The sequence below is a fragment of the Streptococcus equinus genome (assembly GCF_900101445.1).
Taxonomy (GTDB): Bacteria; Bacillota; Bacilli; order Lactobacillales; family Streptococcaceae; genus Streptococcus; species Streptococcus equinus_B.
Window position 1 is genome coordinate 1 of sequence record NZ_FNKE01000003.1, and the last position, 57,671, is coordinate 57,671.

Annotated in this window: 52 protein-coding genes, 1 rRNA gene and 1 other RNA gene (1 of these 54 running past the window's edge); 6 read left to right on the plus strand and 48 right to left on the minus strand. The window is 37.9% G+C overall.

Going from position 1 to position 57,671, the window contains the following annotated elements:
• The 4 genes from BLR83_RS08610 to BLR83_RS08625 all read right to left on the minus strand — a co-directional run.
• Positions 1-62, minus strand: a 16S ribosomal RNA gene (locus BLR83_RS08610); the annotation flags it as partial.
• Positions 63-464: 402 nt separating this feature from the next.
• Positions 465-1,013 carry a ribosome hibernation-promoting factor, HPF/YfiA family gene (gene hpf / locus BLR83_RS08615; protein ID WP_039695883.1) on the minus strand — a complete coding sequence of 183 codons (549 nt, stop codon included), beginning with the start codon at positions 1,011-1,013 and terminating at the stop codon, positions 465-467.
• A 76-nt stretch (positions 1,014-1,089) separates the two neighbouring features.
• The gene (locus BLR83_RS08620) at positions 1,090-1,752 is read right to left on the minus strand and encodes a ComF family protein (RefSeq protein WP_074561279.1); all 663 of its coding nucleotides are present in this window, start codon (positions 1,750-1,752) and stop codon (positions 1,090-1,092) included.
• A complete protein-coding gene (locus tag BLR83_RS08625) occupies positions 1,752-3,050 on the minus strand; it encodes an ATP-dependent helicase ComFA (protein WP_074561280.1) in 1,299 nt (432 codons plus the stop codon). Before BLR83_RS08625 ends, BLR83_RS08620 begins: the two co-directional genes overlap by 1 nt.
• A 54-nt stretch (positions 3,051-3,104) precedes the next feature.
• Between BLR83_RS08625 and BLR83_RS08630 the strand changes: the two genes are divergently transcribed.
• Complete coding sequence (locus BLR83_RS08630) at positions 3,105-3,731, plus strand: YigZ family protein (protein WP_074561281.1); 627 nt, start codon at positions 3,105-3,107, stop codon at positions 3,729-3,731.
• 99 nt (positions 3,732-3,830) lie between these two features.
• Complete coding sequence (gene cysK / locus BLR83_RS08635; RefSeq protein ID WP_074561282.1) at positions 3,831-4,760, plus strand: cysteine synthase A; 930 nt, start codon at positions 3,831-3,833, stop codon at positions 4,758-4,760.
• 100 nt (positions 4,761-4,860) lie between these two features.
• On the opposite strand, the gene BLR83_RS08640 is transcribed toward cysK, so the two are convergent.
• From BLR83_RS08640 to BLR83_RS08700, 13 genes are all read right to left on the minus strand, one after another.
• Positions 4,861-5,217, minus strand: coding sequence for a S1 RNA-binding domain-containing protein (locus BLR83_RS08640; protein WP_020916316.1), 357 nt, complete (start codon positions 5,215-5,217; stop codon positions 4,861-4,863).
• A complete protein-coding gene (locus BLR83_RS08645) occupies positions 5,217-6,617 on the minus strand; it encodes a bifunctional Cof-type HAD-IIB family hydrolase/peptidylprolyl isomerase (RefSeq protein ID WP_081341014.1) in 1,401 nt (466 codons plus the stop codon). Before BLR83_RS08645 ends, BLR83_RS08640 begins: the two co-directional genes overlap by 1 nt.
• A gap of 123 nt (positions 6,618-6,740) precedes the next feature.
• A complete protein-coding gene (locus BLR83_RS08650) occupies positions 6,741-7,385 on the minus strand; it encodes a response regulator transcription factor (RefSeq protein WP_074561283.1) in 645 nt (214 codons plus the stop codon).
• Positions 7,369-8,394 carry an envelope stress sensor histidine kinase LiaS gene (locus BLR83_RS08655; RefSeq protein WP_074561284.1) on the minus strand — a complete coding sequence of 342 codons (1,026 nt, stop codon included), beginning with the start codon at positions 8,392-8,394 and terminating at the stop codon, positions 7,369-7,371. The genes BLR83_RS08650 and BLR83_RS08655 overlap by 17 nt, the downstream gene beginning before the upstream one ends.
• Positions 8,391-9,086, minus strand: a complete 696-nt coding sequence (gene liaF, locus BLR83_RS08660; protein WP_039695888.1) for a cell wall-active antibiotics response protein LiaF — start codon at positions 9,084-9,086, stop codon at positions 8,391-8,393. The genes BLR83_RS08655 and liaF overlap by 4 nt, the downstream gene beginning before the upstream one ends.
• Before the next feature lie 97 nt (positions 9,087-9,183).
• A complete protein-coding gene (gene pknB, locus BLR83_RS08665) occupies positions 9,184-11,076 on the minus strand; it encodes a Stk1 family PASTA domain-containing Ser/Thr kinase (RefSeq protein WP_074561285.1) in 1,893 nt (630 codons plus the stop codon).
• Positions 11,076-11,813, minus strand: a complete 738-nt coding sequence (locus BLR83_RS08670; protein WP_074561286.1) for a Stp1/IreP family PP2C-type Ser/Thr phosphatase — start codon at positions 11,811-11,813, stop codon at positions 11,076-11,078. The genes pknB and BLR83_RS08670 overlap by 1 nt, the downstream gene beginning before the upstream one ends.
• A 37-nt stretch (positions 11,814-11,850) precedes the next feature.
• Entirely contained in the window at positions 11,851-13,173 is a 1,323-nt protein-coding gene (gene rsmB / locus BLR83_RS08675; protein ID WP_074561287.1) for a 16S rRNA (cytosine(967)-C(5))-methyltransferase RsmB, read from the minus strand.
• Positions 13,163-14,098: a methionyl-tRNA formyltransferase gene (gene fmt / locus BLR83_RS08680; RefSeq protein ID WP_074561288.1), complete on the minus strand. Its 936-nt coding sequence runs from the start codon at positions 14,096-14,098 to the stop codon at positions 13,163-13,165. Before fmt ends, rsmB begins: the two co-directional genes overlap by 11 nt.
• 62 nt (positions 14,099-14,160) lie before the next feature.
• A complete protein-coding gene (locus BLR83_RS08685; RefSeq protein WP_074561289.1) occupies positions 14,161-16,551 on the minus strand; it encodes a primosomal protein N' in 2,391 nt (796 codons plus the stop codon).
• A gap of 131 nt (positions 16,552-16,682) precedes the next feature.
• On the minus strand, positions 16,683-16,997 hold the full coding sequence (rpoZ, locus tag BLR83_RS08690) for a DNA-directed RNA polymerase subunit omega (RefSeq protein ID WP_014334364.1): 315 nt from the start codon (positions 16,995-16,997) through the stop codon (positions 16,683-16,685).
• Positions 16,998-17,020: 23 nt separating this feature from the next.
• The gene (gene gmk, locus BLR83_RS08695; protein WP_003063524.1) at positions 17,021-17,638 is read right to left on the minus strand and encodes a guanylate kinase; all 618 of its coding nucleotides are present in this window, start codon (positions 17,636-17,638) and stop codon (positions 17,021-17,023) included.
• Between the two features lie 159 nt (positions 17,639-17,797).
• Positions 17,798-19,405 carry a ribonuclease Y gene (locus BLR83_RS08700; protein ID WP_039695894.1) on the minus strand — a complete coding sequence of 536 codons (1,608 nt, stop codon included), beginning with the start codon at positions 19,403-19,405 and terminating at the stop codon, positions 17,798-17,800.
• Positions 19,406-19,554: 149 nt separating this feature from the next.
• Between BLR83_RS08700 and BLR83_RS08705 the strand changes: the two genes are divergently transcribed.
• Positions 19,555-20,040: an S-ribosylhomocysteine lyase gene (locus BLR83_RS08705; protein WP_039695895.1), complete on the plus strand. Its 486-nt coding sequence runs from the start codon at positions 19,555-19,557 to the stop codon at positions 20,038-20,040.
• Positions 20,041-20,130: 90 nt separating this feature from the next.
• Here BLR83_RS08705 and BLR83_RS08710 read toward each other — a convergent pair whose 3' ends face one another.
• From BLR83_RS08710 to BLR83_RS08735, 6 genes are all read right to left on the minus strand, one after another.
• Positions 20,131-20,895: a (S)-acetoin forming diacetyl reductase gene (locus BLR83_RS08710; protein ID WP_074561290.1), complete on the minus strand. Its 765-nt coding sequence runs from the start codon at positions 20,893-20,895 to the stop codon at positions 20,131-20,133.
• Between the two features lie 147 nt (positions 20,896-21,042).
• A complete protein-coding gene (locus BLR83_RS08715; protein WP_074561291.1) occupies positions 21,043-22,578 on the minus strand; it encodes a cell division site-positioning protein MapZ family protein in 1,536 nt (511 codons plus the stop codon).
• A gap of 62 nt (positions 22,579-22,640) precedes the next feature.
• Positions 22,641-23,813: a THUMP domain-containing class I SAM-dependent RNA methyltransferase gene (locus BLR83_RS08720; RefSeq protein WP_039695898.1), complete on the minus strand. Its 1,173-nt coding sequence runs from the start codon at positions 23,811-23,813 to the stop codon at positions 22,641-22,643.
• Positions 23,814-23,981: 168 nt separating this feature from the next.
• Positions 23,982-24,347, minus strand: an RNA gene (rnpB, locus tag BLR83_RS08725) — RNase P RNA component class B.
• Between the two features lie 83 nt (positions 24,348-24,430).
• On the minus strand, positions 24,431-24,760 hold the full coding sequence (gpsB, locus tag BLR83_RS08730; RefSeq protein ID WP_074561292.1) for a cell division regulator GpsB: 330 nt from the start codon (positions 24,758-24,760) through the stop codon (positions 24,431-24,433).
• A gap of 127 nt (positions 24,761-24,887) precedes the next feature.
• Complete coding sequence (locus BLR83_RS08735; protein ID WP_039695900.1) at positions 24,888-25,406, minus strand: SLOG family protein; 519 nt, start codon at positions 25,404-25,406, stop codon at positions 24,888-24,890.
• Between the two features lie 74 nt (positions 25,407-25,480).
• Between BLR83_RS08735 and recU the strand changes: the two genes are divergently transcribed.
• Positions 25,481-26,089: a Holliday junction resolvase RecU gene (gene recU, locus BLR83_RS08740; RefSeq protein WP_014334359.1), complete on the plus strand. Its 609-nt coding sequence runs from the start codon at positions 25,481-25,483 to the stop codon at positions 26,087-26,089.
• Positions 26,076-28,292 carry a penicillin-binding protein PBP1A gene (gene pbp1a, locus BLR83_RS08745; protein WP_074561293.1) on the plus strand — a complete coding sequence of 739 codons (2,217 nt, stop codon included), beginning with the start codon at positions 26,076-26,078 and terminating at the stop codon, positions 28,290-28,292. Before recU ends, pbp1a begins: the two co-directional genes overlap by 14 nt.
• Positions 28,293-28,377: 85 nt before the next feature.
• Here the strand turns inward: pbp1a and pepC are convergent, their stop codons facing one another.
• The 25 genes from pepC to BLR83_RS08870 form a co-directional block, all read right to left on the minus strand.
• Entirely contained in the window at positions 28,378-29,715 is a 1,338-nt protein-coding gene (gene pepC, locus BLR83_RS08750; RefSeq protein WP_074561294.1) for an aminopeptidase C, read from the minus strand.
• A gap of 228 nt (positions 29,716-29,943) precedes the next feature.
• Positions 29,944-30,768, minus strand: a complete 825-nt coding sequence (gene nadE / locus BLR83_RS08755) for an ammonia-dependent NAD(+) synthetase (RefSeq protein WP_074561295.1) — start codon at positions 30,766-30,768, stop codon at positions 29,944-29,946.
• The gene (locus BLR83_RS08760) at positions 30,768-32,228 is read right to left on the minus strand and encodes a nicotinate phosphoribosyltransferase (RefSeq protein ID WP_074561296.1); all 1,461 of its coding nucleotides are present in this window, start codon (positions 32,226-32,228) and stop codon (positions 30,768-30,770) included. Before BLR83_RS08760 ends, nadE begins: the two co-directional genes overlap by 1 nt.
• Positions 32,229-32,475: 247 nt before the next feature.
• On the minus strand, positions 32,476-33,390 hold the full coding sequence (gene trxB / locus BLR83_RS08765) for a thioredoxin-disulfide reductase (RefSeq protein WP_074561297.1): 915 nt from the start codon (positions 33,388-33,390) through the stop codon (positions 32,476-32,478).
• 66 nt (positions 33,391-33,456) lie between these two features.
• Complete coding sequence (locus BLR83_RS08770) at positions 33,457-33,681, minus strand: DUF4059 family protein (RefSeq protein WP_039695906.1); 225 nt, start codon at positions 33,679-33,681, stop codon at positions 33,457-33,459.
• Between the two features lie 82 nt (positions 33,682-33,763).
• Positions 33,764-34,507, minus strand: a complete 744-nt coding sequence (locus tag BLR83_RS08775) for an amino acid ABC transporter ATP-binding protein (RefSeq protein ID WP_074561298.1) — start codon at positions 34,505-34,507, stop codon at positions 33,764-33,766.
• Complete coding sequence (locus tag BLR83_RS08780) at positions 34,507-35,310, minus strand: amino acid ABC transporter permease (protein WP_074561299.1); 804 nt, start codon at positions 35,308-35,310, stop codon at positions 34,507-34,509. The genes BLR83_RS08775 and BLR83_RS08780 overlap by 1 nt, the downstream gene beginning before the upstream one ends.
• Positions 35,311-35,324: 14 nt before the next feature.
• Positions 35,325-36,152, minus strand: a complete 828-nt coding sequence (locus BLR83_RS08785) for a transporter substrate-binding domain-containing protein (protein ID WP_074561300.1) — start codon at positions 36,150-36,152, stop codon at positions 35,325-35,327.
• Positions 36,153-36,345: 193 nt separating this feature from the next.
• Positions 36,346-37,689, minus strand: a complete 1,344-nt coding sequence (locus BLR83_RS08790) for a DEAD/DEAH box helicase (RefSeq protein ID WP_074561301.1) — start codon at positions 37,687-37,689, stop codon at positions 36,346-36,348.
• A 200-nt stretch (positions 37,690-37,889) separates the two neighbouring features.
• Entirely contained in the window at positions 37,890-38,903 is a 1,014-nt protein-coding gene (mraY, locus tag BLR83_RS08795) for a phospho-N-acetylmuramoyl-pentapeptide-transferase (RefSeq protein ID WP_074561302.1), read from the minus strand.
• A gap of 6 nt (positions 38,904-38,909) precedes the next feature.
• Positions 38,910-41,174, minus strand: coding sequence for a penicillin-binding protein PBP2X (pbp2X, locus tag BLR83_RS08800; protein WP_074561303.1), 2,265 nt, complete (start codon positions 41,172-41,174; stop codon positions 38,910-38,912).
• Positions 41,175-41,177: 3 nt separating this feature from the next.
• Positions 41,178-41,501 carry a cell division protein FtsL gene (gene ftsL, locus BLR83_RS08805; RefSeq protein WP_074482658.1) on the minus strand — a complete coding sequence of 108 codons (324 nt, stop codon included), beginning with the start codon at positions 41,499-41,501 and terminating at the stop codon, positions 41,178-41,180.
• Complete coding sequence (rsmH, locus tag BLR83_RS08810; RefSeq protein ID WP_039695993.1) at positions 41,501-42,451, minus strand: 16S rRNA (cytosine(1402)-N(4))-methyltransferase RsmH; 951 nt, start codon at positions 42,449-42,451, stop codon at positions 41,501-41,503. Before rsmH ends, ftsL begins: the two co-directional genes overlap by 1 nt.
• 134 nt (positions 42,452-42,585) lie before the next feature.
• Positions 42,586-43,836 (minus strand): glutamate-5-semialdehyde dehydrogenase, encoded by a 1,251-nt coding sequence (locus BLR83_RS08815; protein ID WP_074561304.1) that lies wholly within the window; start codon positions 43,834-43,836, stop codon positions 42,586-42,588.
• Between the two features lie 16 nt (positions 43,837-43,852).
• Entirely contained in the window at positions 43,853-44,656 is an 804-nt protein-coding gene (proB, locus tag BLR83_RS08820; RefSeq protein ID WP_039695915.1) for a glutamate 5-kinase, read from the minus strand.
• A 108-nt stretch (positions 44,657-44,764) separates the two neighbouring features.
• Entirely contained in the window at positions 44,765-46,387 is a 1,623-nt protein-coding gene (locus tag BLR83_RS08825) for an ABC transporter permease (protein ID WP_074561305.1), read from the minus strand.
• A gap of 4 nt (positions 46,388-46,391) precedes the next feature.
• Positions 46,392-47,123, minus strand: a complete 732-nt coding sequence (locus BLR83_RS08830) for an ABC transporter ATP-binding protein (RefSeq protein WP_074561306.1) — start codon at positions 47,121-47,123, stop codon at positions 46,392-46,394.
• A gap of 22 nt (positions 47,124-47,145) precedes the next feature.
• Positions 47,146-47,439, minus strand: a complete 294-nt coding sequence (locus tag BLR83_RS08835) for a bacteriocin immunity protein (protein ID WP_074561307.1) — start codon at positions 47,437-47,439, stop codon at positions 47,146-47,148.
• A gap of 153 nt (positions 47,440-47,592) precedes the next feature.
• Positions 47,593-49,578, minus strand: coding sequence for a transketolase (gene tkt / locus BLR83_RS08840; protein ID WP_074561308.1), 1,986 nt, complete (start codon positions 49,576-49,578; stop codon positions 47,593-47,595).
• Between the two features lie 151 nt (positions 49,579-49,729).
• On the minus strand, positions 49,730-49,987 hold the full coding sequence (locus BLR83_RS08845) for a DUF896 family protein (protein ID WP_039695920.1): 258 nt from the start codon (positions 49,985-49,987) through the stop codon (positions 49,730-49,732).
• 126 nt (positions 49,988-50,113) lie between these two features.
• On the minus strand, positions 50,114-52,153 hold the full coding sequence (glyS, locus tag BLR83_RS08850) for a glycine--tRNA ligase subunit beta (protein ID WP_074561309.1): 2,040 nt from the start codon (positions 52,151-52,153) through the stop codon (positions 50,114-50,116).
• Positions 52,153-53,070, minus strand: a complete 918-nt coding sequence (gene glyQ, locus BLR83_RS08855) for a glycine--tRNA ligase subunit alpha (protein WP_006531137.1) — start codon at positions 53,068-53,070, stop codon at positions 52,153-52,155. Before glyQ ends, glyS begins: the two co-directional genes overlap by 1 nt.
• Before the next feature lie 355 nt (positions 53,071-53,425).
• Positions 53,426-54,574 carry an N-acetylglucosamine-6-phosphate deacetylase gene (gene nagA / locus BLR83_RS08860; protein ID WP_074561310.1) on the minus strand — a complete coding sequence of 383 codons (1,149 nt, stop codon included), beginning with the start codon at positions 54,572-54,574 and terminating at the stop codon, positions 53,426-53,428.
• Positions 54,575-54,665: 91 nt separating this feature from the next.
• A complete protein-coding gene (locus BLR83_RS08865) occupies positions 54,666-55,508 on the minus strand; it encodes a DUF3737 family protein (RefSeq protein WP_200796326.1) in 843 nt (280 codons plus the stop codon).
• Positions 55,509-55,640: 132 nt separating this feature from the next.
• On the minus strand, positions 55,641-57,272 hold the full coding sequence (locus BLR83_RS08870; protein ID WP_074561312.1) for a Na/Pi cotransporter family protein: 1,632 nt from the start codon (positions 57,270-57,272) through the stop codon (positions 55,641-55,643).
• A gap of 363 nt (positions 57,273-57,635) precedes the next feature.
• On the opposite strand from BLR83_RS08870, the gene BLR83_RS08875 reads away from it, so the two are divergent.
• Positions 57,636-57,671, plus strand: the 5' end (the start) of a protein-coding gene (locus BLR83_RS08875; RefSeq protein WP_074561313.1) for a peptidase. 570 nt of this gene lie beyond the right edge of the window; only the first 36 of its 606 coding nucleotides appear in the window; it begins with the start codon at positions 57,636-57,638; its stop codon lies off the right edge, out of view.

Consider the following 57,671-nt stretch of genomic DNA (forward strand, 5'->3'; position numbering starts at 1 on the left):
ACTTGCATGTATTAGGCACGCCGCCAGCGTTCGTCCTGAGCCAGGATCAAACTCTCATTTAATCTTGTTCTCATTCTGTCACTGACAGATTTATCGTTTTTTGACAGGTTACTTACGTAACCCGCACGTTTGGTTCGTATTGTTCAGTTTTCAAAGGTCTTTGTCTCACTCGAGACAACTTCTATATTCTATCAAATTTGAATCGCTTTGTCAACATCTTTTTTCAAGAAATTTTCAAGATCTTTTCAAATTTGTTACCGCTGCCCTCTCGAACAACAGCTATATTAGTTTATCATTGCCATTTACTTTTGTCAATAACTTTTTTAAGTTTTTTTGTTATTAACTCAAGTCTCTTGAAAGGCTCGCTCTCAAGCAGCAACTATATTAATTTATCATCTATCGTTTCCTATGTCAATAGCTAAATTGAAAAATCCGCTAATTTTTTTAGCGGATTTTTCTACGGGTTATTTGGCTTCGATTAAACCAAGTTCACCATCTTCACGGCGATAAAGAATGTTTGTTACACCATCTTCAGCATCTGTGTAGATAAAGAAATCATGTCCCAAAAGGTCCATTTGAAGAAGCGCTTCGTCAAGATCCATCGGTTTCAAGCTAACGTGTTTTGTACGAACGACGTTTACTGCTGGTCCTTCTTCTACAGGTTCAGCTTCAAACTCACTTGTGAAAATTTGGCTAGCTGGAACTTTTTCACGATGTTTTTTAGCAATTTTAGTCTTATTTTTACGAATTTGACGTTCAATCTTGTCAGTTACCAAATCGATTGATCCATACATATCTTGTGAAACGTCTTCAGCTCTAAGAGTAATTGAATCAACCAAAATTGTTACTTCAACTTTCGCAGTTTTTTCACGGTAAACTTTTAGATTAACACGAGCATCTAATTCTTGTTCAGCATTGAAGTATTTTTCAATTTTTCCGAGTTTAGATTCGACATAGTTACGGATTGCATCTGTTACTTCGATGTTTTCTCCACGAACACTATATTTAATCATAAAAACACCTCTTTCTCGCTATAAAGCGCTTTCTTTACTCTTTTATTATACTGCTTTCATGAAAATTTGCAAGCATTTACCGTGCAATTGTTAAACTTTTTACAATCTTTACTCCTTTTTCATAAAATAAGTGATAAATTCCTTTTAAAGTTGCTCCCGTTGTGTAAATATCATCAAGAATTAATACTTTATCTGGTATCTGGCTGTCTGATTTAATCCTAAAAGGACAGTCACTTGTCAGTCTTTCTTTTCTACTTTTTTCAGATTGCTTTTTAATATCTTTCTTCTCTAAAATATCATAGTAAGAAACCTTAGCAGCATCTAGAATCGCTGTAACTTGATTGAATTGTCTTTCTGTCATTCGTTCTTTGCTGAGTGGTACAGGAATAATTGTATAGTCCTTGTAGTTCTTCAAGACTTGTTTAAGTTCTTTTGCAAAAACATGACTTAGCATAGCATCTCCTTGAAATTTATATTTTGAAAAATACTCTTTCATGGCTTCATTATAGGTATACAGTGCTCGGTTCGAAACTTTATGATTTTCTTTTGCCCACTTCTTACAATCATCACACTGCTCTTTACTACCTTTTCGGTAGCACGTTGGACAGTGGTCATCACCAATTTTTTCAAAGTTTTCCTGACACTCTTTGCAAATCAAATAGCGATTTTTGCGCATTGTAATAATTCCTAGAAAAGTTTCCTTCTCAGAAAATTCTTGTTCGCAAAGCAAACATTTCATTAAAATCCTCCTTTATGATTCAATTCTTTTATTTCAGAAATGGCTTTTTTCATAGCTTTTGTTACGCCATCATGCAAGAACAATAGCTCTCCTGTCGGTCTCTCGGCTGCTCGACCAACTCGACCAGAAATCTGAACAAGTGCACTTTTGCTGTACAATTTGTGATTCGCAAGTAGGACAAAAACATCGACACAAGGAAAGGTTACCCCACGTTCTAGAATGGTTGTCGTCACTAGTATGGTTAATTTTCCTTGTCTAAATTTCTCAACTAATTCCAGCCGATTTTCGGTTTTACTTGACACAAAACCTATCTTTTCATCAGGAAAAATCATCTGTAAAATGCTTGTAAATTCTCTACCTTGTTCAATATTTGGGAAAAATATGAGAAGTGGAAACTGGCTTTGCCTTTGCTTTTTTAAAAGAGAGATTAGTTTAGGAGGAATTTTTTTCTTTTTCATTGCGATTAACACTCGACTTAACCAAACCATTTTTGGAACCACCAGGGGATTGGCGTGAAAACGTCTTGCTAAATGCAATTTTGTCAACTCTCCTTTTTTGACTTTTTTATCTAATTCATCTGTAGAAGTCGCTGTTAGAAAGAGTTTAACGCCATCATCTTTTAGCGATTGATTGACAGCGTGATAAAGCATTTTATTGTCAACAAAAGGAAAGGCATCAACTTCATCGATGATTAATAAATCAAATGCTCGGTAAAATTTTAAAAGTTGATGGGTCGTTGCAATTACCAGTGGAGAACGTTTATACGGCTCAGAATCACCGTGTAAAAGCGTAATCGGACAAGAAAAATCCCGTGATAAACGTTTATAAAGTTCTAAACAAACATCAATCCGTGGACTCGCTAAGCAGACACTTCCACCATTATCAATAACTTTGGCTAAAGATTGATAAATCATTTCGGTTTTGCCCGCACCAGTTACGGCGTGAATCAATAAATCGCGTTTTTCAGAAATACCTGCAAGCATGCCTTTGGAAACTTCATCTTGATAAGGAGTTAGTTTTCCTTGCCACTTTAAAGACTGAGTCTTTGAAAAAGGCTTCTGAGGAAAATAATAAAGCTTGGCGTCACTAGTATTTCTGCCAAAAATTAAGCATTCTCTGCAATAAATTCGACCTGTTTGTAAGGAATGATTTTCTGACATAACACTTCCACAGCGATTGCAAATCATTTGCCCTTTTTCTCTTTTAACCGAAGGAAGGACTTTTGCTTCTTTTTTCAAGTCATCTGTTAATTGACTTTCCGTAAAAATTCTTCCATAGTAATCATTTAACTCTGTCATACCTATTTATTCGAAAATTTTGCTAAATCCCAAAAAATCTTGTAAAATTTGGGTATGAACTATAAAACAATCAAAAACGATGGCGTTTGCGAGGAAGAAATAAAAAAATCTCGCTTTATTTGCCAATTAAAACGCGTTGAAACTGAAGAAGAAGGACGAGAATTCATTGCTCAAATCAAAAAAGAACATTATAAAGCAACTCATTCTTGTTCAGCTATGATTATTGGAGAAAATGCCGAAATCAAGCGTTCTAGTGATGACGGTGAGCCTAGCGGAACAGCTGGTGTACCGATGCTAACTGTTTTGGAAAAACAAGGTTTAACCAATGTTGTCGCCGTTGTTACACGTTATTTTGGTGGTATTAAACTTGGTGCTGGCGGGCTAATTCGTGCTTACGCTGGCAGCGTTGCTAATGCTCTTAAAGAGATTGGTATCGTAGAAGTTAAGGAACAAGAAGGGCTAAAACTCACCCTTTCTTACCCACAATACCAAACATTCTCCAACTTCTTGCAGGCTGAAAATCTTCAAGAATTTGATACAGAATTTCTAGAAAATGTCACTACTCACATCTACCTTGACCCAGAAAATGTAACAGAAGTTAGTGACCGACTTGTTGAATTTTATCAAGGTAAGGTTTCTTTTGAAAAATCTGGTTCAAAAATTGTCGAAGTTGCTTTGTGATAAGATTTCCCTATCACCATGATAAGAATTATATATTTTACAAACAGCCAATTTGAGCATATACTTGACCTATAAATTTTAATTCAAGGAGAATCATTTATGGCAAAAATTTATAACTCAATTACTGAATTAATTGGAAACACTCCTATTATCAAACTTAACAACATTGTTCCTGAAGATGCTGCTGATGTTTACGTCAAAATTGAATCATTTAACCCAGGCTCATCTGTTAAAGACCGCATTGCTCTTCGTATGATTGAAGACGCTGAAAAAGCTGGTACAATCAAACCTGGTGATACAATTGTTGAACCTACATCAGGTAATACTGGTATTGGTCTTGCTTGGGTCGGTGCAGCTAAAGGATACAAAGTCATTATTGTAATGCCTGAAACAATGAGCCTTGAACGTCGTAAAATTATCCAAGCTTATGGTGCTGAACTTGTTTTGACACCAGGAAGCGAAGGAATGAAAGGGGCTATCGCTAAAGCCAAAGAAGTCGCTGCAGAGAAAAATGGTTGGGTACCACTTCAATTTGCTAATCCATCTAACCCAGCTGTTCATGAAGCAACAACAGGAGCTGAAATCATTGAAGCTTTCGGACCAAAAGGTCTTGATGCTTTCGTAGCTGGTGTTGGTACTGGAGGAACTGTTTCTGGTGTTTCTCACGCTCTTAAAAAAGCAAACCCAGACATCAAAGTCTATGCAGTTGAAGCTGATGAATCTGCTGTTCTTTCTGGTGAAAAACCTGGTCCACACAAAATTCAAGGAATTTCAGCTGGCTTTATCCCAGACACCCTCGATACTAAATCTTATGACGCTGTCATTCGCGTCGCATCAGACGATGCTATTGTAACAAGCCGTAACCTTGGTGGAAAAGAAGGATTCCTTGCTGGTATCTCTTCTGGCGCAGCCATCTTTGCAGCTATTGAAAAAGCCAAAGAACTTGGTAAAGGTAAAAAAGTCTTAGCCCTTCTTCCTGACAACGGCGAACGTTACCTTTCAACTTCTCTTTACGACTTTGGTGACTAAAAAATTATCGAAACTTCAACAAGGCTAGAGTTCTGCTCTAACCTTGTTTTCTTATAATTATGATATAAAAAATGCTGAGACGAAGTGCTCAGCATTTTTATTAATCTTTTGTTAGTAATTCTAGGCTTTCTTTTGTCCATTTTGGCAGATTGTCTGCTAATGGTTGAAAACCAATATTTAAATGACTATTTGAAAACCGATGGCGTCTGTGAAGGTGATGTTTTTCCTCTTCAAGAGTACGCAAAGAAAGGCTAGCTTTTTGCGTAAATTCATCAAAATCAACCACTTGTACCAAGACTTTCTCACCAACTTTAAGCAGTTGGTAAATATTTTCAATATAGCCTGTTTTAATTTCTGAGATATGAATAAGGCCTGTAGTCCCATTATCCAATGCGACAAAGGCACCATAAGGTTTTATACCTGTTATTGTTCCAGTGATTTTGTCGCCAATTCTCATTAATCTACTACCTCAATTGTTTCAATAACTACATCTTCAACTGGGCGGTCTTGTGCGCCAGTTTCAACGTTTGCAATTTCATCAAGAACTTTGTATGATTCTTCGTCCATGATTTGTCCAAAGACTGTGTGACGACGGTCAAGGTGAGGTGTTCCACCTTTAGCAGCATAAAGTTCTGCGATTGGTTTTGGCCAGCCACCACGTTCTAGTTCTTTTTGAGCGTATGGAATTTTGCTATTTTGAACGATAAAGAACTGGCTTCCGTTTGTATTTGGACCAGCATTTGCCATTGAAAGAGCTCCACGAACATTGTAAAGTTCTTCTGAGAATTCATCTTCAAAGCTATCGCCATAGATAGATTGTCCACCCATACCAGTACCAGTTGGGTCACCACCTTGAATCATGAATTCAGGAATAATACGGTGGAAAATGATACCGTCATAGTAACCATCTTTTGACAAAGCAACAAAGTTTGCTACTGTTTTTGGTGCATGATCAGGGAAAAGTTTGATTTTCATGTCACCATGATTTGTTTTAATTGTCGCAACTGGACCTTCAACTGTTGATAAATCAACTTGTGGGAAATTTAATTGTTTTTCTACCAAACCGAGTTCCTCCAAGGCATATAAAATGCCATCTTCTTCTACTGTTTTTGTTACAAAATCTGCTTTTTCTTTGAGTTCAGGCACTGCATTGCCCATAGCAATTTTCAAGCCAACATAATCAAAGATTTCCATATCATTTGGGCCATCTCCAAACATCATGGCATTGATTGGTTTTAAGTTTTGACTTTCTAAAACATGGGCAACTCCTGAAGCTTTAGAAACGCCAACCTTAACAACATCAGATGAGTGTTCGTGCCAAGGTACCAAACGAATCTCACTAGCTAAGTCTTCTGGCAATTGCAAGTCAGCATTATTTTCAGCAAATGTCCACATTTGATAAACGTCATTTGTTAAATAAAAATCTGGCTCAACATCACAAATACCATAAATAGGTTTCATAGCATCATCAATCAAGTCACAGCGTTTTGACACGACTGGTTTATCCTTACCAGTAAAACCATATTCAATGCCCTCTGCCTTAGCCCAATTGACATACTTTTCAACTAAATCACGTGGAAGTGGGTCGCTAACAATCTCTGCTTCTTTCTTGTCAACAACATAAGTTCCATTGATTGTGACAAAATAATCAGGATTTAAATCGCGAATTTCAGGAACAACACCATAAAGTGCACGTCCTGTCGCAATCCCTGTCATAATACCTTTTTCTTTCAAACTTTTGAAAACATATTTGATTGACTCAGGCATATAACCTGTTACTTTAACACGCAAGGTATCATCAATATCAAAGAAAACAATTTTTGTCTTCTTAGCCTTGTATTTTGTTTTTACATCCATCTGTATCATTATGGGAAAGGAAATGGTCACTAAAATCTCATTTTCCATAAAAGTCCTTAGACTTTTGTCCCATTTTCCTTTCTAACTTTGAAATCAAAGAAAAGCTATGTTTTTATTATAACATTAATCCTCATCTTGCGGTACTAAATGATGCTTAAAGGCATAGACAACTGCTTGTGTACGGTCATCTACTTCTAGCTTAGCTAAGATGTTTGACACGTGGGTTTTAACCGTTTTTAGTGAGATAAACAATTCATCAGCAATGGTCTGATTGTCATAACCTTTTGCAAGAAGTCGTAAAATATCTCGTTCACGCGCTGTCAAATCTTCATGCAATTCTGGTTTCTGATCGTGGGCTTTGATTTTCTTATCAACCTCTGTCTCGATTGCTAATTCACCACGCGCCACTTTTTGGATAGCATTAAGAATTTCAGCGGCACTAGATGTTTTTAACATATAACCTTTAGCACCTGCTTCAATAACAGGATAGATTTTTTCATTATCAAGGTATGATGTCAAGACAAGAATCTTAGCTTCTTTCCACTCTTCTAGAAGTTTTAGGGTTGCTTCGACACCACTCATTTCTGGCATCACCAAATCCATCACAACCACATCTGGTTTCAAGTCTAAAGCAAGCTTAATCCCTTCAATGCCATTGCCTGCTTCGCCAACAACTTCAACGTCAGGTTGCAAGTTAAAAAAACTTTTCAAACCAAGACGTACCATTTCATGGTCATCAACTAGGATAACTCTAATTTTCTGGGTCATCTTCTTTCTCCTTGTTTTCTCCCTTAACCAAAGGCAAGCGAATATCCATAGATACTCCTTTTCCTTTCTGGCTCAATAATGTCATTGTTCCTGCCATGTCATCAACACGTTCTTCAATATTATTCAAACCATAACTTAAATCATGACGTTCATCCATATCAAAACCGACTCCATTATCAACCATTTTAAGTTGTAATTCTGTCTCTGTTTGATTGAGATAAACTTCTAAGCGCGTTGCCTTGGCATGTTTAAGCGTATTGCTGATAAACTCCTGAGCAATTCGGAAAACATTGTCCTCAATTTTTTTAGGCAATTTTCCAATATTTTTCTTATAAACAACTTCTATACTACTCTTATCTGTTAATTCTTTCAAGAGGATATCAAAGCCTTCAGAAAGGGTTTTATTTTCTAATTCTGTCGGTCTCAAGTGTAGCAATAAAATACGCAAATCTTTTTGTGCATTTTGCAACATGCTTTCAACAGCAGTTAACTGGAATTCCAGTTGATCTCTTTCGATTTGATCAAGATTAGCTGACACTCCTGAAAGAATCATAGAGGATGCAAAAAGCTCTTGACTAACCGTGTCATGAAGATCACGGGCAATTCGTTTACGCTCTTGCTCTACGATTTCTTGTCCATTTTGAATGCGACTATTTTCAGTATTTTGAAGACTATTTGTCAAATGTGTCATTTTTTTAGACAAGCGTGACAAATTGGCATTAATCTCTGTATCTTCATCCAAGCAAACCTCTTGATTATTCAAAATACGACGGAGATTTTGGTTAATGCTTCGTTTGCTATTATCATCTAAAATTACCCAAAGTAGGAGCAATAAAATGGTAACAGCTAAAATCAAGAAAACAATTGAAAAGATGAAACGTTCTCCCATCCAAAAATCTGTAATCAGACTTTTCAGATGTAACTCCAAACTGTCTAGAACAACGACAACGATAGAAATGATGATGATACTTGCATAAAGAATCAAAAGTAAAAAATGATGTTTTTTCATTTACGCACCACCTCAACATCTCCTGCTAAAACATTAACAATCACCTTAACAGCTTTCAAACATTCTTCATCTTTAGGATGCCATAATTTTAAAGATTCATTTCGCAGGTCATATTCTTCAAAATCAAAATAACGAACACTGCCATAAATCGCACTAACATCCAATTTAACCGCAACATCAATAGGAACTAAAATCTTTGTTGGACCAAAAACTTTGCGGATAATCACAACATTATCCTTACCTGTTACGATGACACTGCTTAAATCAATAGTATCACTTCCAGTTAAACGAACCATGTTGATGTCATCAAAAGCATAAAAATCACTGTCATGCATATCCGCCCCAATCCATTGATTACGAATTGGTTTTGCTTTCAAGTCTTCCTCACGAAAACGAACCAAAGCAAAGCGATTTTTCTTCTTAACTTGCGAAAAGTGATTAATGACCACATAAACAACCCCAAGCACAACCGCCATGATAATGTATGGATTAAGCATCAAAATCAAAAATAAAAGAACCAATCCTACTGTTAACAATAAATTATTGCGCTTGTCTTGATTATAAAAACGTAATGCCAAAAGAATTAAAACTAAAATTAAGATAAAACTCGATAAATTGTTGGCCATAATTGTCATTAAGCCCATGACTAATAAAATAGTTTCGACAATGACAAAAAATTGAACTTTCCTCATATCATACCCTTTCTTTTTCTGTATTTTACCAAAAAGAAGCGGAAATTGCTCAGTTTTTCCTAAAAAAGAACACCTATTTAGGTGTTCTTATAATATCTTATTGTTCAACTGATGATGAGTCAGTTTGTGAACTTTCTTCAGTGCTGCTACTGCTACTACTTGAAGAACTTGACTCACTAGTTTCACTTGTCTCAGATGACTCAGGAACAGATTGAGATGGTGCGACTTCTGAAGACTGAGATTCACTTCCAGCTGAGAAGTAAAGTTTCACATTTCCTTCAATAGCTGCGCCAAAGTAAGGATCTTGTGCCACAACAACTGCAGAAGTAGATGGTGTTTTGACTTGAGAGTATCCAGTTGATGAATTAGCATCTGCTTGGAATACCGTAATGTGTGAGCTTGATAATCCAAGAGCTGATAATTCAACGATAGCATCTTGATAAGTATAACCAATAAGATTTGGCATAACAATTGCTGCGACTTTGAAAGTAATCTTATCTTGACTACCAACTTTCGTACCTTTTTCAGGTGTTTGACTGATAATGGTTCCACCGTCATAACTTGTACCAGTTTCCCATTCAACATCAATCATCTTACTTGAAATACCGTGTTTATCTTCGAGTTCTTTGATAACTTCTTGATAATTCTTACCAGTATAATCTTTCATCTTAAATCCTGAAGTTCCTTTTGACACATAAATGTCAACTTTGGCTCCTTCTTTCTTAGATGAACCTGCTGTTGGGTCTGTCTTAATAACATGACCCTTTGTCACAGTATCACTAGCAACTTTGTGAATATCACCAACTTTAAGTCCAGCTGAAGTTAAACTTTTCTTAGCATCTGATAAGCTTGTTCCTGCTACATCTGGAACATTAACAGAAGCTGGTGTGCTCAATGTCAAGTAAGTAAAGATAGCAATCGCAACAACTACGACAGCAAAGAAGATTTTCACTAATGTACCGAACATACGGTGTGATTTTTTCTTCTTCGCTTTTGCTTTTGCATTTTTATTATCCGCAGCTTCTCGGTTAACTTTAGCTGCTTTTTGTTGTTTTTTCAACAATTGTTCTGTTGTTGATGGAACAGGTGTTGACGCTGTTACTTTTGGAAGTGTCTTGGTATTTTCAGTATCTTCAAAGACAAGTTTGCGTTCACGACTGCGGTTATATGAAAGAGCAGTCATTAAATCACGACTCATCTCAAAAGTTGATGCGTAACGGTCACTCAAGCGTTTTGCAGTAGCTTTAATGACAACATTTTCCAAGGCTTGAGGAACGTTTTTATTCTCATCAATGATTGAAGGAAGTGGTTTTTGGAAATGTTGAAGAGCAATGGTTACAGCTGAATCACCATCATATGGGATGTGACCTGTCAACATTTCAAACAACATAATCCCCATAGCGTAAATATCACTTTGAACAGTGGCTTTTGAACCACGCGCTTGTTCAGGTGATAGATAATGCACACTACCAAGCATTGAGTTTGTCTGTGTTAAACTTGTTTCTGCAAAGGCTACAGCGATACCAAAGTCGGTAACTTTAACCGTTCCGTCTTTGGTTAACAAGATATTTTGTGGTTTTAAATCACGGTGAACAATCCCTTGTTGATGAGCCAAAGTCATCGCAGACAAGACTTCTTCCATGATTCTAACAACTTCATTATTAGAAAGAGGGGCGTGGTCTTGAATATATTTTTTCAAGTCCGAGCCATCAACATATTCCATCACTAAGAATTGCTGTCCGTCTTCTTCTCCAATATCACGAATCGAAACGATATTTGGATGGTTTAGCTCTGCCATGGCACGCGCTTCACGTTGGAAACGAGCAACGGCAATTTGATCTGTTTGATAATTAGTTCGAAGGACTTTGATAGCCACTTCTTCATTATCAAGAATTAGATCTTTGGCAAGATAAACATCTGCCATTCCACCTCGTCCGATAGATTTGAGGATCCGATAACGACCAGCAAATAATTTGCCAATCTGAATCATTAAGCTTCCTCACTTTCGGCGTGGATAAGAGCAATGGTGATATTATCAAGACCTCCACGTTCGTTAGCAAGAGTTACTAGCTCATTATTTTTATCGTCAAGATTTTTATCTTGACTCAAAATGCTAACAATTTCGTCATTGGTAATCATGTTTGTTAAACCATCACTGTTAATGATAAGATAATCGTCTTCTTCAAGAACTTGAACCCCTAAATCAGGTTCAACTGGATTAGCTTGTCCAATAGATTGCGTGATAATATTTTTTTGTGGGTGATTAGCAGCTTCTTCTTCTGTCAATTGACCAGCTTTCACCAATTCATTAACAAGAGAGTGATCGCTTGTTAACAATTCGTATTCACCATTATGAAGCAAGCCAATGCGTGAATCACCAACGTGAGCAAAGATAACATTGTTATCAACAATCGCTAAAGCTTCAACGGTTGTTCCCATACCTTTATACTCATCGGTTTGACCCAGTTCATAAATTCTTTGATTTTCTGCTTCAAGCGCAGCAATCAGCCAATCACGAATTTGGCTTAATTCTGTAAATTCGGTACTAATCCATTCACGTCCAAGGTCAGTAACGGTCATTTCACTAGCAATATTACCAGCACGATGACCTCCCATACCATCTGCTAGGATGACTAAAGTGATACCTTTTTCGTTATCAAATTTATTAATAAAATCCTGATTATTTGAACGTCTTTGTCCGATATCAGTTACAAGTGAAATTTTCATAGTTTTCCTTCTGACTGTGTCAGTTTCCTCCTTGAGATTACAAGATACGTTTAACTTGTCCAATAAAGAACCCGTCTGTCTGATATTGTTCAGGGGTAATCGCAATACAACCATCTCTTACAATATCTTCTTGCGTATGACTCAGTTTTACCTGTTCAAAATTTGGATGAGTTTCTAAAAATTTGTTAATGACTTGGAAGTTTTCCTCATCAAAAATCGTACAAGTACTATAAGTTATTATACCACCTTTACGCAATGTTTGACAAACGCTATCAAGAATTTGCAATTGAATTTCCTGTAAAGCCGTGAAATCTTGATTTTCTTTATTGTACTTAATGTCAGGTTTACGACGGATAAGACCAATTCCTGAACATGGTGCATCAACTAATATTTTATCAAAAGTATCTGGTGCAAAATGTTCGTGAACTGTTGTGGCATCCATTTTTTGTGTAGAGATTTTATCAGCCACATGTAGGCGTTTGGCATTATCCATTACCAAATCAAGCTTGTGGTCGTATAAATCTAATGCTGTGATATGCCCGCTTGTCAGATAAGAAGCCATATGAGTGGTCTTTCCACCTGGAGCTGCGCAAGCATCTAAGATATTTTCATCGCCATGAATATTAAGCGTTGGGGCCACCAATTGACTAGATTCATCTTGAATCGTGATGTCACCTTGGGCAAAATAGTCTGTTCCAGCAAAGTGACCTGATGTTTTAACCAAACCAACTGGAGATAAAGTAGATTGTTCTGCGCCTGTTGTAGCTTTAATCTCAGCCAATTTTTCAGGATTTGTCACTCGAATACTTGCTTTATTTCGGATAAACAGACTTTGCATAATAGCTTTGGCACGGTCCTCACCGAATTGGTCAATTAACTTTTTAACCAACCAGACTGGTAAAGAATAAAGAACTGAGTAACGTTTGTTTTTACGTTTAATGCTTTCAGGATTTGGGAGGTCATCTTTGGTCAAACGTCGCAAAATCGCATTGACAAATTTTTCAGCACCTTTTTTATTGCCACGATTTTTGGCAATATTAACCGCGTCATTTACCACAGCGTGAGCTGGCATTTTATCAAGATACAATAATTGATAAAGGCTCAACATCAAGAGATAATAAACCCAAGAGTCCAATTTGTCACGATCTTCAATATAGTGAGCTAAGTACCATTCTAGGGTAATCTTTCGTGCTACTGTACCATAAACGATTTCTGTCACCAAAGACTTATCTTTTTGTGACAAGTGAGTCTGTTTTAGTTCCTGATTGAGAGCAATATTTGAATATGCTCCTTCTTCAAAGACATTTTCAAGAACGACTAGCGCTAAGCCACGCGCTTGTTTCTTCCAATCATTCGCCAATAAGGTCACCTACTTCAAGTTTACGTCCAACACCATTTAAGAAATCCACAACGCTCATGCGTGGTTTCCCTGCTGGTTGAACTGTTTTAAGAGAAATTGCACCGTCTCCAGTTGCCACAACCAATGTTTTCTTACCTTTTTCAATGATTTGACCTGGTTGTCCTTGACCTTCTGCCAAGCTTGCTTCATAGATTTTGAAACGTTTGCCATCAAGAAGGGTGTGGGCAACAGGCCATGGATACAAACCACGGATATGGTTAAAGACCTCACGCGCTGATTTATTCCAGTCAATGCGTTCTTCTTCTGGTGTGATATTTGGTGAGAAAGTTGCTTTGCTTTCATCTTGTGGTTCTGGTTTGATATTTCCAGCAATGTAATCTGGCAATGTTTTCAAAAGTAAATCACGTCCAATAACGGCTAGTTTTTCAAACATTGTCCCAACGTTATCTTCGTCAGTAATTGGTGTTGATGCTTTAGCAATCATGTCACCAGCATCCATTTTCTTAACCATTTCCATGATTGTCACACCTGCTTCTTTGTCACCGTTGATGATAGCGTAGTGAATTGGTGCGCCGCCACGGTATTTAGGAAGAAGTGAGGCATGCACATTAACTGCGAAGTCAACAGAATCAAGCAATTTTGTTGGCAAGAATTGACCAAAAGCAGCTGTTACAATACCATCTGCCCCTAAAGTCATAAGCTCAGCCATTTCATCTGAACCAGACATTTTTTCAGGCTGATAAACTGGTAAATTGTGTGCCAAAGCAACTTCTTTAACAGGTGTCATTTTGATTTCTTTTTTACGACCAACCGCGCGGTCTGGTTGTGTCACAACCGCTAAAACATCGTAGTTAGCATCATCTAGTAAACCTTCTAGAACAGTCGCTGCAAAATCAGGTGTTCCCATAAAAATTAATTTTGTCATTTTTCTTCCTCTCAAAGGATTTTATTACTTAAATTTTTTCTTTATTATAGCATAGTGAGAGCCTACATAAAATTTTGTGGCTCATGGTCTATTACCAGTCGCAAGTCCTTATTTTCAGGTAATTGAGTCATGTCTAAAATCTGATTCAAAACACTTTCTAAGTGGTCCTCAAAGCGATATTTGACAATGATTTGATAGTGATAAAGATTGTGCGTTCTGGCAATTGGCTTAGGCGTTGGACCGAGAATTTTAATTTTGTCAGATAAATGCTGACGCAAAATTTGAAGCAATTCAAAAGACTTACGCACAACGGTCTGCTCATCCTTATGTGACAAGGTTAAGCCAACCGTAAAATAATATGGTGGGTAAGATAATTGCTTACGAATGCCCATCTCATAAGCGTAAAAAGCTTCATAATCTTGCTTTTGGGCTAACCTGATGGCGTAGTGCTGTGGATTGTAGGTCTGAATCAAGACCTCTCCTTCTTTTTCAGCACGTCCAGCACGCCCTGCAACCTGAGTCAACAATTGAAATGTTCGCTCAGACGATCTAAAATCAGGCAGATTTAGTGACGTATCCGCATTTAACACACCTACCAAAGTAACATTCGGAAAATCAAGTCCTTTAGCAATCATCTGTGTTCCTAACAAAATATCAGCCTCATGATTACCAAATTTATCCAGAATCCGCTGATGCGCCCCCTTTTGTCGTGTGGTATCGACATCCATTCGCAAGATACGAGCTTGCGGGAAAACCTCTGCTAATTCATCGTAAGCTTTTTGAGTCCCAGTCCCGTAATAACGGATGCTACGACTATGACAATTTGGACAAGTATGCGGAATGGCTTTTTCAAAACCACAATAATGACAATTCATAGTCTTGGTATCCATATGAAGCGTCAAGGAAATATCACAATTTGGACACTCATCCACATAGCCACAATCACGACACATGACAAAGCTTGAATAGCCACGACGATTTAGCATAAGCACTACTTGCTCTTTTTTGGCTAATCGGTCTGCAATTTTTTCCAGCAGATAAGGCGTGTAATTGCTGACTTCCTGCTGACCAACGTAATCACGAAAATCAACAATATCAACTTTTGGAATCTTAGCCAAAGGATTGGCACGGTGAGTCAACTGCAAGAACTGATAGACGTTACGGCTAGCACGCGCACGACTCTCAATACTTGGCGTTGCAGATCCCATTAACAAAACAGCCTTATGGTATTTTGCACGAAGTAAAGCCACATCACGTGCATGGTAACGCGGGTTCGATTCTTGCTTGTAAGTTGCCTCGTGCTCTTCATCAATGATGATAGCGCCAATATTTTCCATTGGAACAAAGATAGCAGATCTAGCACCTACGACAACGCGAGCTTGACCCGATTTTATCTTTCGCCATTCATCAAATTTTTCACCATCTGACAAAGCCGAATGCATAATAGCCACTTGCTTGCCAAAGCGTGAAATAAAGCGGTTTGTCATCTGAGGCGTCAAAGAAATCTCAGGCACCAAAACAATCGCTGTTTTACCAAGCTTCAAGACCTTATCAATAATGTGCAAATACACTTCGGTCTTACCTGAACCAGTCACGCCTTCTAACAAGAAAGGTTTAGACTCCTTGCCAATTTGACTCGTCACCTTTTCAACCACAGCAACTTGTTCTTCATTTAACTCAAGAAAATCCGTCGTTGCAACGTCAAAATAAGCATCCGAACGTTTCTTCTCTTTTTCTAAAATGGTTAGCAGATGATTTTCCACAAAGAATTTAACAACGTCACGTGAAAAGAGCTGATACAAGTCTGCCAATTTTCCTTCATCAGGATGCTCAAGTAAGTAATCACGTAACATCAAACGCTTCTTAGCTCTTGCTGAAATCTCTGCTTGAGCTAACTGGTCCGAATTAACTTGATAGAATTTCTCAGTTTTGATATTTTTCTTATCTTTAGCAAGATAATCAACTGAAATTTTTCCTGCTTGAACCAACCTGGCAACTTTTTTGGCTTCTTCTTCAGATAAGCTTGAGTGAAGTCTGTTATCTTTATCACCAAATAAAGCCAAGCGCTCTTCATCAGACAACGTTTCTGTCGGCATCAAGCGCTTATCGTACGTTGAATTGAGCAAATTAGGAATCATTGATTTCAAAATTGAAATCTTATAAGAAAAAACAGTATGACGCATTTGGTCTGCTAAAGCAAGCTGCTCTTCATTTAAAACTGGTTCAAAATCCAAAACCTCGCGAATAGCCTTTAAATCACTGATATTATCGTCAATGCCCTCAGAAAATCCGACAACAAAGCCTTGCAAAAGACGATTACCACGACCAAAAGGGACATGCACCCGTGAGCCTAACATCACTTGATTTTGCATGTCTTCTGGCACGAGATATGAGAAAGGCTTATCAGTCTGCATTAATGGCACATCAACAATGACCTGAGCAATTTTTGTCATAACTATCCTTTCTAAATAAACTCAAAAAATATCCTAAGGAAAAAAAGAATAATCATCATGATAAGCAACCTAAAAAACTTGTTTACTTTATCACAATGATTTATTACAAGAAAAATCTAAGATAAAATACCTTAGATTTTTTCTCCTTCTTCTTTTTCTTTAGCGATTTGTTCTTTGATTTTACGTTCTTCTTCTTCTTTAGCCAAGCGTTCTGCTTCGATACGAGCATGTACAGCAGCACGTTTTGCTTCTGGATCTGGATGGATAACAACGTTACCAGATTCGATTTCTTCAAGAGCTTGCAAAGTAGCTTTTACTGATTTGAATTCTTGAGTTGGTTTTGCACCAGCTTCAAGTTCGTGAGCGCGTTTAGCTTGAAGAATGCAAAGTGAGTATTTTGATGGCACTTTATCTAGCAAAGTGTCAATAGAAGGTTTTAACATCATAGCTTTTTTCTCTCTTCTCTCTTTTAGTCAATGTCTTTAATCATGTCGTTGTAACGTCCAATAACACGATCAACACGGAAATGTTCTGCTTCGATAATGCGTTTAACACGTTCAGCTGCCAAAGGCACTTCATCATTAACAACAGCATAATCGTATTCGCGCATCAAAGCAATCTCTTCTTTAGCACGTTCGATACGTTGACGGATAACTTCTTCACTATCAGTACCACGACCAACCAAACGATCTTTTAATTCGTCCAAATCTGGTGGAGTCAAGAAAATGAAGACACCATCTGGAACTTTTTTCTTAACTTGAAGAGCACCTTGAACTTCGATTTCAAGGAATACATCGATTCCTTTATCGAGCGTTTCATTAACGTAAGTCAGTGGTGTGCCGTAGTAGTTGCCTACATATTCAGCATATTCCAACATTTGACCATTTTTAATAAGCTCTTCAAATTCTTCACGAGTTCGGAAGAAATAATCAACGCCATCAACTTCTCCTGGACGCTTTTGGCGCGTTGTCATAGAAACAGAATACTCAAATTTATGATCAGGTGTTGAAAAAATTTCTTGGCGAACTGTTCCCTTACCAACCCCAGAAGGTCCTGAGAAAACAATTAACAAACCACGTTCGGTCATGCCACTCTCCTTATTATAGACTACAAGTTAAGACTTGCTTTTTATCAATTAGACTACAGTCTAGTATATCAAAGATAAGGCTATATTTCAAGGAAATTTACAAGGTCCTTCACATTAAAAAGAAGCACGTCTAAAACGTACTTCTTCTTGTCTATTTCATTATTTTGCGTAATCGACTGCACGTAGTTCACGAATAACTGTAACTTTAATATTACCAGGATAATCAAGGTTATTTTCAATTTTTTCACGAACTTTGTGTGCGATGATTGTTACCTCATCATCGGAAATTTTATTTGGTTGCACCATGATGCGAATTTCACGACCAGCTTGCAAGGCATAGCTGTTTTGAACGCCATCAAAGCTCTTGGCAATTTCTTCCAAGTCACGTAAACGTTTGATGTAGTTTTCCATAGACTCATTACGAGCACCTGGACGAGCTGAGCTAAGAGCATCAGCTGCTGCCACGATAACAGCAATGACACTTTCAGGTTCTACATCGCCGTGGTGACTTGCAATTGCATTAACCACGATTGGGTTTTCTTTGTACTTACGAGCAAATTCTGCACCAATCTCAACGTGGCTACCTTCGACTTCACGGTCAATGGCTTTCCCCATATCATGCAAGAATCCTGCACGACGAGCAAGCATAACGTTTTCGCCAAGTTCACTAGCAAGAATACCAGCCATCTTACCAACTTCAACTGAGTGGCGAAGAACATTTTGACCATATGACGTTCTGAATTGCAAACGTCCCATAATTTTAATTAAATCAGGATGCAAGTTTACTGCACCGATTTCAAAAGCAGCAGCTTCACCATATTCACGAATACGGTTATCCATTTCCAAACGGTTCTTTTCAACCAATTCTTCAATGCGTGCTGGGTGAATACGACCATCTTGGATTAGAGCTTCCAAGGTCATACGAGCAATTTCGCGACGGATTGGATCGAAACCTGAAAGAACAACCACTTCAGGAGTATCATCAATGATGACATCAATCCCTGTCAAACTTTCAAGAGTACGAATGTTACGTCCTTCACGACCAATAATACGACCTTTCATACTATCATCAGGAAGATGAACAGTTGTAATGGTTTGTTCAGTAACGTATTCACCAGCCATTCGTTGCATGGCTTGAGCGAGAATGTTTTTGGCGAGCTTGTTAGACTTATCGCGAACCTCACGTTCAGCATCTTTAATACGAGTGGCAATTTCATGCGTCAAATTAGTTTCAGTTTCCGTCAAAATAATTTCACGCGCTTCTGCAATCGTCATCAAAGCTACACGTTCAAGTTCCGCTTTTTTCTGTTCTTCGAGTTCTCCGATTTGTTTTTCACGCTCATTAATGTGTCTAGATTTATCGGTTAGACTTTGTTCTTTACTATCCAACACTTTTTCTTTGCTGGTTAGATTTTCATCCTTGCGATCAAGAGAAGACGCTCGTTCTGTCAAACGAGTCTCCATTTGTTTTAACTCTTGTCTTTCAGATTTAAATTCTTTTTCAATCTCTTCTCGATATTTTCTAGCCTCTTCTTTTGCTTCGATCAGTAATTCTTTGCGATGAGCTTTCGTTTCTCGCTCAGCTGATTTTCTAATGTGCTCAGCTTCTAATTCAGCCTTGCCACGTAGATTCACAGCATCCTGTTCTGCATTTAAAAGAGTGAGTTCTGCAGCTTCTTTCGCAGACTTAAGTCTGATGGAAATTAGTGCATAACCAACTATCAAACCAATGAGGGCAAAAACAACCAAGATAATAATATTTGCCATGTTTTTACCTCAATAAAAATTTTAGATTTCATCTATAGAAAGCTACTTTCAAGTTTACCATAAATCGAGTTTTTTCACAATTTAAAATTGTAAAGCGTTTTACTAAAATTTATGATATGATTATTAGAGGAATAAAAAAGGAGTCTATTATGTCTAAAAAAGAAGTAACTGTAGAAAGTTTCGAACTTGACCATACAATTGTTAAAGCACCTTATGTCCGTCTTATTTCTGAGGAAGTTGGTCCTAAAGGTGATGTGATTACAAACTTTGATATTCGTCTTGTTCAACCAAATGAAAATGCTATTCCAACTGCTGGATTGCACACAATCGAACACTTGCTCGCTAAACTTATCCGTGAACGTATCGACGGAATGATTGACTGTTCACCATTTGGCTGCCGTACTGGTTTCCATTTGATTATGTGGGGTAAACACAACACTACTGAAATTGCCAAAGTCATTAAATCAAGTTTAGAAGAAATCGCTACTGTAACATCATGGGATGACGTTCCTGGTACAACTATCGAATCTTGTGGTAACTACAAAGACCACAGCCTATTTACAGCAAAAGAATGGGCAAAACTTATTCTTAAAGATGGTATCTCAGACGATCCATTTGAACGTCACGTCATCTAAATCTTTTAAGTCAGCTAGCAGCTGGCTTTTTTTTTACACCAAAAAGGACAGAGAAATGACTTTCCCTGTCTTTTTTGATTTATAGATGGCTTAGTGGAATTGCATACCACCATCAACAATAATGGTTTGCCCAGTGATGTAATCAGAATCTGGTCCTGCTAGGAAGCTAACAGCTTTAGCTACATCTTCTGGTTCAGATAAACGTTTAAGGGTAATATCTTTAGCAAAAGTTTGCATGCCCCATTCATCATCTTTACCAGCATTTTTACCAACTTCATGAGCAATATCAAACATCATCGGTGTTTTAACAATACCTGGTGCATAAGCATTTACCGTAATACCATAATCCGCCAAATCACGCGCTAAGGTTTGTGTGATACCACGAATGGCAAATTTACTACCACCATAAATCGTTAGATTTGGATTACCAACGACACCAGCTTGTGAAGAAGCATTGATAATTTTACCGCCATGACCTAATTTTTTAAACTCAGTCAAAGCAGCTTGAGCACCCCAAATAGTACCACCGACATTAATGGCAAAAGTGCGTTCGAAGACTTCTTCTGTGATAGTATCTAAGGGTGTTGTCGGCGCAACACCTGCGTTATTAACAACTACCGACAAATCTCCGAAATGCTCAACAACCTGTTCAAAAGCCTTAGCAACTTCTTCACGTTTAGAAACATCTGCTACAACAGCATAAGCATCCTGTGGCGACAGTTCTTGAACAGCTTTTTCAGCAGTTTCTTGGTTATAATCCAAGATTCCAATCTTAAATCCATCAGCGTGAAGACGTTTAGCAATGGCAAAGCCAATTCCTTGACCTGCACCAGTAACAATGGCTACTTTTACCATAAATATCACCCCTTAATCTTTAAGTTAGGTTAATTATAGCGCTTACAAATTTTAGTGTCAAACTTTTTGAATCTTTTCACACAATTTTTCATTACTTTGAAAATACAAACAAAAAGGCGCCCTATTTCTAGGAATCGCCTTTAAAAATTAATAATCCAAAGCGTCAGAGTGACCTGAACCATTACCTACAAAATAACCTGTTTTACAGTTAATTGAGAAGAGGTAAGTTCCGTCTTTTCTAAACATGTTATAGTAACCATTACCATTGATAATATTAACTTTTTCAAGAATATAGTCATTTCCAGAGAAATAACCACGAGCTTGTGATGTTGAAACGATTTTTTCAAGTACACCGTCACCAAATGTCCAAGCTGGATTATTTGAATCAGCAATCGCTGAGTCGTTATAAGGAACACGACTCTTATCTCGTTGAAGATTTGAATTATCAGATGCAGGCGCTGCTGGTTTAGCTTCAGCTGCTTTATCATTGCTTTCTGTCTGGCTGGCAGAGTTAGCAGCTGCTTGCGCTTGGCTACTTGATTGTGCTTTAGCCGCTAATTGATTTTTACCATCAGTAATCACTGATTGCAATAAATTATCCAAGTTAGCGTCACCTGTATTCAAAACATCACTAGATAAGCTGTCAAATTTGGCATCAGCTTTAACAGTTCCTGAAACTTTTTTACCATCAACAATAACATCTTTTTCAAACAAAGCGTTGATTGCTTTAATAGCTGTAATGTGAGCTGCTACAGTATCGTATTCTTTTTTAGCAGCATCATAAAAATCAGTACCTTTTAGGTCATCCAATTTTTCTTTTAGAACAGAAATCTTGTCAAATTCACTGTTTTTCAACTTCGTTTTAGTGTCATCAGTGAACAAAGCTGCATATGCATCATCAAAAGCTTTTTTGGCTTTTTTAGCTTTTTCTGCAGCACTTGAACTTGATGTCGTTTTTTTCTGGCTTGATGAAGTTGATGAGCTAGCTACTGTAGTTGTTGAATCTTTAGTGTAGTGTAGCGCATAACCTGCACCAAAAATAGCGACAACAAGAGCTGCTAAACCACCAATGATAACACGTTTTTTCTTAGATGTTGGTTTGCTATCATCAGCTGAAAGAGCAATTGAAGCAGCTTCTTTTTCAGTTTCTTTAACCTCTTCAGCAGGAGCAGCTACAGCTTCTTCTTTTGATTCTTCAACAGCAGCTACAGTTTCTTCAACTTCCGGAGTAGTTGCTTCTACTTCTTTTGCAGCTTCTTTTTCTGAGTCAACAGTTTCTACTTGTTCAGGCTCAGCCTCAACCTCTTTAACTTCAGTCTCTTCAACGACTGGTTCAGCTACATCTTCTGATTCAACTTCTGATTTAGGTTCAGCAGTTTCCTCAAAAACGTCCTTGCTAACAATTCCGCTGTTAACAAGTTCTTCACGTTGTTTTTTAATAAAGTTATCCAAAGCTTTTGTATCTAAATCTTCAAAATCAGATAACTTTGTTTCAAATTTTTGCGATGTTACTTCATCTCGGTGCTGTTTAATATACTTATCTAAAACGCCATCAGACTCAGTAATTCCAGCTTTCATTTCAGAATCTTTTCGAACAGCTTCTTCAATGGTTAGATTTTTAACATCTTCAAAGTTAAGCCCATCTTTTTCTTCAGAAGATGGCATGTCTTTTTTTTCTGACACGTTCTGGTCACCTCTCTAAATAAATCTCAACTGCTTAACAATCTTGTTAAGCGCACTTTTCCTTACTTTTCTTTTGCTTGCGTGATAGCAGAGCGTTTAACACGTTCACCGTAAAATTGGTACAAATCAACTCTAAGAGTACCATTATACAATTTACGTTTTTTATCAGCTTGTGACCCGTATTTTCGTTCAAACTGTTCATCGCTGGTCAGAATAAATTTGCTCCATGTTTTAAGTGGTGCAAAGGTCTGTCCCATCTCATTATACAAGATGTCGACTGCTTTGTCATCAAGCAATCGCTCACCGTAAGGTGGGTTAGAAATGATAACACCGTTGATTTTATCGGTTTTCAAGTCTTGAAGACGCATTTGTTTCAATTTGATGACATCGCCAAGTCCTGCTTCTTCTGCATTTTTCTTAGCAATTTCAATCATGCGACCATCAATATCAAATCCTGAAATGTCAAGTTCGATATCATAGTTAGCTTTTTCTTCAGCCTCATCACGAACTTTTTGAACCAAATCAGCATCCACCCAATTCCACTCTTCAAAGGCGAAATCACGGTTAAAACCAGGTGCGATGTTCATCCCAATCATAGCAGCTTCAATACAGAATGTTCCAGAACCGCATGTTGGATCGATAAATGGTTTATCAGGATACCAGTTTGACAATTCAATAATAGCAGCTGCCATGTTTTCTTTAATCGGAGCGCCACCCTTTTCCACACGGTAACCACGTTTAAAGAGACTAGCACCAGTCGTATCAATCATAACGGTCGCTTTATCTTTCAAAATAGATACTTCAATTCTGAATTCTGCACCATTTTCTTGCAAAGGAACACCATCTGGACGGTGGTAAACTTTTTGAAGTTTTTTTACAACTGCTTTTTTACTGATGGCTTGAACACTTGGCTCATTGTGCAATTTTGATTTGACACATTTTGCTTTTGAAATTGGGAATTTAGCACCTAAAGGCAAATAATTTTCCCAATCTAATTTATAAACCCCTTGAAACAACTCTTCAAAGGTACGCGCTGGAAATTCTCCAACAACAATTTTGACACGATCTGCCGCACGAAGCCAAAGGTTTGTTGTAATAATTGTTCGAACATCACCTTGGAAACGTACTTTACCATTTTCAACTTGGCAATCAATCCCTAAATCACGGATTTCACGCCCGACAACAGCTTCAAGCCCTGCAGCTGCAGTCGCTACTAAATTAAATGTTTTTTTCATTCACACATTCCTATTTCATCAAAATACTTATCTATAAGTTTAACACGTTTTACCAGCTTATAGCTAGTAAAATTCAATTAATTTTCAAATACCAAATCACGAGGTATTTTAGTATTAAAATACAAAAATAAAAGCTAGCCTAAGCTAGCTAGATACCTATATGCAATTTTCTATAAGCCATGTTTTGTTCCAGAGATAACTAGGTCTTATCTCCTTCGATAATCATCTGTCTACTGTTTCCAGTCAGGATAGATCGTTCTGATTCCTACTATCCCGTGCCCCTACCAAAGTTTGGGTTGCTAGCTTGAGGGGTTTACCGCGTTCCACTTCCCGAGTTTCCTCAAGAACTACGTCACTGTGGCACTTTTCAGAGCTATTTAGGCATATCAAAGACTTAGCCTTTTCACTCGCCGTAACATCAAAAGATGTCCCTAGGCTTATTAATTCACCTAGCACAAACACTACCGGCATCACAGCCAGTGCTAGCATGGACTTTCCTCATGGTATTAGAATACCACGCGATTATCCAAAAATTGCAATTTATCTTTCTTACCTTCGTCAAGAGGTAAGTCATAGACACATTCTGTTAATAACTTTGTCAAAAATGACTAAAGTTATTATTCAGTGATTTGTTTACCAAATACTTCTTTTTCCAAACGGCTAATGCGTTTCAAAATATCGAAGTTTGTAGCAGTTTGAGCAACACGTGCGTGCTCAGCCTGTGGAGCAACATAAGAAGTTGCTGGCGCTGCTTTTGGTTTAGCAGCCAACTCTTGTTTTAATTTTTCATTTTCAGCACGTAGTTCTTGGACTTGAGAAATGTAACTTTCATAGTCTTTGATAACATCATCAAGGAACTCGTCTACTTCTTTTTTATCATAACCACGCATGCTGGTTTTGAATTCTTGTTCAAAAATGTCCTTAGGACTAAAAATAATACTTGCCATTCTATCTCTCTCCAAACAAAACTATTCTAGTTAACCTTCGAATATGAAAACGTCATATCAAGATATATGTTACAGAAAATTTAGTGAAAAATCAAGCATTTACCTTTAAATCATTATTAAAAATTCATTACCAATCTTCAAGAAATTCATTAAGGCGATCAAAGGTCAAATACTGAATAGGATAATCCTCTTTTTCTCGCATGACCTGCACTAGATATTTCAAATTTGTTTCATTCTCAGGGTCATAAAAAATGTAAGCACCATCTGTATTATCTACTAAAAATTGATTGTACGCTCTAAACTGACTTGGATTTTCATACTCTTTATAGGAATACTTCACAAAATCCACCTGTTTAAACTCGCTCAATTTGACTTGATTGGCTTCGTTCCAATTATGACCATGATTTTCAAAAGTAAAAATAGTAGCAATACTAAAATCATACTCCTCTTGGAGCTCTTTTGCAACCTGTAATGCCCAATATTCAAATCCGAGGTTCCCCATAAAGATTAACCAATCAACCCCTTCATCAAAATAGCGAATCAAATCATGTCTAATTGCCTTCTTGATAATCTCGATTCGTTGGTCTTTTTCTTGAAAAATACCAAGCTCAAAACTCTTATAGCCTGTGACGAGAATTGCAGTCATATTCTGTTTCCTTTCTAAAAATATGTTATAATAGTAGTGCTTATATTGACTTAAGCATGAATGTTAGGAGTTTTATGGTTAATTACCCTCATCATCTTATTCGAAAACAAGCAGCCCCAGCTTCTAGAAAGAACACAAAATCAACGATTAACTTTGCTAATCGTGGGATGAGTTTTGAAGCAGCAATCAATGAAACTAATAATTACTACTTATCTCGTGATATCGCTGTCGTTCACAAAAAACCAACCCCAATTCAAATTGTAAAAGTTGATTATCCTAAAAGAAGCCGTGCCAAAATTGTAGAAGCTTACTTTCGCCAAGCATCCACGACCGATTATTCTGGTGTCTATAAAGGACGCTACATTGACTTTGAAGCGAAAGAAACGCGACAAAAGACTTCCATGCCTTTAAAAAACTTTCACGCTCACCAGATTGAGCACATGGAACATGTCTTAAAGCAAGATGGCATCTGCTTTGTACTACTTCACTTTTCGACACTTAAGGAAACTTATTTCTTACCTGCTAGTGCTCTAGTAGACTTTTACCAAATCAACCTCGGCACCAAATCCATGCCACTTGATTATATCAGAAAAAATGGGTATATGGTGACAACAAGTTCACTCCCTCAAGTTCCTTATTTGGACATTATCGATCAAAAAATATTAGGCGGTGATCACAATTAAAAAGAAAACAACAAAACACAGACGAACAAGCAATCCTGCATCTAAAGCAACTGCTCTTAAGGTGCTAAAATACGGTTTAATCACTATGATGTCTTTGGTTGTTGCTGGTTTTCTAATTGGTGGCTCAATCTTTGCATTTTATGTTAGCAGCACACCAAAACTAACAGCAGCTAAATTATCATCAACTAACTCAAGTCTGATTTATGATACCAATGGAACTTTAATTGCTGACTTGGGTTCTGAAAAACGTGAGAGCGTATCAGCTAACAGCATTCCATTGAACTTGGTTAATGCCGTAACCTCTATCGAAGATAAACGTTTCTTCAAACACCGTGGTATCGATGTTTACCGTATCCTCGGAGCAGCACTAAATAACTTCACAAGCTCTAGCACACAAGGTGGTTCAACACTTGACCAACAGTTAATCAAATTGGCTTACTTCTCAACAAGTGAATCTGACCAAACCTTGAAACGTAAAGCTCAAGAAGCTTGGCTAGCTCTTCAAATGGAACGTAAGTATACCAAAGAAGAAATTCTTACCTTCTACATTAACAAAGTGTACATGGGTAACGGTAACTATGGTATGCTAACAGCAGCTAAATCTTACTACGGTAAAGATTTGAAAGATTTGTCTATTGCGCAGTTAGCTTTACTTGCTGGTATTCCTCAAGCACCAAGTCAATATGACCCTTACACAAATCCAGAAGCTGCTCAAAACCGTCGTGATACTGTTCTTGCTGAAATGTATGAAGATGGTAACATTACAAAATCTGAATACGATACAGCTCGTGCTACTCCAGTCACAGATGGTCTGCAAACACTAACTGAATCAACAAGTTATGAACCTTATCTTGATAACTACATCAAAGAAGTTATTCAAGAAGTAAGCGATAAAACTGGTCAAGATATCTACTCAGCTGGTTTGAAAGTTTACACAAACGTTGATACAGAAGCTCAAAAATACCTCTGGGATATCTACAACACTGACTCTTACGTCTATTATCCAGATACAGACTTACAAGTTGCCTCAACTGTTGTTGATGTAAGCACTGGTAAAGTTATTGCTCAACTTGGTTCACGTAACCAAGATACAACTGTTTCACTCGGAACTAACCAAGCCGTTCTAACAGACCGTGACTGGGGTTCTACAATGAAACCAATCACAGACTATGCTCCAGCGATTGAAAATGGTGTCTACACAAGTACCGCTGCTGTCACTAGCGATAGCAAATACTACTGGCCAGGCACTTCAACTCAAATTTATAACTGGGACCGTCAATACTACGGTAACATGACCATTCAAACCGCTATCCAACAATCACGTAACGTGCCAGCGGTTAGAGCCCTTGAATCTGTCGGCTTAAATAAAGCTAAATCATTCTTGGAAGGTCTTGGTATTTACTACCCACAACTTTATTACTCAAATGCCATCTCAAGTTCAACAAGTGATTCTAGCCAAAAATACGGTGCAAGCAGTGAAAAAATGGCTGCTGCCTATGCCGCATTTGCTAACGGTGGAATCTACTACGAACCACAATATGTCAACAAAATCGAATTCAACGATGGTACAAGTAAATCATTTAGCGCATCTGGTAGCCGTGCAATGAAAGAAACTACAGCTTACTTGATGACTTCAATGATGAAAACTGTTTTAACTTACGGTACTGGTACGAGAGCTGCTCTCCCAGGTATCTACCAAGCTGGTAAAACAGGTACATCAAACTACTCAGATGATGAACTTGCTGAAATCGAAGAATCAACAGGTATTTACAACAGTTCTGTCGGAACAATGGCTCCCGATGAAATGTTTGTCGGATACACACCACAGTACTCAATGGCTGTTTGGACAGGTTATAAAAACCGTATGACACCAATTTACGGTAACGGTCTAAACGTTGCAGCTGATGTTTACAAAGCTATGCAAAGCTACCTCAACGAAAAATATGGTAGCGGAAGCGAAGACTTTGAAGTTCCTAAAGGTGTTTACACAAGCGGCGGCTATGCTTACTTAAGCGGCTCAAGCAATTACACTTATTCACCATCATCAAGCTCAGTCTACAGCAACATCTATGGTTCAAGCTCAAGCTCTTCTGAAGAAGCTTCATCTAGTCAATCATCTAGCGAAGATACTTCATCAACAGAAGCTAGCTCAGAAAGCAGCGAATCTACTGATGCTAACAGCAGCACTGAAGGTAACGAATAATAATAAATCACCCCTGCTTAGTCAGAGGTGATTTTATTGTGCCAAAAAACGCTAGCTGATATCAGCTAACGTTTTTAGTTTTATATTATTTGCTTGCAAGAGCCCCCATTGGATCCCAAGGTGCAAGAACGATTGGTTCAGCTTCATAAGCTGCGCGTTCTTCTGCTGTCAAGAATTCTTTACGTACCACGATTTGGTAAGTGAATTCATCCATCCAAGCATCTGAAGCAACAAAGTAACCTTTGTTACCAACTTTATCTCCCCATGAATTTTCAACTTTCCATTTAAGAGATTTGCCATTTTCATCCAAATCAACACCTGTAAGAACCATGGCGTGTGTCATCAAGCTTTCGCTGTAATCAAGACGACCTGCTTTATCTTGTGTGAAGCTGATATCCATAGCTGTTTCAAAATCGTAAACATTTGTTGCCATGATACCTTTTTGGCGGTCTGAAATTTGGCCAACATCAGAACCAAACCAGACAGTTTCACCAGCTTGCATTTGCGCGATAGCTAATTCTTTGAAACGTTCCATATCAAGGTTGATGTAACGAACGTCACGGCTACCAACCACGTTACCAAGCATTTCAACAGTGTATGATTTACCATAAGGTTTATCAGCTGTTGGGGCATTGATAACTGATACGTATTCAGAAAGATCTAAACCAACGTATTTTTTGAAGAATTCTTGTGGTGTGATATTTTTATCTGAATGATAGTTATTATCTTTATCACGGTAAGCAAAATCAAATGTACGTGGTGGCAAGCCAAGATTAATAGATAAGAAATTGAAGACTTCTTGAAGAAGAGCTTCTTTTTTAGCTTGAACAGCTTTGTCATCAGCACCTGCTGCAATTGCTTCACGCAAAATTTGTGCGTCTTGACGCAACAATTTGTTAAGGTATTGGTTCAATTCGCGACTGTTGCTTGATGAAATTGATTCTGGGTAAGCAGCTTTGGGCACAACACCGTATTTTTCAAAAAGAGCAACAACCATATCCCATTGACCACCATCTTGTTGTGGTACATCAAGTAAGAATTTTACTTTACGGCTACCAAGTTCTTGGTCAGCAGTTGCAATAACTTGTTCTAAGAACCAGTTTGATTTTTCGTATTTGTCCCAGAAGAATGTGTGCGCTTGAGAAAGTTCGAAGTTTTCCAAGTTAAGGTCTGAGATCATTTTATGACGGAAAGTATTAAGAGCTGCAAACATCCAGCAACGACCTGAAGCTTTTTGGTTAGCAACTTTATCTTTTGTTAAATCAATTGAAAAAGCGTGGTCGTTTTCCATTTCACTTTGACGTGTTTCAAGTGATTTTAACAATCCATTGTGAGTTACAGCATTTTCAACAGCACGCAATTTGCTATCAGCTTGAAAGTCAGCAAATAGCTTATCAGTAAATGTTGATGATAATTCTGACATAATTCCTCCTATAATGTGGCTAAGTTCTCATGTAATATTTTCTGACTTAACCTAACTTAACTAATAACCATTATAACGCTTATTAAGCATTTTTCAAGAGAAATTGTAGAACTTTTTGAAACTTTCAAAAAAATGTGTAAACTTTCATAACAGTATATGTCAGAATTTTCAAACAATAATACTAAAACCAAACAAAAAAGCCCAAATAGGGCTTTTTGATTTTGAAATTTATTTCCAGAAATCGTCAAATACTGTGATTGGCAAGTGACGTTTGTGTTCTGTTTTATTCCACCAGTTTTCGATTTTAGCTTGTGCTTCTGCTGAAACTGTTTTACCTTCAAGATAATCATCGATATCGTTGTAAGTAACGCCTAGTGCTACTTCATCAGCGATACCAGGACGGTTTTCTTCTAAGTCAGCTGTTGGAATTTTTTCGTAGATAGCTGGGTCAGCACCAAGCTCTGCCAATAATTGTTTACCTTGACGTTTGTTAAGGCGATAAAGTGGAATCACGTCAGCACCACCATCACCAAATTTTGTAAAGAATCCAGTGATGTTTTCTGCAGCGTGGTCAGTACCAATAACAGCACCACTATTTGCACCTGCTACAGCGTATTGAGTAATCATACGTTGACGAGCTTTGATGTTCCCTTTGTTAAAGTCAGAAACGTCAATACCAGCTTTTTCAAGTTCATGAACTTGTCCATCAACAGCTTCTTTGATGTTTACAGCAATGCTAACATCTGGTTTGATGAATTTAAGCGCACGTTGTGCATCTTCTTCGTCAGCTTGAACACCGTATGGCAAACGAACTGCGATGAATTTGTAGCTGTCATCACCAGTTTCAGCACGCAATTCTTCCATAGCGATTTGTGCCAAACGTCCTGCCAAGCTAGAATCTTGACCACCAGAAATACCAAGCACATAAGATTTCAAGAAAGAGTGTTTTTTCATGTAATCTTTCAAGAAATCAACAGACACACGGATTTCTTCTTTAGGGTCAATACTTGGTTTAACACCCAATTCTGCAATGATTTTTTCTTGTAATGTCATTACTTAACTTCTCCTTTTTGTTGAGCTTCTTTGCGAATACGGTCGATAAGATCCATTTTGTTTTGCCAAACTTCTTGTGACAAGTCAACTGGATAATCTTGTGGGTTAAGTAGACGTTTGTATTCGTCCCAAAGTTTGTCGTATTCTTTGCGAGCATAATCTTGGATTTCAGCAAGTGTTGGCAAATCGTAAACCAATTCACCTTTATCAAAGATATCAACAAGGAGAGGAACAGCTTCAAAATCTTTTACTGTTTTATTGATGTAAGTGTATGTTGGGTGGAACATGTAAACTTCATCAAGTTGGTTAACATCTGTATCAGTGAAAGTGATGTAGTCACCTTCTGTTTTATTTCTTTCGCGACTTGTGATGCGCCAAACTTGTTTTTTACCTGGTGTAGACACTTTTTCAGCGTTGTTAGACAATTTGATAGTGTCTTGCATTACACCGTTTTCATCTTCGATTGAGACAATTTTGTAAACAGCTCCAAGAGCTGGTTGGTCATAAGCTGTGATAAGTTTTGTACCAACACCCCAAACGTCAATTTTGGCTTTTTGCATTTTAAGGTTAAGAATGGTATTTTCATCCAAATCATTTGAAGCGTAAATTTTAGCATCTGGGTAACCTGCGGCATCCAATTGTTCGCGGATTTTTTTAGACAAGTAAGCCATATCACCAGAGTCAATACGAACTCCGAGGAAGTTAATCTTGTCGCCAAGTTCATTGGCTACACGAATAGCTGCTGGAACACCCAAACGAAGTGTATCATAAGTATCAACCAAAAAGACGCAATCTTTGTGAGTGCCTGCGTAAGCCATGAAGGCTTCATAGTCATCACCGTAAGCTTGAACAAGAGCGTGTGCGTGTGTTCCTGATACTGGAATATCAAACATTTTACCAGCACGAACATTTGATGTGGCATTAGCACCACCGATTACAGCAGCACGTGTTCCCCAAATTGCTGCATCCATTTCTTGAGCACGACGGCTACCGAATTCTAACAATGGTTCGTCATTAATAACTGAACGAATACGAGCAGCTTTTGTGGCAATCAACGTTTGGAAGTTTACGATGTTAAGCAAAGCTGTTTCAACCAATTGACATTGTGCCAAAGGTCCTTCCACTTGGACGATTGGTTCATTAGCGAAAACAAGGTCACCTTCTTGAGCTGAACGAATGGTTAATTCTAATTTAAAATCTTTCAAATAAGCGATGAAATCAGCTGGATAACCTAAATCTTCTAAGTAAGCAATATCTGTTTCTGTAAAACGAAGGTTTTTAAGGTATTCAACCATACGTTGCAAACCAGCAAAAACAGCATAGCCATTTGAAAATGGTTCTTTACGGAAAAAGACTTCAAAAACCGCTTTACGGTTGTGAATGCCTTTATCGAAATAAACTTGCATCATATTAATTTGATACAAATCTGTGTGGAGAGTTAAACTATCATCTTGATACATGTGGTATCCCCTTTTTAAAAATATCGACCCAATGCTAGTCTTATTACATCTGGTTTTAACAACCTCTGCTAGCATTTGTCAAAAGATTAATTATCCCCCATATTATAGCACAATTACGAGAGACTGGCTAAAACTTTGTGAGGTTTTGCGCAAAGATTTGAAAAAAATCTGACTTTCAGAAAAGTTTTTCACAGTCTTTCTAGCTTTTCAGCCACTAAAAAAACCGAGAGGGAATCTCGGTTTTCTGTTATTTCATATTTTCGATATATTGGTAAACACCTTGTCCGGCAATAGCGCCATCACCAACTGCTGTTGTGATTTGGCGAAGTTCTTTCTTACGCACATCACCGATGGCAAAGATACCTGGAATAGCTGTCTTCATGTGGTCATCTGTGATAACCCAACCAGCTTCATCTGTAATGCCAAGTCCTTCAACCATTTTTGAAACTGGGTCAACACCAACGTAGATGAAAATACCACCAAACTCATGTTCACTGATTTCACCAGTTTTAACATTTTCCACAACAACACCTGAAACCTTGATGTCATTTCCTTTGATTTCTTTGACAACAGAATCCCAGATGAAATTGATTTTCTCGTTAGCAAAAGCACGGTCTTGCAAAATCTTTTGTGCGCGTAGTTCATCACGACGGTGAATAATCGTTACTGATTTTGCAAATTGTGTTAGATAACCAGCTTCTTCAACAGCTGAGTCACCACCACCGACAACCAATAAATCTTGGTTACGGAAGAAAGCTCCATCACAAACTGCACAGTATGACACCCCACGGCTTGTGTACTCTTCTTCACCAGCTACGCCAAGGGCACGGTTTTTAGCACCAGTTGCCAAAATAATTGTCTTAGCTTCATAAGTAGCATCTTCAGTGATGACGCGTTTAACATCGCCATCATCTTCAATGCTTTTAACGATACCATAAATATTTTCCACACCAAATTTTTCGAGCGGTGCGTGCATTTTCATTGACAATTCTGGTCCAGAAATGTGATCGTAACCTGGGTAGTTTTCAATTTCTGATGTATTATTCATTTGCCCACCAGGAGCACCTTGTTCAATAATACCAACTTTCAAGTTAGCACGTGCGGCATAAAGTCCAGCAGTCATCCCTGCAGGACCTGAACCAATAATTAATGTATCGTACATGTATTTTTTACCTCGTTTTATCGATTATTTTTCTATTCTATCAAGCTCATCTCTAAAACACAATTATTATGCTTTAAACATCAATAAAATGGCCATAAAGGCAAAAGAAAGAACTGGAATGACCATAATAGATATCATCAAAATATCATACAAAAAAGCTTGGCGTTCTTTGGCTGTTTTATCATATTTGCGTCTAGCTCGCCAAAAATTCCAAAAAACACCAACTAAAAAAACACTGATAATTGATAAAAGTAATCCCTGAATATAGAGACTAAAAATTTCTAAAAACATATTTCACCTTGCACTCGTATTCTATTTTGCTCTAAAAAAGCTGAAAAAAACTTTCAGCTCTTATTATATCAAATCTGTGTCTTTAAATATACGTTTTTGTATAATTTGCAAAGAATTCTTTAGTTCTTGCTTCCTTGGGGTGTTTAAAAATCTCTTCTGGTCGACCAGCTTCAAGAATGCGTCCCTTATCCAAAAAAAGAACTTTATCAGCCACTTGATAAACAAAATTCATATCATGGCTCACCAAAATCATAGTTTGTCCTGCTTTTGCAGCATCTGCAATTGATTTTTCCACTTCTCCAACCAACTCTGGATCAAGGGCAGAAGTAGGTTCATCTAAAAGAAGGACATCAGGTTTCATGGCAAGAGCTCGCGCTAAAGCCACGCGCTGCTTTTGCCCGCCTGATAAATGCCTTGGGTAATGATTCTCACGATCAGACAAACCAACTTTAGCTAATTCCTCTTTAGCAATCTTAGTTGCCTCAGCATCTGATAGTTTTTTGACAATCTTTAAGCCTTCTTTGACATTTTCAAGTGCAGTGCGGCGTTCAAAAAGGTTAAATTGCTGAAAAACCATAGCCAGTTTTCGACGCAACTCAAGCACTTCTTCTTTGGTGATGTTTTGAAAATCAACCTTGAAATCATCAATAGCAATGCTCCCATAGTCAGCTTGCTCTAAATAATTCAAGCTACGTAAAAACGTTGACTTTCCTGCTCCAGATGCTCCAACAAGAGCTAAGACTTCACCCTTTTTAATAGCCACATCTAAACCATCTAAAACCTTCTGACCAGAGAATGCTTTTGTTAAATTTGAAATCTTAATCATTAGCGAATATCTCCTGTTATCGTATCTTGGCTTATTTTTGGTGTATCAATAGTCATTTTTTTCTCAATTAAACGACCAATTTGTTCGATGATAATGCTGATAACCCAGTAAACCAGAGCGACCGAAATATATCGTTCAAAGTAACGGTAATCTGACCCACCTAAAATCTGAGCTTGGGCAAACATTTCAACAATCCCAGCATTAAAGGCTAGCGATGTTCCTTTGGTCAAACCAATTAAACTGTTAATCAATGTTGGTGTGGCAATCACCGCAGCATTTGGAATAATCACACGGCGATAAACTTGAAACGAAGTCATTCCAAGACTACGCGCAGCTTCGATTTCACCAACGTTTACAGCTTGAATAGCCGCACGAATGGTCTCGCTAGTATAGGCAGCTTCATTAAAAGCAAATGCTGTCACAGCAAAAACTGAGGCAGGAATGGCATTAATATTCCAGTCAAAACCGTATTTTAGTTTAAGAAATTTTAAAAAGAGTGGGATGCCGTAGTAAGTCAGCATCAACTGAACCAAAATCGGTGTTCCACGTAAAAAACTGACAAAAACAGCTTGAATAGGATATAAAACCTTTGGGCGATTGATTTTCACAATAGCAAAGACTAAAGCTAAAATCAAACCAAAGAAAGCACCTGCCAAAGTCAAGCCGAGAGTTGTTGGCAAATGTCCCAACAAATCAGGGATAGCATCAAAGACCGCACGCCAACTAAAAAGCTGACCTTCAGGGATTTTTTCAACTAACTTATCATACCAAGATAAGCCAGTTGCGAGTGTTATAAAAGACATGGAAACTCCTTCTTTTAAGATTTAACTGATGAGACAAAATCACCGCCAAAGTAAGTTTGACTTAATTCAGCTAATGTTCCATCTTCTTTTAGAGTTTTAAGGCGTTTATTAACGAATGCTTGCAGTTCTTTACCATCACTAGTATCAGCGAACAAGAGATATTCTAGTCCATCATTTTCACCACCAACTTTTTCTTTAACATTAGTTACTGTTAAATTAAAGCCTTGGTCCTCAACCAAATAATTTGAAGAAATGGCATCGTAAAGAATAAAATCGATCGTTCCATTTTCAATGTGTTGAACACGTGTCGTTAAACCAGTTGAACTTGCTGCATACTTGATTTTAATCGGTTCTTTATCTGGATTATCTTTGTTCCATTTTTCCAAAGCTTGAGCGTAGTTTGACCCTGAAATGACTTCCGTTTTTTTGCCTGATAAATCATCTAAACTATCATAGCTTGTCCCTTCAGCACTCGTAATTGCATAGTTTGAGTGTGAAATTGGATCTGAGAAAAGGTATTTTTGGGCACGTTCTTCATTGTAGTTAAAATCATTTGCCGCAATTTGATAACGGTCAGCATCCACACCCGTTAAAATAGAATCAAAAGCTGTTGTCACAAACTCTACTTTGTATTCTTTTGAGTCTTTGAAAATAGCTTTAACCACATCGATATCATAACCTTTAAAGGCTTTATTTTCCTTATAAGTAAATGGTGCTGTATCTGAGTCGGTTGCTACTTTGATGACCTTTTTGCCACCTGATTGCGTCTGAGTTGAGCAAGCTGAAAGCACCAAAGTAACTATCGCTAAAAAGGCTACTGTCAAAATGTTTGTCTTTTTCATCTCTCTTCCTCTTTTCTAATCATCTTTGTTACAGTCTACCAAACTTAAAGGCGCCTGCCCAATATATATTTTCTATGGCCATGATAGAGAAAAACTATCATGAAATCAAGCTAAGTTCTTGACACGGTATTCTATGCTTTTTTTGAACCTAAAAAAAAAAGCCTGAAACTTTTGTTTCAGACTATTTTTGATATTAGAAAGTTTGTTTTCTTGCTTTACGTTCTGCACGACCTTTAGCACGATTAGCGGCACGGCGTTCGCGTTTACGTTTTTCGTCAACTTTCCATTGAATTTTTTTCTTGTAACCAGGTTTGATTTTTTTCTTTTTCTTCTTAACCAAACCAATCATCTCAGTATCAAGTTTTTGATATGATTTTTCACGGTTGGCACGACGATCACGATCGTAAGTATCTTGGAATTCACCATTTTTAAGCATTTTTGGTACGAATTTAATGCCCAATTTTTCAAGTTCACGAATATCTGAATCGTCACTTGGTTGGTAAAGTGTGATGGCAATACCATTCAAACCGTTACGTCCTGTACGTCCAACACGGTGAACAAAGAATGACAAATCTTGTGGAATCGCATCGTTGATAACGTGACTAACCCCTTCAATATCAATCCCACGCGCTGCCAAATCAGTTGCCACGATGTATTCGTAAGACAATTTTTTGATTTGGTTCATCGTACGTTTACGTTCACGTGGTGGAATACCACCGTGAATTTTAGCCACTTTCAAACCATTTGACACAAGATAGCTATGCAATTCATCTGCACGTTCTTTAGTGTTCACAAAAATCATAGCAAGATATGGGTTAAAAGCTTTTGTGATTTCCAAAATTTGAGCATTTTTATCACGACCCTTAGTTGATACCAACCAATTATCGATAGTATCTGCGATAACAGTTGTTGTCTTGATTTTTTCCATGACAGGATTTGTCAAATATTTCTTCAAGAATGGTTGTAATTTTTGTGGAATAGTTGCTGAGAAGACCAAAATTTGAACATCTTTTGGCAATGTGCTAGCAATCTTATCAACCGTATCAAGGAAGCCCATATCAAGGGTCATATCAGCTTCATCAACGACAAAAGTGTGTGCTTTGTAGATTTCAAGGTCGCCAGATTTAACCAAATCATAGATACGACCCGGTGTTCCAATGACGATATGTGGTTGAGATGATTTTAGTTTTTCAATTTGACGAAGTTTATCTGTCCCACCAACATAATTTGCTACACGGATTTCTGTTTCAGATTTATCTGCAATTTGTTTTGTGGCTTGATAGATTTGTGTTGCCAATTCACGGCTTGGTGCTGTGATAACAACTTGAACGTTGTCGCTTGTTTCATCCAATTTTTCAAAGATTGGTAGCAAGAAAGTGTGTGTTTTCCCTGAACCAGTTTTTGATTCACCTACCAAATCACGACCTGAACGTACAACAGGAATTAATTTTTGTTGCACTTCTGTCGGATTTTTGAATTTAAGCTCTGCGAGTGCCTCACGGATGTAGGGCTTAAAATTAAAATCGTTAAAAGACATGTTTTACCTCAATTTCTTATCTCATCAAGTGTTACTTGAAATTTCTCTATATCTGTTTATCGTTTCATCCCTAGCCAGTATTGCTAGGTGAATTTTTTCATTCCTTTCTATTATATCATTAAAAGGGGGATTAAAGCAAAGCACTATGCGCTTTAAGAAGTAAAAAAACGAGCTGAGAATGTCTCAACTCGCTTTCACTATTATAAAACATAAAGGAAAATCAATGTGATGATACTTGCAATAGCTCCAACGCTCCACAAGAAAGCATCAACTTTCCATTCAGACCATTTTTCTGATTTTCCAGACAAACCACCAAGCTCCAAATGATGGTGGAATGGTGTCATACGGAAGATACGACGACCTTCACCATATTTTTTCTTAGTGTATTTGAAGTAAGATACTTGAAGCATTACTGAAGCTGTTTCAAAAACGTAAACAAAACCAATGATTAGCAATGTCCATTCTTGACGAAGGGCAATTGAAATTGCGGCAAGCATAGCACCCAATGCCAAGCTTCCCACATCACCCATAAAGACTTTAGCTGGTTTATGGTTAAAGACAAAGAAACCAAACAAAGCACCAATCATAGTAACAATAATCAAGAGAACATCGAATTGTTTTTGAACAACTGCGATAACTCCGTAAGCTGCCAAACTAATAGCTACTGAAATTGAAGCCAAACCGTCAATCCCATCAGTCAAGTTAACCGCATTTGAAAATCCAACAATCCAGAAAAGAACAAAGGCAACATAAAGCACGCCAAGGTGTAAATCAAATCCAAAGACATTCAAATCATCTGTTCCACTTGGACGCACGTGAACAAAATAGAAAATCAAACCACCAATAATTTGCAAGCTCATTTTTTGCCAAGGTGTTAAACCTTCATTGATTTGTTTAAAGATTTTCAAGAAATCATCAAGGAATCCTACAATTCCATAAATCAAAAGAACCATTAAAATTCCTACGGTTGCTCCCATTGAAGCACCAGCTTGTCTTTCGATAAAGAAACTAAAGACAAGACTAACGAGAATGGCAACTGTTAGAAAGACTGTCCCACCCATTGTTGGTGTTCCGGCTTTAGCTAAATGTTGTTTGACATCCTCGTGCATTTGTTGCCCACCAATTTTTTTCAATTGATAAATACGAATAAAATGCGGCATAGCAAATACTGTCAAGGCAAAGGCGACAATACCTGCAATTAAACTTAAAAACATTTTAGTTTAGTCTCCTAGAGTAATTTTAATTTTTTTGACTTTGTCAATATCTTTTCCGGTATCGACACTTTGCTTAGTGACTTTTGAACCAGAGCCTTTAATGGTTACTTTGATTCCAGTCCACTTCGCAAATTTTTCAACATTTTCTTTCGTCCAGCCATACATGTCTGGCATTGTTTTTAATTTTCCTGTCCAAAGTAGCACTTGTTCATTTTGTGAAAGATTGCTTCCGACTTTTTTAGACATTTTCTTAATTTTGCTACCTGAACCAACGACAACTGGTTGAACAAGATTATTACGAAGTTCCTGAGCGGTATCACCAGGTGCTTTTCCGATATAATCTTTCAATTGGTATTTAGTTTCTGTATCTGTACCAGTCACGGCTGTACTTGTCAAAGTGTCCTTAATCATCATGGCACGTTCAAGCACTGGATTAACTACATCTTTCCAGAAACTACGTTTAAAAGTCGTTGTTGGTTGTTGAAGGGTAACATACATGATAAAGTCAGGATCATCTGATGGCACCATAGCAACAACAGAGTTGATGTAGTCATTATCACCAGTCAAGTATCCTCCACCTTCTTCAGCAGATGCGGCAATTTGGGCTGTACCAGATTTGACGGCAACTGAGTAATCACCGACTTGAATAACCGGTGCCCCTTCCGTGCTATCATACAAGGTACCAAATTGTGAATCTGTACCAACCGTTACCATATAATCAAGTGTTTGATTAGCAGCATTTTCTGAGACAGGTTTACCAGAGATTTCAGCTGACGCTTTACGGGCTGTATTATTATTTGGGTCATAGATTTGACTAATAAATTGTGGTTCAAGCATAACCCCTTTATTAGAAATCGCAGAAAAGGCACGAAGCATTTGAACTTGTGTCACACCAATACCTTGACCGAAAGCACTCATGGCAATGGTTACTTCATTGTCTGATGGCAACAGACCGCTACCTTCATTGACCATTCCAAAACGTGTTGGGTAACCGAATTTAAACTTAGACAAGTAGTTTAGCCATTTATCATTACCCATTTTTTGTTCAAGACTTGTCATGGCAACGTTACTTGACCAAGCGAACCCTTGAGCATACGTCATATATTGAACAGAAGTATTACCTTCGTTGACGTTCCAGTCATTGATTTTTGTGTCAGCGACTGTAATACCATTGATAGTTGAAATGACTTCGTTTGGCGTGAAGATACCATCATCAATAGCTGAAGCAAGTGTCATCACTTTCATGGTTGACCCTGGTTCATAGTAACTTTGATAGAGAATGGTATTCCATGTCTTAAGGTTATCTTCATTATAACCTTCCATTGTCTGTGCATTATAGGTTGGACGTTGTGTGGTTGCTAAGATTTCTCCTGTTTTAGCATTAACCACTGTCGCACTGGCATATTTACCTTGAGCATCATTTTGGAAAATATCCATTTGTGACTCAAGATAAGATTGCAATGGTTCAGAAAGTGTTGTGTAGACATCTTTTCCATCAACAGCTCGTTTAACGGTTGTTTCTGTACCGAGTAACAAGTTACCATTTTTATCTTTTTGGTAAGTTACTTTTCCGTCTGTCCCTGATAGCACATCGTTCAATGAGGCTTCTAAACCTGATGTTCCGACAAGGCTTGATGTTTTACCATCTTTATTTTCTTTTAATTGGGCAAGTCCTAGGAATTGTGAAGCAAAGACACCATTTGGATACATACGTCCAGGTGTTGATTCAAATCCAATTCCTTTAATTCCAGCATCCTTCATAGCTGTTTCAATTTCTGATTTCTTACTGTATGATAAACCAGACCCTGAACTTCCGAATGACACTTGGAAAAGCCCACTTTGATTCAATTGTTTTAAGACTTCGTCTTTATCAATACCGATTTGGGCATTCAAAATCTCAGCAACTTTATCGTATTGAGATTTTTTAACGTAGAGTTTTTCACCAGTTGTTGACACATAAGATTTCGAGATAATAGCATAAACACTATAAGTTGTCGAATCCTCAGCTAGTGCAACACCATTACGGTCATAAATCGTACCACGTTTAGCTTGGACCGTCACTGTTTGTTGGTAAACATCTGAGGCTTCTTTAGATAGATTATGACCAAACTTGGTATCTGTTCCCACAATAATCGCGAAATTGATAATAAACACAAAGAAAAGGAAGACTGCCAAAATCATTAGATTTTGACCAACACGCTCGCGATTTTTATCGGGTGTGCGTCTGTCCTTTACCACATAGTCTAAAAAACGATTCATTAATTTTTTCATAGACTACTCCACCTGTTTAATATTATCCTGCTGGCTTGTTAAACCAGCATTTTGGGCAATTTGCTCAACACGGTCACGACTTGACAGTTCATTGACCTCTTGTTTAGCATTGTCGTAATTTGTCTGTACTTCAGTAATCTGACTATTTAAGTCAGTGATTTGCTGTTGTACTTGAAGATTACGACTTTGAAGGTAAATAATACTAATCGCCATGGTAATAGCCGTTAAAATGATGGAACCATAAAAAGCTTTTTCGATGCGTGAAAATTTTCGAATACGACGTCTAAGAGCCTTAGCAATGGCTTCGTTACGGTGTTTATCAGTCATTACTTACGAACCTTTCTAGCCACGCGCAATTTTGCTGAGTGAGAACGATTGTTGGCTTCCAACTCTTCTTGACTTGGTAAAATCGGTTTACGATTTACAAGAGCAAGTTTTGGCTGCATATCATCTGGAATAAAAGGTAAACCTTTTGGAACTTCCACTGTAGACGCTTCTTTAAACAATTGTTTTGTCAAACGGTCTTCAAGCGAGTGGAAAGTAATCACAGAAATACGACCATCAACTGCTAATAAGTCAATCGCTTGTTGGATAGACTCATCTGCTGCTCCCAATTCATCGTTAACTTCGATACGAATGGCTTGGAAAATTTGCTTAGCAGGGTGCCCTTTTTTCTTAAGCTCTTTAGCAGGCTTAGCTGATTTGATGATTTCTGCCAATTCAGTCGTTGTTTCAATCGGCTTTTCTTGTCTAGCTTGTTCAATTTTGCGCGCAATTTGTTTTGAAAACTTATCTTCACCGTATTTGTAGAAAATACGAACCAAATCATGGTAATCGTAAGTATTCACCACATCATAAGCCGTTAAATCTTGCTCACGGTTCATACGCATATCAAGCGGAGCATCCTTTTTATAAGAAAATCCACGCTCACGCTCATCTAGTTGCGGACTTGACACCCCAAGGTCATATAAAATACCATCAATCTCAGTTACTCCATGCATTGCTAAATTTGAAGCAAGATTGCGGAAATTGTCCTTGATAAAAGTGACTTGTCCTTTTTCAATATAATCTTTTAATCGAATTTGTGCATTGTCAATAGCCGTCTGGTCTTGGTCAAAAGCATAGAGGTGACCATTCGGGCCAAGCTTAGAGAGGAGATATTCACTGTGTCCTGCTCCTCCAAGCGTTGCATCTACATAGATTCCATCTGGCTTGATATCAAGCATATCAACGGTTTCATGTAGAAGTACTGTAATATGATGAAAGTCTTTTGTCATACCTTTCATTATAACACAAATAGAAAGATTCTTCCTTAAAAGATGAGGAGAAATAGAAAAACCAAGCGTCCCATATTTGAGACACTTGGCTCTTTTTTATTTGAAAAATGAACTCATTTCCGAAAGAAAATAAATTATTCTCTGATTTGTCCTTTACCGTTAATGTAAAATTTTGTGCTTGTTAATGCTTCTAGGCCCATTGGACCACGCGCATGCATTTTTTGGGTAGAAATTCCAATTTCTGCTCCCAAGCCAAAGACAAATCCATCTGTAAATCGTGTTGAGGCATTCACATAAACTGCTGCTGCATCCACTTCATCTTGGAAGCGTTCGGCGTTCTCAAGATTTTTTGTCACAATCGCTTCAGAGTGATGGGTTGTGTAGTGATTTACCCAATCAATAGCTTCATCGAGTGAAGACACCACATTAACAGACATGATGTAATCATTGTATTCTGTTGCAAAGTCTTCCTCACTTGCTGCCTTTGCATCTTTAAAAATAGCTAGCGCTTTTTGGTCTGCACGGAATTCCACTGGATGAACCTTGTTAATAGCTTTTTCTAATTGAGGCAAGAACTGCTCTGCAATTTTTTCATGAACTACAAGACTCTCAGCTGCATTACAAACACTTGGTCGTTGCGTTTTGGCATTGATGACAATCTTAGTTGCCATATCCAAATCAGCTGTTTCGTCAACGAAAATGTGACAATTTCCAACTCCAGTTTCAATGACTGGAACCTTAGATTTTTCTTTAACTGTTTGAATCAAGCGTGCGCCACCACGTGGAATCAAAACATCAACATAATCGACAGCTTGCATTAATTCTTCAGCAACAGCATGGCTAGTATCTTCGACTAATTGAACCACATTTTGGTCAAGCCCTTCTTTAGCTAGAGCTTTTCTGATAACTGTTACAAGTGCAGTATTTGAATGAATAGCATCACGACCGCCACGTAAAATAATGGCATTACTTGTCTTGAAAGCAAGGCTAAAAGCATCGACAGATACATTTGGACGGCTTTCAAAAATCATAGCAATGACACCAAGCGCAACACGTTTTTGCACAATTTTTAGGCCATCAAGATTTGTGTAGCCACGAACAACTTGACCAATCGGATCTTGAAGATCAGCTACTTGACGAACACCTTCTACAATACCTTCAATGCGTTTAGCATCAAGGCGCAAACGGTCTACCATAACCGGTGAAATTCCATTTTCTTGCGCTTTTTCAACATCACGCGCATTTTCTTGCAGGATAAAATCAGTTTCTGCTAGCAAAGCTTTCGCAACAAGACCCAAGATTCGATTTTTCTCTGCTGTTCCAAGTTTTACCAAACTTTGAGAAGCTGTTTTTGCATTTTTCCCTAGTTCATCAATATAGCCCATCTCAAGACCTCCTTAATTACTTAGATTGTGAAAACCATGTTCCAATATTAGCACCATCAAGAGCACGTAAAATATCACGTGGATTAGCTCCATTCATCAAAATCATTTGACTGTTGTTATCAAAAATCATTTGAGCACTCTTAATCTTACTAAGCATGCCACCAGTACCAAATTTGCTACCTGCACCGCCAGCTGATTTAATGATTTCATCAGTGATTTCACTAACATGCTCACGAAGTTTCGCATCTTCATAAACATTTGGATTTTTATCATAAAGCCCATCAATATCTGACAACATGATTAGCAAATCAGCTTTAGTCACTTTAGCAACAATGGCAGATAAGCGGTCATTATCACCGAATTTTGTGGCATGATCCATTTCATCAACGCTGATGGCATCATTTTCATTAACGATTGGAACAATTCCCATTGAAAGAAGCGTCTCAAAGGCGTTAGTGAAATTTGCCAAACTCTCAGGATATTCGATAACATCTCGTGTAATCAAAAGCTGACTGACTTCTGTCTGATAGTGTGAAAAAATTTGTGAATAAAGGCTCATCATGGCCACCTGACCGACACTTGATACCGCTTGTTGGCGTGCAATTTCTGTCGGACGTTTGTCCATGTTAAGAACATTAAGTCCAAATCCCATGGCACCAGATGATACCAAGACAACTTCCATTCCTTTATTCATCAAACTAGAGATAACAAAGGCCAGTTGATCGATTTTTTCAAGATTTATTTTGCCATTTGGCATAACAAGGGAGCTTGTCCCGATTTTTATAACAATTCGTTTTACTGATTCAAAATTACGTTTCATACGCTTATTATACACTAAAAAAACAGTCCTAGGAACTGTTTTTCTAAGGTTTTATCTAAGTATTTAGTCAACTTTAATTCACATCTTAATTTCAGGAGATTTTAGAAATTAATGTGAGATTTTCTTCCAAAATTTATGACTAATCAAGATTTGAGCAAAAATTGCTAAGACCAAAAGAACAATTGTCAATGTCATGTTAATCAGTAGAACTTGCTGAGTGATATTGCCAATGATTACTAAACCAACCGCTAAGCCACCACCAAGAAGATAAGCTGCCATCATAATCGCAAGAGCAAGCCACTGACCAGAATGACGATTAAAAAGCTGTGTCACATCTTGCCAAAGCAAATTTAGATTTTTATAGTCACGCCAATACATCAGTTGGCCTTGAATAGCGATCATAGCACACAATCCAACCAAAAATGCTAGCATTAAAAAGACATTTAGATGCACCAAAAACAAACCAACAACTAAATAAATAACAGCAGGAACAAGTGCTTGAAGTGCAGCTAAAACAATAAATTTCTGAACAAGAAAGCCTTTAAAATGAAGCGGCAAACTTCTTAAAAAGTTATAGTTTTCTTTTTCAAGCGAAATACCAACTCCAAGTAAAGTCGTTGGCATGGCACAAGTTGTTCCCAAAATAACGCCAACAAGCAAGGCAATACCAAAATAATCCGTAGATACCTTGGCTAAAGTAAACCCATTAGTCAGCATTGGTGTCAGGAAAACAACCACATAAATCAAAGGCATCAAATAGGTCTGAGTAAGCAAGGTTGCATTTTGAAGTGTTGAAAGGTGATGATGAAGCATCATCTTTGTTAAAGAAGCTGAACTTTTTGACGTTTTTTTCGTCTGCTTCTTAGCTTTAGCTTTTTTAGGACTAGCATACAAAGTATTGTGATAATAATTTGGCATCGCCCATTTAACCAAACCGATAATCAATCCCAAAAGAACAAGCAAAGGAAGGTAAAAGTTCAAAAGCGCAGCCAAACTAAAAGGCGCATGAACCACATCATAAAAGCCTCTAAAATAAGGAATAATTGGACGATCAGGAATCGTCAAGCTGTCACTTCCCATATTTTTACTGTTGACAACATTCATATAAAGAATAGTTCCGACAGCGCCAATCGTTGAAAGAGACATCAAGACTGTTGAAATCAATTTACGATGATTGCTGCGAACAATCAAACCACCAACCAAGCTATTAACATAAAGTGCTAATACTGTTGAAGCGGTAAAGAGAATCCCAAAAACAATCACGGTAGCAATAATTGCCACAAATAGCCCTGCCATTTGCCAATAAGCGATGAAAAATAATGATACCAAAGGCATCAGGAAAGTCACGCCCATCCCAAAACTTGAAATCACTTTTGCCAGATACAACTCACTGGATTTAATCGGCAAGTGAGCATAAAGTTTAACATCATCACTTTCGTAAAAAATGCTATACATAGCTGAGAAAGCATTCAAGCTTGCCATGATGAAGAAAATCGCTGTGTAAAAAGAAAAGTAACCAGGATAATGTTTAAAATTAAGACTGGCAAACATGAAAATGTAAATCACTGCAAAGAAAAGACTTAAAACCACTTGCTGGCGAATCACACTTTTGTAAGTTGACAATCTTTTTTGAGGATTCTTTTCTTGTTTACGCTTAACCGCTGTTACAGCTTGAGGGTTTGAGTAAAGGATATTAATCTTAACAAGTTCCTTAACAGTTGACCAATTCATACACTCACCCCTCTTCTACCTTGCGACCTGCAAGTTCTAGGTAAATGCTTTCCAAATCTTTATCCGGATAATTGGCTTTTAGCTCATCCAAAGAACCAACAAAAATTAATTTGCCTTCTTTTAAAATCCCGATACGGTCACACAATTGCTCAGCAACTGCCAAGACGTGTGTTGAAAAAAGGACAGTATTGCCACCACGCGCATGCTCTTTCATCATCTCTTTCAAATCAAAAGAAGCTTGCGGGTCAAGACCAGTTAAAGGTTCATCCAAAATCCAAATATCAGGATTTGAAATCAAAGCTCCAATAACAATGACTTTTTGACGCATCCCATGTGAGAAACTTTCAATCAAGTCATTAACATGCTCAGCGATATCAAATAAATGTGACAAGCGTTCAATACGCTCATCCACTTCTTTTTCATCAACGCCATAAATCTTAGCTAGAAAATGCCAATACTCACCAGCTGTCAAATTCAAGAACAAATCTGGTGAATCTGGAACATAACCAATACGTTTTTTGATGTCATCGCGATGTTCAGACAATGCCAAATCATCCACGTAAACTTCACCATAAGTCGCATCAATGATTGACGTTAAAATGCTAATGGTTGTTGTTTTCCCAGCACCATTGTGACCAATCAAACCAAAAATTTCCCCATTTTCGATGGTCACATTTAAATCACTAAGTGCTTCCTTATCTCCATATAATTTTGAAACATGTTCAAAACGAATCATTTTTTCTTTCCTCCTAATCTCCTCAAAATGGCTTTATCCACTTTGAAACTTCCTTTTTTTCATAATATTCTACTGCCCACTCTTGGGTTAATTTTTTTAATTCCTCAACACCACGTGGGAGTGTCAAATCAGTGTGAGCGCTGTAAAGATTTAAATCACGGTCTAAATGCAAAGCACATAAACCAGCATCTCTACTCTTAATTACTTCATTAGACGCTGACAGCAAAATTTTAGATAATTTCACGTCCTGTCTAACTACCATATCTTCATAAGCGACTTTAATAGCTGAATATAGCTTGCTACATTTTTCATCCATTAAATCTCCCCCTCTCCCAAATTAAATACATTTGTACTATTGAAATAACACAAATAATCTTTACAATATCTTACCCTTTCTTACACCATTTGTCAAATCATTATAAAAAGCCCTTGCCAAAAGCAAGGACTTTCTATCATGATTTATTAAGGATTACAATGATTCGTAAAGGCTAACAGCGTTATCAACTGTGAATCCATATTCTTCAAAGATTTTAGCACCTGGTGCTGAAGCTCCCCAAGTATCGATTGTAAGAGTTTTACCTTGGAGACCAACATATTTGCCCCAACCAAAGCTTGAACCAGCTTCGATTGCCAAACGTTTTGTAACGTTAGATGGAAGGATACTTTCTTTATAAGCAGCATCTTGTTCGTCAAAGATGTTTTGTGCTGGCATTGAAACCACGCGAACGTGAACACCTTTAGCTTCCAAAGCAGCTTGAGTATCAAGAGCCAATTTCACTTCAGAACCTGTAGCGATAAGGATACCGTCAAGGTCACCTTTAGCTTCCGAAAGGATGTAAGCACCTTTGTTCAAACCTTCTTCTGCCAATTCTTTTGTTCCTTCAAGAACAGGAAGATTTTGACGAGTCAAGATAAGCATTGTTGGACGAGTTGTTTCAGCAAGAGCACGTTTCCATGCAGCGTTTGTTTCGTTACCATCTGCTGGACGGATAACATTAAGGTTAGGCATAGAACGAACGCTAGCTAATTGTTCAACTGGTTCGTGAGTTGGACCATCTTCACCAACAGCGATTGAATCGTGTGTCATAACATAGACAGTTGGTAATTGTTGAAGAGCAGCCATACGAACAGCTGGAAGTAGGTAGTTTGAGAATACGAAGAATGTACCACCGTAAACACGAGTACCACCATGAAGAGCGATACCGTTCATTGCAGCAGCCATAGCAAATTCACGAACACCAAACCAAATGTTACGACCAAGGTAGTTATCTGGTTGGAAATCAGATTCTACTTTGACCATTGTATTATTTGATGCAGAAAGGTCAGCTGAACCACCCCAGAATGATGGGACTTGAGCTGAGATTTGTTGGATAGCTTGTTGACTTGATGAACGGCTAGCAAGGCTAGTTCCAAGTTCGAAGTCGTCAAGTTTTACGTCAACTGGTTTGTTAGCAAATGCAGCTTTGTATTCAGCAGCTAATTCTGGGTAAGCAGCTTCGTATTCACGGAATTTAGTTTCCCATGCGTTTTCAGCAGCTTCACCACGGAATTTGATACCAACTTCAAAGCGTTTAGCAACTTCTTCTGGTACTGTGAATTCTGGATATTCCCAACCGTAAGATTTTTTAGCGTAAGCAATTCCATCAACACCAAGAGGGGCACCGTGAACAGCAGATGTACCTTGTTTTTCAGCACCGAAACCAATGATTGTTTTCACTTCGATGATAGATGGTTTTTCTGTTTCAGCTTTAGCTTCTTCGATAGCTTTAGCAATAGCTTCAAGGTCGTTACCATCTTTAACCAAGATGTGTTGCCAACCGTAAGCTTCGAATTTACCTTTAATATCTTCTGTGAAGGCTTTTGATGTTGGACCATCAAGTGAGATGTCGTTTGAATCGTAAAGAAGGACCAATTTACCAAGTTTTAAGTGACCTGCAAGACTAGCAGCTTCTTGGCTGACACCTTCCATCAAACAACCATCACCATGCAAAGCATAAGTGTAGTGGTCTACAATATCAAAGCCTGGTTTGTTAAATTTAGCAGCTAAATGAGCTTCTGCCATTGCCATACCAACAGCGTTAGCGATACCTTGACCAAGTGGTCCTGTAGTTGCTTCTACACCATCAGTGTGGTTAACTTCTGGGTGACCTGGTGTTTTTGAACCCCATTGACGGAAGTTCTTCAAGTCATCGATTGTTACATCGTAGCCTGATAAGTGAAGTAGGCTATACAAAAGAGCAGAACCGTGACCTGCAGACAATACAAAACGGTCGCGGTTAGACCAAGAACGACTTGTCTTTGGATTAACATTCATTACATGATTCCAAAGAACGTAAGCCATAGGTGCAGCTCCCATTGGAAGGCCTGGGTGACCTGAATTGGCTGCCTGAATGGCATCAATTGAGAGCGTACGGACAGTGTTTACTGCCAACTGATCAATAGCATCAAATGTCATGAGTGAAACCTTTCTGTTTTTAAGGACTTAAAGTATTATTGTTCGGATTCTATTATATCATAAAAAACTTGACTTTTTAAATTAAATTGTCAATTGCTTTCTTGTAAGCAGTTTCTAAAAAAGCCCAGCTAAAGATAGCTGAGCGATTTTCTTATGAATTTGGATCGTCAAGGCTACGACCGTGCAAACCACGTTCACGTTGCAATTGACGAAGTTTTTCTGGTGTCACATCATTTCCATCTTCATCGACGATTTTAATACCGGCGATGTGGTGAAGCAATGAATGACGGTAACCTTCAATATACTCTTTACGCAATTTAGCTTGTTCAACTTTTTCAGGACCAGTCAAACCAACTGTTTTTTTCTTGCGTGCAAGTTCATTAATACGTTGAATCTTTTTTTCATTCATGAGTAAGACTCACCTAACGTCTAAATTATGTTTAAACGTTATTTCCTTTCTATAATTTACCAAAACCTCTAAACTAAGAAGTCTGATATACGCCAGAAATCTACTCAAAGAGTAGATTTCTTAAGCTTATTTGGTATTCAATTTGTTAAATGCGGCAACGCTGCTTGCTTTTGCTGTCAATTCAGCAAGAATAGCTAAGCGGTTATTTTTAACAGCTTCATTATCTACCATAACCATTGTATTGTCAAAGAATTTGTCGATAACTGAGCTTAAAGCAAACAATTGAGCCAATTTATCGCTAGCAGAACCAGCCAAGTTTAAGTCAGCTGCGGCTTGTGCCAAAGCTTTTTCTTCGTCATTTTCAAACAAGTTAGCATCAACTGCTACACCTGCTTGTGCTTTTTCAGCAAGATTGAAGACACGTGAAAGACTTTCAACAGCAGCTTTGTAACCTTCTGCTTTGCTTGCTTCAACAAGAGCGTCAGCAGCTTCAAGCATTTCAGCCACAACAAAGTTTGAACCAGCAAGAACAGCTTCTTTAATGTCTTTAGAAACTGATTTGTTCATCATTTTTTCAACACGCGCACGAATGAAGTCCATAACTTCTGCTTTGTGTTCGTATGTCAAGCTATCAAATTCCAAAGCATAAAGGTTGTCAACCAATTCATCCATTGGAATTTTCAAACCAAAGGCATCCATGATACGAACAACACCAGCTGTCGCACGGCGAAGAGCGTATGGGTCGTTTGAACCTGATGGAATCAAACCAACTGAGAAGAATGACAAGATAGTATCCAATTTATCAGCAAGTGCCAAAAGTGCACCAACTTTAGTTTCTGGAAGGTCACCATCAGCTGAATTTGGAAGGTAGTGTTCGCGAATAGCTGCTGCTACTGCGGCATCTTCACCAGCAAGAAGGGCATATTTTTCACCCATGATACCTTGCAATTCATCAAATTCACCAACCATACCTGTCAATAGGTCAAATTTGTAGATTTCAGCAGCGCGTGCAAGAGCTTTGCTTTCTTCGGCAGAAGCGCCAGCTTTTTCAGCAAGGTAAGCAGCAATCACTTTGCTACGTTTCATGTGTTCTGAAAGTGAACCAATTTTTTCGTGGAATGTTACGTTATCAAGTTTAGCTACAAGGTCAGCGATGTTAAGTTTTTGGTCTTCACGCCAGAAGAATTCACCATCTTCCAAACGAGCAACAAGCACTTTTTCGTTACCTTTAATAACGTTTTCGATGTGGTTTTCGTTACCGTTACGAACTGAGATGAAGTTTGGCATTAAGTTGCCATCAAGGTCACGAACAACGAAGTAACGTTGGTGGTTTTTCATTGATGTCACAAGCACTTCTTCTGGAACTTCAAGGTATTTAGTATCGAAGCTTCCCATGAAAGCAGTTGGGTATTCAACCAAGTTAAGCACTTCGTTAAGCAATTCGTCGTCGATTTCAACACGAACGTTTTGAGCTTTTTCGATAGCTTTGATTTGGTTAACAATCATGTCTTGACGTTCTTTTGCGTCAGCGATAACAAAGACTTTACGCAAATCTTCTTCGTATGAATCAGCAGTTGCGATTTCTGTTTCGTGACCAAGGAAACGGTGACCACGGCTCACACGACCTGAGTGGATATCCAAGAAGTCAAGGTCAAGAGCTTCGTCGTCAAGAAGCACTGTCAATGTGTGAACTGGACGAATGTATTCAAATGTATTGTTTGCCCAGTGCATGTTTACTGGGAAAGTCATAGCTGACAAGATTTCTGGAATGTCAACAAGGACTTCTTTAGCAGCTTTTCCTGCTTCGTGTTTTGTAACGTAGACATATTCTTCACCTTTGACTTCGCGGAATTCGATGTCATCAGTTGTCAAACCTTTACCACGAACAAAACCTTGAGCAGCTTTTGTAAAGTTACCATCAGCATCCAAAGCGATTTTTTTAGAAGGACCTTTGAAGTCTTCTGTCAAATCAGTTTGAGCATCTGCAAGTCCAAGAACACGAACAGCCAAACGACGTGGTGTTGAGAAGGTTTGAATGCCTTCAAAAGCCAAACGTTTTTCTTTCAAAAATGCTGCCATGCGGTCGCCAAGTTGTTTTTCACTTGGAGTAACAACATAAGCTGGTAATTCTTCTAAACCAAGTTCTACAAGTAAATTTTTAGCCATTATTCAGCATCCTCCTTCAAAAGTTTTTCACGTGTTGCTTCATCAAGCAATGGGTAACCAAGACGTTTACGTTCAGCAACGAAAGTTTTCGCAACGACACGGGCCAAGTTACGGATACGAGCGATGTAACCAGCACGTTCTGTTACAGAAACAGCTCCACGCGCATCAAGCAAGTTGAATGTGTGTGAGCATTTCAAAACGTAATCGTAAGCTGGGTGAACCAAGTTTTCTTCCAAGCAACGTTTTGCTTCTGTTTCAAATTTTTCAAAGTTTTCAAGAAGCATGTCTTGGTTAGAAATTTCAAATGAGTATTTTGAGTGTTCAAATTCTGGTTGAAGGAAGATTTCACCGTATTTAACACCTGGAGCCCATTCGATATCATAAACTGAATCCACTTCTTGGATGTATGATGCCAAACGTTCAAGACCATAAGTAACTTCTGACGTTACAGGACCAGTTTGCAAACCACCAACTTGTTGGAAGTAAGTAAATTGAGTGATTTCCATACCGTCAAGCCAAACTTCCCATCCAAGACCAGCTGAACCAGTTGATGGGTTTTCCCAGTTATCTTCAACGAAACGGATATCGTGTTCCAAAGTGTTGATTCCCAAACGTTCCAATGATTCAAGGTAAAGTTCTTGAATGTTAGATGGAGATGGTTTCATAACAACTTGGAATTGGTGGTGTTGGTAAAGACGGTTAGGGTTTTCACCGTAACGACCATCTGCAGGACGACGTGATGGTTCTACATATGCTGCATTCCATGGTTCTGGACCGATGGCACGAAGGAATGTGTAAGGGCTCATTGTACCAGCACCTTTTTCATTATCATAAGCTTGCATTAACATACAACCTTGGTCGTTCCAAAATTGTTGCAAAGTCAAAATAATTTCTTGGAAAGTCAATTTTTTAGACATACATCTACTCCTTATTTTGTTAACTTAGTTTTTGCGAAGTATCTAAGGAAATCAGCTTTTTTTACAATATAAAAAACCGCCAACACACCCATATGATACCTCATAAGGGGCGTTAAAACGCGGTTCCACCCTATTTTATTACTTCATTTATCTGATTTTAACTTAGCCTAGCTAAGCGAAAGCGCCAGCGACTCATTTCAGTTTCATCCGACTTCCACCACCTCGGACTCGCTAAGAAACACCATGAGGCTTTCTCTCTTTACCAGCTATTTTAGCACAAATGTAATTGGGTGTCTAGTAAATATCAAAAGAAGCTGAACTCATTCTTTTTATGAATCCAGCCTCTTTTTTATTTCTACGCTTTCCAGGCTTCTTGTCCGCCTAGGTATGTTGCTCGTAAGTCAAGGTCTTTGTCTAGAACGATAAAATCAGCTTTGTATCCTTTTTTGATTTGACCACATTTATCGTCGATGCCAACTGAGATTGCTGCTGTGAGACTTGCCATGCTAATAGCTTGCGCTTTTGAGGCAATTCCCCAATTAACCACATTTTTAACAGCATCTTTTAACTGAAGAATCGAACCTGCAAGAGCACCATTTGATTTCAAACGTGCTGTTCCTTTTTCAACGATAACAGGAAATTCTCCAAGCATATAATCACCGTCTTCAAGACCACCAGCACTCATGCAATCCGTAATCAAGACAACATGTTCGTGGTCTTTTTGATGCATCAAAATATCACAAGCAGATGGGTGCACATGGTGCCCGTCACAGATTAACTCAGCATAGGTATTTGGTAGTTCATAAACCGCACCGACCATTCCTGGCTCACGGTGATTAAGGCCACGCATACCATTATAAGCATGAACCCAAACAGATGCCCCTGCTTCAACTGCTTGCGCAGCTTGCTGATAAGTAGCATCTGAGTGTCCAAGAGCTACAATGACATTTTTACGAGTCGCATAATCGATAAAGTCTTCGACTTCATCTCGTTCAGGTGCCAAGGCAATTTTTTTCAACAAGCCCTTTGAACTTTCAAGCCATTGATCAAGTTCAGCTGTTGAAGGATTTTTCATATAAGATGGGTTTTGAGCCCCCTTGTATTTTTCTGTGAAATAAGGTCCTTCAAAGAAAAGTCCTTGGATACGCGCACCGCTTTCTTTACCAGCAAAATCAGCTGCCGTACGACAAATATCATCTAAGGTCTCAAATGATGCCGTCAAAGCTGTTGGTAAAAAGCTTGTGACACCTGCTCCCAAAAGAGCCTTACTCATTATCTCAAAAACCTCTTGATTATTGTCCATGACATCAACACCAGCAAAGCCATGGATGTGTGTGTCTACTAAACCAGGTGCCACACTAAAACCTGTATAATCTATAATGTCTGCGCCATGCGGTACTTCTGCTTGCCAATCGCCAAAAGAATCGCCTTCGATAGCAAGGTAACCTGCACCTTTAACATGGTAAGGATAGTAAAATTCATCTGCTTTGATATATTTTGTCATTTGAATCGCCTCCATGCTTATATTATAAAATAAAAGCGCTTTTTTGTAAATGGTATATACCAAATTAGACCAATTTTTCTTAACGGACTTTCTATTGATTACGGATAATAACTTTTCCTTTAGCCATAGCATCATCCATTATCAGCTCATCAAGATCAGAAACTGTAATCACTCCGCTTAAAGGATTTTTAATACTAATCATTGCTGTCGTAATGCTAGCTGTAACTTCTGATTTTTCAAAAGCTAAGTCCGCATCAAGCATTTTACAATTAATCAAGGTTAGATTTTTACAATAGCAAAAAGGTTGCGTTCCAATGATAGTACAATTTTCAAAGGTTACATTTTCGCTATACCAAGCGAGATATTCACCCTTAATAATACTGTTTTTAACGACAACATTTTTAGCATGCCAAAAAGCATCTTTTGTATTAAACTCGCAATCCTCAAAAACGGAATCCGTAATGTACTGAAAAGAATATTTTCCATTCAAAGTCACCTGATGAAAATGAAGTCTCTCTGAATGCAACATAAAATACTCACTAATTACTGAAGCATCCGTCATTGCAATATCTTTCACTGACCAGCCAAATTCAGGTGAGATAATCTCACTGTCTGAAATGGCAACATTTGAACATTCGCGTAAAGCCTTAATCCCATGTAATTTTGAATGGCTAATCCTAATATCATCTGAATACCAGAGAGCAGCTCTGCAATTTTCCGTCATTTCTGAGTCAGTTATCACCAACCCTTTGTCGTGCCAAAATGGATAGCGTAAATTAAAATAAGAGTCTCTTACTTCGATATTCTTACTTTCTTTTAAGGCACTTTCGCCATCAGCAGCCCCAGTAAATTGACAAGTATCCACCAAAATATCAGAGCTAGCATATAAAGCTCGCTCCTCGTCGTAAGTCTGATTCTTAATAATTGTTTTCAAATCAATCTCCTTATCATCTCTTGATAGCACCATCCTACACCTTAGACTAAACTCCAAGTCAAGAACTTTTCTAGTAAAAATGATAAAAAAACACCTTCAAACCAAAAAAGTTCAAAGGTGTTAAATGTATGATTAAATTTGATTTTCAAGAACTTTTTCAACCAAGTTTAAAGCGTGGTCGGTAATACGTGTACATGGTGTAATAAGATCGATAAAGTTTACACCAGCAAGCGGCGTACATTCACCATTGTTCATACGTTTAATATGATTTTTACGAATGCGACGTTCCAAGTGTGCGATTTCTTTATGACGATCAACCAACTCATTTGCTAGCGGCAGGTCGTTATCAATGACAACTTTAAGTGAATCAAGAATCATGCGATGTGTTTCGTGATATAGGTTGTCAATTTCTTTAACAGCAGCTTGTGAGAAAGTGATGTCTTTTGAAATATTATGTTCCATCAAGTGAACCAAGCTAATACTGTGGTCACCAATACGTTCAAGGTCACGTGATGAATCAAGAACACTTGATAAAATTTCACTTTCGTGTTGACTTAATTGCTCACTTGAAAGATCAATCAAATATTTTGTCAATTCTTCATCGACATTATTAATAGTGTCCTCAAATTTTTGTGTCTTTTCAGCATATTTTTCATTTCTTGTTTCCACAAACAAGAAAGCTGCTTCAAAGGCTTGAGTCGCAAAGGCACCTAAGTGAATCAATTGTTTTTTAGCATTCCCAAGGGCAATAGCTGGCGCTTGTTTAAGAATAATCTTATCAAGATAGACAGCTTTGTACTTAGTAGCTTCATCTTCACCAGGAATTAATTTTGTAACTACAAATGCCAAAGTTCCAATAAATGGGAAGAGCAAGATGGTATTTGTAATGTTAAATGTTCCGTGGGCAAAGGCAACTGTCATGGCTGGCGTCAATTTAAAATGAACTTCCATCCATTGCATCAAGCTAGTAAATGGCACCAAAAGAATCATAAAGAGCACTGTTCCGACAACGTTGAAGAGAACGTGAGCCCCAGCCACACGTTTGGCTGCGATATTTGAACCAATCGCTGCTAGCACGGCTGTGATACAAGTACCGATATTACTTCCTAGAAGAATAGGAATTGAGCCTTGAAGGTCAAGCAAATGACCTGCATATAACCCTTGCAAAATACCAATAATGGCGGCTGATGATTGGATAAGCATGGTCAAGCCAGTCCCAATCAAAACACCCATAATCGGTTTGTCACCTAAGGTCGCTAGATAATCCTGAAAGGCTGGAACAGTTTTTAAAGGTCCCATAGCATCACCCATGATGTTAAGTGAGAAGAAAATTCCTCCGACACCAAAGATGATACGTCCGATATTATTCAAACGTCGGTTTGACGTGAAGAATAACAAAGCGGCACCAATAAAAATCATTGGGAGCGCATAGTCACCCAAATTAAAACCAATCAGAAAGGACGTTACAGTCGTCCCGATATTGGCTCCCATGACAATACCAATCGCTTGTCGCAAGGTTAAAAGTCCTGCTGACACAAGACCAACAGTGATAACTGTTACCCCTGAACTTGATTGGATTAGAGCTGACATGGCTAAACCAACAAGAATTCCTAAGAAAGGATTACTCGTATATTTGTCGATATAAAAACGAAGTCTGTCTCCTGCAGCCTGTTGTAGACCGTCTCCCATATATTTAATACTGAAGAGAAAGAGTCCTAGACCTCCAAAAAAACCAAAAGCAATTTCTTGCCAATTTACTGACACAGTCTTATCCTCAAATATTATAATTTTACCGGAAAAACCCGATACTTCCATTTTAATGTATTCAAAGAAAACAAACAAGTGTTTTTTAAGCTTTTTCTAAATTGATAACTAACTGAAAAATGCTACTCTTTTAAGATAAGCAGCTATTTTGCCCCTTTTAGCAGCTATTTCTAAACATAAATGATAAAAATACTAAAATTTGAGGGAGGTTTTTAGAAAAACATTAATGCGCTGTCATTTATATGTTATAATAGTTAAGGACGCTGTGCTTGCCACAGAATACTACTAAATACGTTTATTATCAAAAAATGTGATAACAACTTCTTTATCACATCGCATTATTTTATTATAGAAGGAGTTTTCATGAAAGCCTCAAAAAGTGAAGTTACTTATTTTATT

Bases quoted from the DNA above. Each gene is read 5' to 3' on its own strand.
- hpf (WP_039695883.1), bottom strand. From the start codon at position 1,013: ATGATTAAATATAGTGTTCGTGGAGAAAACATCGAAGTAACAGATGCA.
- BLR83_RS08620 (WP_074561279.1), bottom strand. From the start codon at position 1,752: ATGAAATGTTTGCTTTGCGAACAAGAATTTTCTGAGAAGGAAACTTTT.
- BLR83_RS08625 (WP_074561280.1), bottom strand. From the start codon at position 3,050: ATGACAGAGTTAAATGATTACTATGGAAGAATTTTTACGGAAAGTCAA.
- BLR83_RS08630 (WP_074561281.1), top strand. From the start codon at position 3,105: ATGAACTATAAAACAATCAAAAACGATGGCGTTTGCGAGGAAGAAATA.
- cysK (WP_074561282.1), top strand. From the start codon at position 3,831: ATGGCAAAAATTTATAACTCAATTACTGAATTAATTGGAAACACTCCT.
- BLR83_RS08640 (WP_020916316.1), bottom strand. From the start codon at position 5,217: ATGAGAATTGGCGACAAAATCACTGGAACAATAACAGGTATAAAACCT.
- BLR83_RS08645 (WP_081341014.1), bottom strand. From the start codon at position 6,617: ATGGATGTAAAAACAAAATACAAGGCTAAGAAGACAAAAATTGTTTTC.
- BLR83_RS08650 (WP_074561283.1), bottom strand. From the start codon at position 7,385: ATGACCCAGAAAATTAGAGTTATCCTAGTTGATGACCATGAAATGGTA.
- BLR83_RS08655 (WP_074561284.1), bottom strand. From the start codon at position 8,394: ATGAAAAAACATCATTTTTTACTTTTGATTCTTTATGCAAGTATCATC.
- liaF (WP_039695888.1), bottom strand. From the start codon at position 9,086: ATGAGGAAAGTTCAATTTTTTGTCATTGTCGAAACTATTTTATTAGTC.
- pknB (WP_074561285.1), bottom strand. From the start codon at position 11,076: ATGATTCAGATTGGCAAATTATTTGCTGGTCGTTATCGGATCCTCAAA.
- BLR83_RS08670 (WP_074561286.1), bottom strand. From the start codon at position 11,813: ATGAAAATTTCACTTGTAACTGATATCGGACAAAGACGTTCAAATAAT.
- fmt (WP_074561288.1), bottom strand. From the start codon at position 14,098: ATGACAAAATTAATTTTTATGGGAACACCTGATTTTGCAGCGACTGTT.
- BLR83_RS08685 (WP_074561289.1), bottom strand. From the start codon at position 16,551: ATGACAAAAATTGCTCAGGTCATTGTTGATGTGCCATTAATGCAGACT.
- rpoZ (WP_014334364.1), bottom strand. From the start codon at position 16,997: ATGATGTTAAAACCTTCTATTGACACTTTGCTAGATAAAGTGCCATCA.
- gmk (WP_003063524.1), bottom strand. From the start codon at position 17,638: ATGACCGAACGTGGTTTGTTAATTGTTTTCTCAGGACCTTCTGGGGTT.
- BLR83_RS08700 (WP_039695894.1), bottom strand. From the start codon at position 19,405: ATGGCAAATATTATTATCTTGGTTGTTTTTGCCCTCATTGGTTTGATA.
- BLR83_RS08705 (WP_039695895.1), top strand. From the start codon at position 19,555: ATGTCTAAAAAAGAAGTAACTGTAGAAAGTTTCGAACTTGACCATACA.
- BLR83_RS08710 (WP_074561290.1), bottom strand. From the start codon at position 20,895: ATGGTAAAAGTAGCCATTGTTACTGGTGCAGGTCAAGGAATTGGCTTT.
- BLR83_RS08720 (WP_039695898.1), bottom strand. From the start codon at position 23,813: ATGAAAAAAACATTTAATTTAGTAGCGACTGCAGCTGCAGGGCTTGAA.
- gpsB (WP_074561292.1), bottom strand. From the start codon at position 24,760: ATGGCAAGTATTATTTTTAGTCCTAAGGACATTTTTGAACAAGAATTC.
- BLR83_RS08735 (WP_039695900.1), bottom strand. From the start codon at position 25,406: ATGACTGCAATTCTCGTCACAGGCTATAAGAGTTTTGAGCTTGGTATT.
- recU (WP_014334359.1), top strand. From the start codon at position 25,481: ATGGTTAATTACCCTCATCATCTTATTCGAAAACAAGCAGCCCCAGCT.
- pepC (WP_074561294.1), bottom strand. From the start codon at position 29,715: ATGTCAGAATTATCATCAACATTTACTGATAAGCTATTTGCTGACTTT.
- nadE (WP_074561295.1), bottom strand. From the start codon at position 30,768: ATGACATTACAAGAAAAAATCATTGCAGAATTGGGTGTTAAACCAAGT.
- BLR83_RS08760 (WP_074561296.1), bottom strand. From the start codon at position 32,228: ATGTATCAAGATGATAGTTTAACTCTCCACACAGATTTGTATCAAATT.
- trxB (WP_074561297.1), bottom strand. From the start codon at position 33,390: ATGTACGATACATTAATTATTGGTTCAGGTCCTGCAGGGATGACTGCT.
- BLR83_RS08770 (WP_039695906.1), bottom strand. From the start codon at position 33,681: ATGTTTTTAGAAATTTTTAGTCTCTATATTCAGGGATTACTTTTATCA.
- BLR83_RS08775 (WP_074561298.1), bottom strand. From the start codon at position 34,507: ATGATTAAGATTTCAAATTTAACAAAAGCATTCTCTGGTCAGAAGGTT.
- BLR83_RS08780 (WP_074561299.1), bottom strand. From the start codon at position 35,310: ATGTCTTTTATAACACTCGCAACTGGCTTATCTTGGTATGATAAGTTA.
- BLR83_RS08785 (WP_074561300.1), bottom strand. From the start codon at position 36,152: ATGAAAAAGACAAACATTTTGACAGTAGCCTTTTTAGCGATAGTTACT.
- BLR83_RS08790 (WP_074561301.1), bottom strand. From the start codon at position 37,689: ATGTCTTTTAACGATTTTAATTTTAAGCCCTACATCCGTGAGGCACTC.
- mraY (WP_074561302.1), bottom strand. From the start codon at position 38,903: ATGTTTTTAAGTTTAATTGCAGGTATTGTCGCCTTTGCCTTGACAGTA.
- pbp2X (WP_074561303.1), bottom strand. From the start codon at position 41,174: ATGAAAAAATTAATGAATCGTTTTTTAGACTATGTGGTAAAGGACAGA.
- ftsL (WP_074482658.1), bottom strand. From the start codon at position 41,501: ATGACTGATAAACACCGTAACGAAGCCATTGCTAAGGCTCTTAGACGT.
- rsmH (WP_039695993.1), bottom strand. From the start codon at position 42,451: ATGACAAAAGACTTTCATCATATTACAGTACTTCTACATGAAACCGTT.
- BLR83_RS08815 (WP_074561304.1), bottom strand. From the start codon at position 43,836: ATGGGCTATATTGATGAACTAGGGAAAAATGCAAAAACAGCTTCTCAA.
- proB (WP_039695915.1), bottom strand. From the start codon at position 44,656: ATGAAACGTAATTTTGAATCAGTAAAACGAATTGTTATAAAAATCGGG.
- BLR83_RS08825 (WP_074561305.1), bottom strand. From the start codon at position 46,387: ATGAATTGGTCAACTGTTAAGGAACTTGTTAAGATTAATATCCTTTAC.
- BLR83_RS08830 (WP_074561306.1), bottom strand. From the start codon at position 47,123: ATGATTCGTTTTGAACATGTTTCAAAATTATATGGAGATAAGGAAGCA.
- BLR83_RS08835 (WP_074561307.1), bottom strand. From the start codon at position 47,439: ATGGATGAAAAATGTAGCAAGCTATATTCAGCTATTAAAGTCGCTTAT.
- tkt (WP_074561308.1), bottom strand. From the start codon at position 49,578: ATGACATTTGATGCTATTGATCAGTTGGCAGTAAACACTGTCCGTACG.
- BLR83_RS08845 (WP_039695920.1), bottom strand. From the start codon at position 49,987: ATGAATGAAAAAAAGATTCAACGTATTAATGAACTTGCACGCAAGAAA.
- glyS (WP_074561309.1), bottom strand. From the start codon at position 52,153: ATGGCTAAAAATTTACTTGTAGAACTTGGTTTAGAAGAATTACCAGCT.
- glyQ (WP_006531137.1), bottom strand. From the start codon at position 53,070: ATGTCTAAAAAATTGACTTTCCAAGAAATTATTTTGACTTTGCAACAA.
- nagA (WP_074561310.1), bottom strand. From the start codon at position 54,574: ATGACAAAATATATCAAAGCAGATGAATTTTACTATCCTTACCATGTT.